The sequence below is a fragment of the Psychroserpens sp. BH13MA-6 genome, from assembly GCF_052983595.1.
In genome coordinates this window covers 1-57,671 of the sequence record NZ_JBRJGE010000007.1, presented here as the reverse complement: position 1 = coordinate 57,671, position 57,671 = coordinate 1, and the positions used below count along the sequence as shown (strand labels likewise).

The window sequence follows — 57,671 nt, the reverse complement described above, 5'->3', positions numbered from 1 at the left end:
AGCAGCAAACAAGATCACCGATAAAAATGTTGATTTCATACCAACCGCTAAACCAGCAATGATGTTAGTAGCTGCTCCTGTAGAACTATTTTGTACGATATCCATTACTGGCTTTTTACCTAAAGATGTATAATAGGCCGTTACTACAGATATTAATGCGCCAACAGCTAAACCGATACAAGCAGCCCAAAAGACATTCATTGAAGACACCGCAACGTAACCTTCACCAAAGAATTTCATATTCATGGTTTCAGGTAACATATATTTAATCAAACCGAAACTCGCTATCAAGGTCAAGATGATCGCTACCCAGTTTCCAGTATCTAATGCTTTTTGAACTTGTGGTTCTTTAGCATCATTACTTGAAATCTTTACTAAAAATGTACCTATAATTGAGGCTAAAATACCCACACCAGCAATCACAATTGGTAACAAGATTGGTCCCATATTATTAAAGTCATCAGCAAATGGTGTATTTACAGACATGTCCTTAATCAAATAATTTCCAAGTACCATAGCTGCTAAAACCGTCGCAACATAAGACCCGAATAAATCAGCACCCATACCTGCCACATCACCAACATTATCACCTACGTTATCTGCAATTGTTGCTGGGTTTCGAGGATCATCTTCTGGAATACCAGCTTCTACCTTTCCTACTAAATCGGCTCCAACGTCTGCAGCTTTCGTATAAATACCACCACCAACACGCGCAAACAAAGCAATAGACTCTGCACCAAGGGAGAATCCTGCTAATGCCTCTAGAGCAATCGTCATTTCATCATAAAAAGACGCTTCACCTACGACAAACATTTTCACAAACGTCAAGAACAGAAGACTCAGTCCTAAAACTGCTAATCCTGCAACGCCAAGTCCCATCACAGTTCCACCTCCAAAAGACACCTTAAGTGCTTGAGGCAAGCTTGTTTTTGCTGCTTCCGCAGTTCTAGCATTGGCTTCAGTAGCGATTCGCATACCAATATTTCCTGCCAATGCAGAAAAAATGGCTCCCAAAATAAAGGCTACAATGATAATCCAGTGGGTAGTATCTACTACAAAAGAAATAGCACCAAGTGCTATTGAAGCAATCACCACAAAAATGGCTAATAATCTGTATTCAGCATTCAAGAAAGCTAAAGCACCTTCTTTAATAGCTTTAGAGATACCTTGCATCTTTTCGTTTCCAGGAGCTTGTTTTTTAACCCAAGCCATTTTGGTCAACATAAAAAGAAGTCCAAGTACTGCCAATGCGATTGGCACAAAAATCATGTTTGATTCCATATTTAAGTTTATTTGATTTGTTAATTAGCTGGGCAAAAGTAGTGAAATCCCTTAAAACTAAAAAACCCTTCATATTTAATACAAAGGGTTTAAGAAATGTACATGGCTTCTGTTGCTAAATTGTAAAGTCACCATTTGTTTTATGTTCACTATTTTCATAGCGGTCGATACACTTGTTTAGAATATCGTAAGCCTCTTGAGCATTACCCCATCCTCCAACATCAACCTTCTTTTTTTCCAAGTCCTTATAAACCTGAAAAAAGTGGGTAATCTCTTTTATTCTGTGTGGATTAAGATCTTGAATATCTGTGTAGCTATTCCAAATAGGATCACTTACAGGGACACAGACCAATTTCTCATCTGGTCCTTTTTCATCTGCCATATGGAAAACACCAATAGGTTTCACTTCCATAACGCACATGGGGAATGTAGGTTCTGTACCCATCACTAAAACATCCAAAGGATCGCCATCTAAAGCGAGTGTTTCAGGAATGAATCCATAATCTCCAGGATACATCATTGAGGAAAACAACATACGATCAAAGCGTATTTTGTTTAATTCAAAATCATATTCATATTTATTTCGGCTTCCCTTAGGGATTTCTATCAATACATCAAAGGTTAATTTTCCTGTGGCTGTCATGGTATTTAAAACTATTTAATTCTATATATGAAAAAACTATTTTTTTCGGGCTGCAAAGATAATCTAATGTTCTGGTTTAACAATTATTTCAGTTAAATGCGTTCAAAAAAAATCATCTTAGGTTTAAAAACTGAAGCCAAAACTTCCGGTCACACCAAATGGTCGGGCTTCTGGATTACTGAGATAATTCCCTCGAAAATTAAAGTCGATACGTAGAATCTTGAAAATATTACCTATCCCAAAACTGTATTCGTAATAAATATCTTCGTTGGGTGCTGCTAACGGTGTTTCCACTGGATTTCCTGTCGTATTCAATGCGATATTTTCACTAGATAAATCACCCCAAACACCTCTAAGCCCAACTATAGCTCTCAGGTTGTATTTCTTCAAAAACGGTATTCGAGAGAAAATGCGACCGTTAAAATTATGTTCCAAATGCAAGGATGTATAGGTGTCTGTCACAAACTCGTAAAAATCCAATTGTGGAAACGTATTGTAGATTGAAAAGTAAGATTGGTTACCAGGAACAACACTGAGCAAACCTAATGGTACTTCTCCAAAAGTCTTGCCCAACTCAACAGTGGTTGTCAAACGCCCAAAACCACCAACTTGCCAAGGCTGAATGTAGGAAAACTGCAACTTCGTGTAATCAAAATCACTGTTAAACCAATCACGATCTCCTCGCGTTATTTGAGCAAACAAGCTTGCATAGCCATCGTTAGCATTTCGTCGTTCAACACCAAACCCTGTCATCTTTCGTTGTGGAAAATAAGATAAGGACAATGCTGACTCAAACTGTTTAACCACAGAACTAACTCCAGTAGGCGACTCAGGATCATTATAATCTAAACTAAATGTTGGTGACGCAGATTCAAGTGTTCTGTAAGTCCCACTGGTTCGAATCACAAAGTTCTTACTCGGTTCTATTTCTAAGGCTAGTGTGGTTAAATTTACGGTGGTTAGCTTATCATTTGTACTGGTACCGATCACTGCAGAAGACGCCAAACTACGACCTAAAACATCTGTTGAAGATGTCAAATTAGCTCCGATTTGCTCAACATCACGACGGTTACCACCAGATATGATAATTCGGTTCTTTTTATCAATAAGCCATTTACCGGAAATCCCATATTTAAATTTATCATCACGGAAACCATAAGCCAAGAAGCCTTCTAATCGCCATAAATCATTAGGACCGAAATAGGTTCGGCCGCCTGTTCGCAACCTTAAACCTTCCACTTCATTAAACCCAAAGGTTGAAAAAATAGGTCCGTAATCAAAATTGATACTTGGAAACTCCACATAACCGGATGCTAGAATACTTCCAATATTATAGAGACGTTTAAATTTTTTAACCGTTTTTAAAGTGTCTAACATTTTGTAGACACCACGCTCATCTTTATTGAGGGATTCCATTCTATTGTTTTCCCAAAAGGTATCATCACGATTATACACATCCTCATCATAATTATAAACCTCCTGATCGTAAAACTTTTCATTTTGAGGTTGATTGAAAACGTAATTATCGTAAAGCGTTGTCCGTTTACCATAGACGCCTCTTGATTTTTCTTTTTTATTCAAAGCAAAATCGGACAGCATATAATCGCGTTTAATCAAAAACACAGAATCGTTTAACACCTCAAATTCTTGTTCGATATAAATTTCCTTTACCCAGTTAATATTAGCGCTTTTTGAAGCCTGAAGATTAATATCTTTTATAGCGTAGGTGGAATCATTCACCCAAAAATCACCCTTAAAAGTCAATTCATTTTTACGTCTTGGATAATAGATAATATTATAACACCATTTGTTATCGATGTAGGCACTATCAGACAACACATAATTGTACGTTTGAACACCAGTTCGAGACAACGGACTAACAAAACTCTTATCGAAAAACTTGAGATAATTATCATAGATATCAAAATCTGCATACAAATCGTCTACAAAATCAATGATCACTTGATTATTACTAAACCCAGAATTTTTATTTCCTTTCAAATCTTCCTTTTCCTTTTTGAGAAGATTATCACCATAAACAGTGCTTACAGCCTCATTAATGAAGATAGGCAAATAAGTCTTACCCGTAATTTTCGATGTATCTACTTCTTCGAAAACAAATTCCATCCCTTTGAAAAGTTTACTTTTAATTAAGGCACTATCAATGGTATTGATATCAAACTCGACTTTTTCGTATTTGTCGTATTGATATTGTTTGAATTGTCGCAAGCCATTTTGACGTTTGCGTTCCCAAATCTTTTTAAGAATTCGAATCGCTGGATTCTCTGAGGCTTTTTTAGATTGTTTACCTGAAACTATCACGACTTCGTTCAACGCTGAAGCTTCTTCTTTAAGGATAAACTCTAAGTTGTAATTGACTTTTTTTTCAAGTTGGTATTCTTTGACCTCGTAGCCTAGAAACGATACAACGACAGTCTCCCAAGTCTCATCAGATTCTAAATAAAATCGTCCCTCTTCGTTAGTGATAGTCCCTTCAGTAGAGCCTTTAAATAATACCGTAGCAAACGCCACTGGTTGATTGGATTCGTCATATACATAACCACTGACTTTCGTTTGTGAAAACCCTAATATGGTTACAAAGAAGAAGAATAAAATAAGGAGCTTTTTATACATTCATATCACAATTAGCAATTCTCTTATCATCTGATTACTCAATCAAAAATTTCTGAAACAGAATTGTTGGCAAAATGCCAATGTAGGCTTAATAATTGAAAAACTTCATCAACAATCGTGCTAATGAAGTTTTTATAACGCAAAAAATTGCGGTTTATTTATTTGTAAAGTACTTTTTTGACGGCTTTTACCACCTCATCACTATTCGGCAACCACTCTTCCAAAAGTACCGGTGAATATGGCGCAGGCGTATCAGCTGTATTAATTTTGACAATAGGAGCATCCAAATAATCAAAGGCTTCAGATTGTACTAAATAGGTGATTTCAGTAGCCACATTTCCGAAAGGCCAAGCCTCTTCCAAAACTACCAATCTATTTGTTTTCTTCACGGATTTTAGTATGGCATTTCTATCCATAGGTCGAACCGTTCTCAAATCAATGATTTCACAAGATATCCCTTCTTTTTCTAATTCATCAGCTGCCTTGTAGGCCTCTTTAATAATTTTTCCGAAGGAAACAATCGTCACATCTGTACCTTCACGTTTGATATCTGCAACACCTAGAGGAATTGTATATTCGCTTTCTGGCACTTCCCCTTTGTCACCATACATCTGTTCACTTTCCATAAAAATAACAGGATCGTCATCTCTAATCGCTGATTTTAATAAGCCTTTAGCGTCGTATGGATTAGAGGGTACAACAACTTTCAAACCAGGAGTATTGGCGAACCAACTTTCAAAGGCTTGAGAATGCGTTGCTGCTAATTGCCCAGCTGAAGCTGTAGGCCCTCGAAATACAATCGGACATTTAAACTGACCTCCAGACATTTGTCTGATTTTAGCCGCATTATTTATAATTTGATCTATTCCTACCAATGAGAAATTAAAAGTCATGTACTCTACGATAGGACGATTGCCAGTCATTGTTGACCCAATGGCAATTCCCGCAAAACCAAGTTCTGCAATTGGTGTGTCAATAACACGTTTTGGCCCAAACTCATCCAACATTCCTTTAGAAGCTTTGTAAGCACCATTATATTCTGCCACTTCCTCTCCCATTAAGTAAATGCTTTCATCTCTGCGCATTTCCTCACTCATAGCTTCGGCAATTGCTTCTCTAAATTGAATCGTTTTCATATGTTAGTTTTTTAAACGAATAGCAAAAGTAATAATTATTGATTATAAAATCCTATAAAAATAGACATGAAAACCAATCGACAAAAGGATTCGTAAAACTCGTGTGTCAAAGAGCATCCAATTTAAAGGTGAAACACTAAATGCCGATAAGCCCATCCGATAAAAAACATTGTGTAATTCACAAATAGGAAGTCGATTTATGAGAATATCATAATTAAAATCACCCAATGACTAATTTTCACAAAATTTTATTATGCACGCATAGTAAAATTCGAATTATTATAATTATCTTCGTGCTTTAGAAAACTGTTACACTCAAAAAAAAATAATTTCAATATGAAAATATTAGTATGTATTAGTCATGTACCTGATACGACTTCAAAGATTAATTTCACAGAAAACGATACAAAATTTGACACCAATGGTGTTCAATTCGTCATTAATCCTAACGATGAATTTGGTTTAACACGTGCCATGTGGTTCAAAGAAAAGCAAGGCGCAAATGTGACCGTAGTCAATGTTGGCGGACCAGAAACTGAGCCGACGCTTCGTAAAGCCTTAGCAATTGGTGCAGATGCTGCTATTAGAGTTAATGCTGATGCTAAAGACGGTTTTCAAGTTGCGAAAGAATTAGCCAATGTGGTGAAAGAAGGAGGCTATGATTTAGTCATTGCAGGTCGTGAGTCTATTGACTATAATGGAGGTATGGTTCCTGGCATGTTAGCTGCCTTAACAGGAGCTAACTTTGTCACAAATTGTATCCAACTCGAAGTTGATGGTTCAAACGCCACAGCCATGCGAGAAATAGATGGTGGAAAGGAAACGGTTGCAACAAGTCTACCATTAGTTATTGGTGGTCAAAAAGGATTGGTTGAGGAGAGTGATCTTCGTATTCCTAATATGAGAGGTATTATGATGGCGCGTCAAAAGCCATTATCTGTAACTGAGCCTGTTGGCGCTGCTACAGAAACTAACTCCATCAAGTTTGAGAAGCCAGCTCCAAAAGGTGCTGTTACGCTTGTTGAACCAGACAACATCGATGAATTAGTTAACTTACTTCACAACGAAGCTAAAGTCATTTAATCAACTCAAAAAACAAAAAGAAACATGTCAGTTTTAGTATATACAGAATCAGAACAAGGAACATTTAAAAAAGTAGCACTAGAAGTAGCTTCTTATGCAAAAGCCGTTGCGGACTTAATGGGAACGACGGTCACTGCGGTTGCTATTAACGCAGGAGATACTTCAGAATTAGGAAAGTATGGCGTAGATAAAGTGCTTCATGCTTCAAGTGGTGATTTAGATAAATTCAATGCCAAGACCTATGCCAGCGTCATCGAACAAGCCGCAAAGCAAGAAGGATCTAAAGTAGTGATTGTTAGCTCTAGTGCAGATAGCAAATACTTGGCACCAATATTAGCCATTGGCCTAGATGCAGGTTATGCCTCTAATGTCGTAGAAGCTCCTGAAAGCACTTCTCCATTTACGGTTAAACGAACCGCATTTACCAATAAAGCCTTCAATATGACCACCATTGATACCGACGTTAAAATTGTTGGTGTCTCTAAAAACGCCTTCGGATTGGTAGAATCCAGTGGAAATGCAGCAACAGAAGACTTCTCGCCTTCACTTCCAGAGTCCGGTGTGAATGTACAGTCGGTTGACAAAGCTACCGACAAGGTCACGATTGCAGATGCAGAGATAGTAGTCTCAGGAGGACGCGGACTTAAGGGCCCAGAAAATTGGGGAATGATTGAAGAATTAGCAGAAGTTTTAGGTGCAGCAACTGCCTGCTCTAAACCTGTATCAGATTTAGGATGGCGACCACATAGTGAGCACGTTGGACAAACAGGAAAGCCTGTAGCTTCTAACCTTTATATTGCTATTGGTATTTCAGGTGCAATACAGCATTTGGCAGGAATTAATGCTTCAAAGGTGAAAGTGGTTATCAACACAGATCCGGAAGCACCATTCTTTAAAGCTGCCGATTATGGTGTGGTTGGAGATGCCTTTGAGGTCGTGCCAAAACTCATCGAAAAATTAAAAGCATTTAAAGCTCAAAACGCATAATTTTTTATAAATTGTAGTTTGAAAGGGCTGTTTTGATTTGGTTCTTTATACATAAATCTGCATTTTGCAGTTGGTAAAGTCCTAATTAAAACAGTTCTTTGCGTTTTATAAATTATGAGCTTAGTTAGATTAAACATAAAAGGAATATCATACAGTCAAACCCAAAATGGTGCGTATGCCTTGATTCTAAATGAAGTGGATGGTGATCGGAAATTACCCATAGTTATAGGAGCTTTTGAAGCACAATCTATCGCGATAGCTTTAGAAAAGGAGATCAGACCTCCAAGACCACTCACCCATGATTTATTTAAAAATTTCGCTGATCGTTTTGACATTGTTGTTAAACAAGTCATCATTCACAAATTAGTGGATGGTGTGTTTTATTCAAGTTTAATTTGTGAACGTGATAAGATAGAAGAAATCATTGATGCCAGGACTAGTGATGCCATAGCTTTAGCTTTACGGTTTAAAGCACCCATTTTTACTTACAAGAATATACTAGACAAAGCAGGTATCTATCTCAAAGTAAATCCTAAAAAAGAGAGTGAAGAGCAAGATTCTATTCTTGTTGATGATATGGTTGTTGAAGAAATAGAAGCCAGTATTCAAGATAATTATTCAGATAAATCACTCGAAGAATTAAATGTACTACTCGATGAAGCTGTCAATAATGAAGATTATGAGAAAGCTGCTAAAATTAGGGATGAAATATCTAAACGCTAACGCCTAACTCATGAAACATTTTTTTTTAGCTGTTACAGCTATTTTTTTTGTAATCACTGGAGCTTTTGGTCAAGACATTGAAAAAAAATGGCGGTTTGAAGCTATCCAAAGCACGGAAGGAACACCTCTTTTTGAAATCACCGAAGACGATGTTCTTCATTTAGAAGCTGGACAATTTGAATACCAACTAGCCGCAAAAAATAATCTCAAGGCCTCTGGAGATTACATTTACCAAAACAATTTATTGGTTTTTTATTATTTACAACCAACAGATACAATCAAGCGCTATAGAATAAAAGAACTCACAGATTCCACGCTGGTGTTTTCAGAAAAAAACACGCTTTATAAATTTAAGACCTCAGAACCCACTGAAACTATTGCCAGTATTCCTGTCACGGATGATATCATTCCAAGTCAAGGCTTTTCTTTTACTAGCTTATGGCGAGGTATCTTGGGAATGTTTAGCCTTATTTGCATTGCCTTTTTATTTAGTAGTAATCGCAAAGCCATTAATTGGAAAACCATTGGATTAGGTTTGGCTTTCCAACTCATTATAGCTATTGGTGTGCTGAAAGTCGATTTTGTTAAATCGGCATTCGAATTTGTAGGTCAAGGTTTTATAGCCATACTTGGCTTTACACAAGCGGGTAGCGAATTTCTTTTTGGAGGCATGTTAGACGTCAATTCTTTCGGGTTCATTTTTGCATTTCAAGTGTTACCAACAATCATATTCTTTTCAGCTTTAACCTCCGTGTTATTTTATTTAGGGCTAATACAGAAAGTGGTAAAAGGCATGGGATGGTTGCTAACAAAATTATTAGGCATTTCTGGCGCAGAAAGTCTCAGTGTTGCGGGCAACATTTTTTTAGGACAAACAGAAGCACCACTTCTCATAAAAGCGTATTTAGAAAAAATGAACAAGTCCGAAATCTTGCTTGTTATGATTGGCGGCATGGCTACGGTCGCAGGCGCGGTCTTAGCGGCTTACATTGGCTTTTTAGGTGGTGAGGATGAAGCGTTACAACTATTTTATGCAAAACACTTATTAGCGGCATCTGTGATGGCAGCACCAGGCGCCATCGTCATTTCAAAAATACTGTTCCCTCAAACTGAAAAAGTGAATACAGATGTATCGGTATCACAAGAAAAGATAGGCTCCAATATACTCGAAGCCATTGCAAACGGCACGACTGAAGGGCTGAGACTAGCCGTAAATGTTGGTGCTATGTTATTAGTTTTTGTGGCATTCATTGCGATGTTCAATGGGATTTTAGGTGGCATTGCAGGATTTGATGGTTTCTCGATTAAAGCCTTGAATATTGATTGGCATTTTACCTCTCTCAATGAAATTATTGCTCAAAACACCCCTTACGAAGCGCTATCGCTGGAGTTTATTTTAGGTTATATTTTTGCGCCATTAATGTGGTTAATCGGTGTTGCTTCTGAAGACATGGCACTTATGGGCCAATTATTAGGCATCAAATTAGCAGCAAGTGAATTCATTGGTTACATCCAATTAGCAGATCTTAAAGATGTAGCAAGTGCGACCCATTTAAAATATGAAAAGTCCATCATAATGGCAACCTATATGCTTTGTGGTTTTGCCAACTTTGCATCTATAGGTATCCAAATTGGTGGCATCGGCTCCTTGGCTCCAGGACAAAGAACACAGTTATCAAAATTTGGGATGAAGGCATTAATTGGTGGGACATTAGCATCCTTAATCTCTGCAACCATCGCAGGAATGATTATTGGCTAATATTTTAGACATTAGTTAATAACTTTTAATATTATAAAGGGTTGAATCTATAAAGATTCGACCCTTATTTTTATTTTTATTTTCTGAAATATCAAGTACAATTAAATTGAAATTCCCGGATTAAGGGAAGAGGAATATGAAACAATACCACGACTTAGTAAAACATGTTTTAGAACAAGGGAATGAGAAAGGCGATCGCACAGGCACTGGAACGAAAAGTGTTTTTGGCTATCAAATGCGATTTGATTTAAGTGAAGGTTTTCCGATGGTAACCACTAAAAAACTCCATTTAAAATCAATTATATATGAACTCCTTTGGTTTTTGAAAGGCGATACCAACATCAATTACTTAACTGAAAATGGTGTGCGTATTTGGAATGAATGGGCGGATGAAAATGGCGATTTAGGACCTGTTTATGGACACCAATGGCGCAACTGGAATAGTGACAACATCGATCAAATAAAAGAAGTCATACACACATTAAAAAACAACCCAAACAGTCGACGCATGTTAGTCTCGGCCTGGAATCCTTCGGTATTACCAGACACTTCAAAATCCTTTAGTGAGAATGTGGCCAATGGTAAAGCTGCTTTACCTCCTTGTCATGCCTTTTTTCAGTTTTACGTGGCGAACGGAAAATTATCATGTCAACTTTACCAACGTAGCGCCGATATCTTTTTAGGTGTTCCATTTAACATTGCATCCTATGCTTTGTTTACAATGATGATGGCACAAGTTTGTGGTTATGAAGCTGGCGAATTCATTCATACGTTTGGTGATGCTCATATCTATAGCAATCATTTTGAGCAACTAGAACTACAATTATCTAGAGATATTAGACCTTTACCAAAAATGATTTTAAATCCTGAAGTAAAAGATATTTTTGATTTTAAATTTGAAGACTTTACCTTGGTTGATTACAATCCGCATCCACATATTAAAGGCGTTGTTGCCGTTTAACAACTTATGAAATACCTTATTACAGCAATCTCCATGCTCTTTGGACTTGTCAGTTTTAGCCAAGAAAATACCTTAAAGCAATCTGAATTAAATTCAATAGCAGGTAAGAGTGATTCAGAGCCACTAATGGTTATTGAACATGTTCCTGTTTATCCAGGTTGTGAAAACGAAAAAAGCAATGACCTTAAAAAAAAGTGCATGTCACAAAAAATTGCTCAGCTTTTTCAGGATAATTTCAATACCGAGATCAATGAAAATTCAGATATTCATCCTGGCATGAAACGTATCGCGTTGATTTTTAAGATAGATGAAGAAGGAAAGGTTATTGATATGAAAGCTCGAGCTGAAGATACATATTTAGAGGCTGAAGCAATTCGTGTTATAAAATTGATTCCTAAAATGACTCCAGGCATACAAAAAGGGGTAGCGGTAACAGTTCCTTTTTCACTTCCACTAAACGAAGAATTAACGGCCAATAAAAACAGCTCATTAGGCAAATTTCCTGTATATAGAGGTTGTGATAAAGAATCATCGAATAAGGAGCTCGAGGCATGTTCAAAACGTAAAATCATGACTTTTATACAAATGAGCTATGATATTGAATTGGCGAGTCGCGCATTGCCTTTGGAAAAATCAACACAATTTCTATTGGAGTTCACCATTAATAAAAAAGGCAAAATAGAAAACGTGAATGCCAAAGCACATCATAAAGCTATTGCTATTGAAGCCATCAAAGTTGCCAAACGTTTACCCAAATTTAAAGAACCGGGTTTATTAGACGGTATTCCAGTGGATACACCTTTCAGTCTATTAATGACACTCTATTTTTAATACACTTATAAAACTAAAAAGAGCTTTCAACATTGAAAGCTCTTTTTTTAAGTCGTTAAGCAATAACTATTATAAATTTATAACGCCATTTTCAGCTGCTGCAAAATCATTCCAAGCATAGGCATCTGCTTGCTCGTCGTTGGCCCATTGACCATCAACTACATATCTAAACTCATAAGAGTTTTCAGTTTCCAAATCTAAGGTACCTTTAAAGGTCCCATTTTTTAATTTTTTTAATTGCCCAGCATTCTGGTTCCACTCATTGAATGTACCAACAACGGCAACTTCATTTGCTTCTTCTGCAGGTACAGAAAATGTAACCTTACATACTGGCTTGCTTTTTAAATATTGTTTTTTAATAGCCATAATAATAATGAATTAGTTTCTGGGTCAAATGTATAAAAGAAACTTTCAGTCGCAAACGAATAAAGCATTAGAAATGAAAGAATTATCAATTTGATAAATTTAAGCATACATTGATTTAATATTTATAATAAAAGTGTCTTTAGTTTGAATTGTTTTCAATAAAAAATCAACATGTTAATTGTTGATTTTCATACAGTTACGCCCTACAACGTTTGCGTAAATCGATCTGTTCATCCAAAAAAAATTATTACATCGTTTGCGTTAAATAGTGTAACTTTACAATCTTTAATTCTTTATTATGTTCGGCAAAAAAAAATCAACACCACAAATTGACAAAGAACAACTAGCTTTAATAAAATATGCTGAAAAACGTATGAAGCAAAAGAAACGCGTTTACATACATTTTGTCATCTTTTTGATAGGTGCTGTCTTTCTTATTTTGGCTAATACGGTCTTAGGTATTGGGAAGGATGTCACCATCGCTGGTCTAAATTGGTTTGTCATTGCCATCGTCATTTGGTTAGCATTCTTCATTTATCACTTTATTAGCGTTTTTATTACTCACAAATTCATGGGTAAGGATTGGGAAGACCAACAGCGTGAGTCCTTAGTAGCCAAACAGCAAGAACGTATTGATAAATTGACCCAGCAGTTCTTAAAGGAGGAAACTGAAATTGCGAAGAGCAAGGCTTATAATCTAGCTCAAGAGACCAAAGCGCATCCTCAAAAAAAAAAATCTGAATTAACCATCATCGTGGCTGCAGGTGAGAATAATGCCATTGGTAAGGACAACGACTTAATTTGGCACCTGAGTGATGATTTAAAACGATTTAAATCATTGACCAATGGTCATCACATTATTATGGGTCGTAAAACCTTTGAAAGTTTTCCTAAACCATTACCTAATCGCACCCATATCGTCATCACAAGACAAGAGGCTTACAAAGCTCCTGATGGTGTCATTGTGGTTAATAATCTCGAAGATGCTTTAGATGCAGCGAGAAGTGATACTCAGCCATTTATTATAGGAGGTGGTGAAATATATAAACAATCTATAGCCATTGCTGATAAAATTGAAATCACAAGAGTGCATCATGAATTTCCAAATGCAGACACCTTTTTTCCAAAAATAGATCTCACAAAATGGCATGAAGTCTACGCTAAATTTCATCCGAAGGATGATAAACACGCGTACGCTTTTACGTTCTTAACCTACATCAAACATTAAATGCTCAATTTATAAGTTTTAGTTTTTCACAACGTCAGGCTTTTGAAATTATTACTTTTAGTGTTTACTTTATCTTTATACCATGATCAAACAACTCCAACTTCGTATCTCACTTCAAGAAGAGCGTCAAGCTGGAATCTTGATTAATAAGGCGTCTCAACATCTCAATGTCAAAATCGAGGATATTTCCGCAGTAAAAGTGCTTCGGAAATCGATAGATGCCAGAAAAAAAACAATCATCTTAAACTATAAGGTAGACGTTTATATCAATGAACAGCCACCTGAGAACGATCAATATAGCTTTAACTATCAAGATGTAAAAAAAGCTAAGCCAATTCATATCATAGGCTTTGGTCCTGCAGGTATGTATGCCGCTTTAAGATGTATTGAATTAGGTTTTAAACCCATTGTCATAGAACGTGGAAAAAATGTTCAAGATAGACGTCGAGATCTTAAAGCCATTAATCAAAATCACTTTGTTAACGAAGATTCTAACTACTGTTTCGGTGAAGGTGGTGCCGGAACCTATAGTGATGGTAAATTATACACCAGAAGTCTCAAGCGTGGAGACGTTAGGAAAATTTTTGAAAACCTCGTTTACCATGGTGCTACAGACCAAATTCTAGTGGATGCTCATCCACATATCGGCACAAATAAACTACCAAAAGTTGTTCAGAATATTCGCGAAACTATCTTAACATACGGTGGGGAAATTCATTTTGATACACGCCTTACAGATATCATTATCGATGACCAACAAATCACATCCATCGTTTTGAATAACCGTGAAGAAATGGCTGTTGAAAAAGTTATTTTAGCTACAGGTCATTCAGCACGCGATATTTTTACATTATTACATAACAAACAGATAACGTTAGAAGCTAAATCTTTTGCTATGGGTGTACGCGTTGAGCATCCACAACAAATAATTGATGGTATTCAGTACCATTGTAAGGGCGAAGAACGTGATTCATTACTTCCAGCGGCTGCGTATAGTTTAGTTGAACAAGTGAATAACAGAGGTGTCTACTCGTTCTGTATGTGTCCTGGCGGTTTTATTGTCCCTGCCGCTACAGCCAATGGAGAAGTAGTTGTTAATGGCATGTCACCATCTAAAAGAAATAATGCCTTTGCCAATTCTGGAATTGTGGTTGAAATTAATGCCGAAAGAGATTTGAATAACTATGAAATACATGGTGCCTTGAAAGGTCTTGAATTTCAGAAGGACTTAGAGCGTTTGGCATTTACCTCAGGAGGCCGATCACAATCAGCACCAGGGCAACGACTTACAGATTTTGTAGAAGGTCGCTTATCTAAAGACCTCAATCCAACCTCATACCAACCAGGCTTAAAATCGGCTCCACTGCACTCATTACTTCCAAAAATCATAGGAGGTTCGTTACGAAAAGGTTTCAAAGCTTTTGGTGAAAAGATGAAAGGGTATTATACTTCAGAGGCAAATGTTATTGGCGTTGAATCTCGAACATCTTCTCCTGTAAATATCCCTAGAAATGATAAATTGGCACATCCTGAGCTTTTGAACTTGTTCCCTTGCGGTGAAGGTGGTGGTTACGCAGGTGGAATTATTTCTGCTGCGATGGACGGTGAACGTTGTGCAGAAGCAGCCACAGGTAATTTATAGTTGAAAGCACTTCCACTCCAAGCATTCATCATTAAGATATTATTCCTATTTTTGTCGCATAAAATTGAACACAATGAACGCATATATTTTTCCTGGTCAAGGCGCTCAATTCACAGGAATGGGTCTTGATCTCTATGAGAATTCTCCACTAGCACAAGAATTATTTGAAAAAGCCAATACTATTTTAGGGTTTCCAATCACAGATATCATGTTTGAAGGTTCTGCTGAAGATTTAAAGGAAACGAAGGTCACGCAACCAGCGATATTCTTACATTCTGTAATATTAGCTAAAACCTTAGGAGATAGTTTTCAACCAGACATGGTTGCTGGTCATTCCTTAGGCGAATTTTCTGCTTTAGTTGCTAACGGAACTTTGACTTTTGAAGACGGCTTAAAATTGGTGTCTCAGCGTGCACAAGCCATGCAAAAAGCCTGTGAATTACAGGCCAGTACGATGGCAGCTGTTCTGGGATTGGATGATGATATTGTAGAAAAAGTTTGTGCGACTACCGAAGGTATCGTCGTTGCTGCTAATTATAATTGTCCAGGACAATTGGTCATCTCTGGTGAAATTGATGCGATTACTAAGGCCTGTGAGACTTTAAAAGAAGAAGGAGCACGACGTGCATTAGTACTTCCTGTAGGAGGTGCATTTCACTCACCGTTAATGGAACCAGCTAGAGAAGAATTGGCAGCGGCTATAGAAAACACGGTATTTAGCAAACCAAAATGCCCTATTTATCAAAACGTGACAGCATCTGCTGTTATTGACGAACAAGAGATTAAGGCGAATCTCATATCACAATTAACTGCTCCTGTACGCTGGACACAGTCTGTACAACAGATGATTACGGATGGTGCTAGTCACTTTACGGAAGTAGGTCCAGGGAAAGTTTTACAAGGTTTAGTTAAAAAAATTAATAGAGAAGCTCAAACAACTTCTGCCACTTTAGAATCAAACGCTTAACCTATGCAATTATCGAGAACTGCAAGAGCGATTTGGCTTATAGTATTCAATATTGCCATTGATCAAATTTCCAAAGTCGTTGTAAGAGCAAATATTGAACCATCAGAAAGAATCAACGTTATTGGCGATTTTTTTGTCATGATGAATGTTGAAAATACAGGCGCATTTTTAGGGATGGGTAGCGATATGAGTTATCCATTAAAACTTATTTTCTTACTGCTACTTCCTGTGGGTGTTTTGGGATATTTAGTATATTATATATTAACCAATAGATCTTTAGATCGACTTACATTTATTGCACTTTGTTGTATCGCTGGAGGTGGTATTGCCAATGTCTTTGATAGAATCGCATTTGGATCAGTGACCGATTTCTTTTACTTACATCTTAATGATACTTTTAGGACTGGAATTTTCAATGTTGCAGACATGTCTGTTACCTTTGGGATGATCGTGCTTCTGTTAGCGATAATATTTCCTAAAAACAAAAAACAACAAGCATAAAAAAACCGCTTCGAGTGAAGCGGTTTTTTTATTTATTTTGCTAAACTAATATTGTCACAGTCTTTGACTTCACCATAATAGGTCTCGCGATATTTGTGAAGCGTTTTGTAAGGAATGTTTAAAAATTGTTTCTTGATATAAGTCACTTTTGTGGAGAGTGCTCCCATCTTTTTGGTAAACCTAACCTCTGGTCTGGTTTCTCTTTTAATACTGATCAATTTCATTGGTTTTCATTTATCATTAAGCTTCAAAGTAACGAAGATACCGGACCAATTCCAAGTTTTAAGTATTAAATCATTGTTAATCAATCGTTTAAATTGAAAAGTCGTAAAAATCCTAATAAATAATTATCATATCCTTATCTAGAAGTGCTATCTATTGAGAATTTGACAAGTTAATTTTTATAGATTTTTCCTTCTTTCATTACAAAAACCACGTTTTCCATGGTGCCTATATTGACAGTAGGATCCTCATTGACGGCTATAATATCGGCTAAAAAACCTGGTTGAACTTGCCCTAATTCATTCTCCATTTTCAGAATTAATGCATTGGTTATTGTCGCCGATTGGATGGTTTCCATGGCAGGCATACCCGCTTCCATCATATAGGCAAATTCCTTTCCATTTTCTCCGTGAAAAAACACACCAGCATCCGTTCCAAAGGCAATTCCAACACCTTTTTTATAGGCCTTTCCAAATGTATTTTGAATCTTAGGTCCAATATCTAAGGCCTTACCAACGATAACTTCAGGATAGTATCCTGGAATTTTAGCCTTATCGGTTACAGATTTTCCCGCAGTAATGGTTGGCACTAAATACGCATCATATTGTTTCATAAGTTCCATGGTTTCCTCACTCATCAATGTGCCATGTTCTATAGTTTTAACACCACCTTTAATGGCGCGTTGCATCCCTTCATCACCATGTGCGTGTGCTGCGACATGAAAGCCGTAATCTTTTGCGGTTTCACAAATGGCTTTAATTTCTTCTATAGAAAATTGCGGATTTTGACCACTTTTTGCAACACTTAAGACGCCACCTGTAGCCGTAATTTTAATAAGGTCAGCACCATTTTTGTAGCGCTGTCTCACTGCTTTCTTCGCATCATCAACACCATTAACAACACCGTCTTTCGGACCTGGATCACCCACTAAAGATCGCTTAGCACCATTCGTTGGATCTGCATGACCACCGGTTGTGGCTAAGGCTTTTTCCGCAGTAAAAATTCTAGGGCCAACCACTTTACCAGATGCTATCGCATTTTTTAGAGAGACATTCACACCTGTACCTCCTAAATCTCTTACAGTAGTAAAACCATTCATAAGACTAACTTCCGCATAGCGTAAAGCGTTGTAAGCTATATCGGCATCATTCAAGGTATAATCTTCGAGATAGGCTTTAGGATTCGTCTCACTTTCGATATGAACATGCATATCAATAAGACCAGGCATGACCGTTTTATCCTTGAGATCAATAATAACATCTTCTGCTGAGGATATATTAAGATAGCCATTCTCTACAGCCGTAATCTTTGAACCAGAAACAACGATGGTTTTCTCAGTAAGTACATTACCGCTTTTGGTATCAATAAGTTTTCCGCAATGCAAATACGTATTTTGCCCTAATACCGACGTTGTCAGTAAAAGTGCTAGAAGTCGAAGCATGTTTTTCATGATAGTTGATTTATAAGTTTCTAATATGTTTCTCCCAGTCCCAAGCAGATTTCATGGCCTCATCAAGTGAAGATTTAGCCTTCCAACCAAGTATCTTATTGGCTTTTTCAGTGTGTGCATAGGCAGACGTAATATCGCCTTCCCTTCTGGCTGCAAACTTGTAATTGAGATTTTGTCCCGATACTTTTTCAAACGACTTAATCACTTCCAAAACAGAACTCCCTACACCAGTGCCAACATTAAATGTTTCGTAATTCGATGTGTTTTTTTGCTCCAATAATCGTTGTAAAGCAACAACATGAGCCTTCGCCAAATCTACAACATGAATGTAGTCTCGAATACAAGTACCATCCGGAGTTTGGTAATCATTACCAAAAACCGATAAACTTTCTCGTAAACCAGCAGCTGTTTGTGTAATGTAAGGCACTAAATTTTGTGGAACACCAATAGGTAATTCTCCAATTTTAGCACTTGAATGTGCGCCAATAGGATTAAAATAACGTAAAGCAATGGCATTAAGATTGGTATTGACTTTGCACGTGTCTCGAATAATCTCCTCTCCAATCTGCTTCGTATTTCCATAAGGTGATTCTGCAGGTTGTATAGGTGCGTTTTCAGTAATAGGCATCTCTTCGGCTTGTCCATAAACAGTACATGAAGAACTAAATATAAAGTTGGATGCTGGTAATAACAAGACTTCTTTCAGAAGATAAATTAAGGTGTTCAAGTTGTTTTCGTAGTACAGTAAGGGTTTTTCAACACTTTCCCCTACGGCTTTACTTGCGGCAAAATGAATCACTCCGGAAATCGTATGGTGTTTTTTAAAAAAATCAATAACGGAAGACTCATGCTTTAAATCCAGCTTTTCGAAGATGGGTTTTGTTCCAGTAATGGATGTGATTCCATCTAAAACTTCGATTGACGAATTGGATAAATCATCTATAATCACCACTTCAAAACCCTCATTTTGAAGTTCAACGACCGTATGAGAACCAATAAATCCAAGTCCACCAGTAACAAGAATTTTCTTCATAGTTAAGAATTGACAAAATTTATAACCGTCGAAGTAATAAACGATATTTGTTCAGCATCTAATTCGGTATGCATCGGCAAAGAAATGACTTCTTTTACTAATTGATTGGTAACTGGAAAATCTGATTCATTGTATCGGTCGTCCACATAAGCTTTTTGACGATGTAAAGGGATGGGGTAATAAACACCACAAGGAATCCCTTGTTCATTTAAATGTTTTACAAGGGCATCGCGATCCACATTTTTCACACGTAAGGTATATTGATGAAACACATGACAATCACAATCACTACATATGCCAGTGCACACTGTTTTACCCGTAGGTACGATAATATTTTCTTGATCTTCAAAGGCCTTATTGTAAGCTCTTGCCGCTACTTGTCTTGCTCTATTATAACTATCGAGTCGTTCAAGTTTAATATCCAAGATTGCTGCTTGAATGGAATCTAATCTAGAATTCACACCAACCACATCATGATGATAGCGTTCATACATGCCATGATTTACAATTCCTCTAATGGTATGTGCCAGCTCATCATTATTAGTAAAAATAGCGCCACCATCACCATAGCATCCTAAATTTTTTGAAGGAAAAAAAGAGGTAGACGCAACGTCACCAATGGTTCCTGATTTAGCCTTTGTACCATCGCTGTAAGTATAGGTCGAACCAATGGCTTGCGCATTATCTTCGATAACGAATAAATTATGAGACTTTGCAATTTCCATGATGGCTTCCATATTAGCACACATCCCAAAAAGATGAACGGGTACGATCGCTTTTGTTTTTGGCGTTATGGCTTTTTTGATAGCATCAACATCAATATTGAATGTCACCGGATCAACGTCCACTAATACTGGTGTCAATTGCAATAATGCAATCACTTCAACCGTGGCTGCAAAGGTAAAATCGGCTGTGATGACTTCATCTCCTGGCTGAAGACCTAAGCCCATCATGGCAATCTGGAGTGCGTCAGTACCATTGGCACATGGAATGACATGTTTGACACCTAAATAGTTTTCTAAATTTTTCTGAAATTGATGAACTCTAGGTCCATTAATGTAAGCCGTGGAATCCAATACTTCTAATACTGACGCATCTACAGCTTCTTTTATTTTGTTATATTGACCCTTAAGGTCAACCATTTGAATTTTTTTCATACTAGACGAAATTACGAAATTCATTAGCATAAAGCAATGAATTTATTTCAAAGAACCCTATTTTAGCAAGACGATAAAACGTTCAAGCATTGTACAACCTCGGAATACATCTACTTTCATTTTTTTTAAAGCTTATAGCGCCATTCAATAGGAAAATTAAATTAGGCGTTGATGGAAGACGAAAGACCTTCAAAACGTTAAAGGAAAAACTGAATGATTCAGACCGATGCCTGTGGTTTCATTGCGCATCTTTAGGAGAATATGAGCAAGGCCTTCCTGTTTTTGAAGTACTAAAAAAAATCTATCCTGAACATACAATAGTATTGACATTTTTTTCTCCTTCAGGTTATGAAATCAGAAAAAATACGAACGTTGCAGATATCGTTGTTTATCTACCATTGGACACAAAACGAAACGCTAAGAAATTCTTAGAACTTGTGCGTCCAGAATTTACGATTTTCGTAAAATATGATATCTGGGCTCATTTTTTGATAGAATTAAAAAATCAAAATCGACGAGCCATTTTGATTTCAGCCTTATTTCGACATAATCAAATCTATTTCAAATTCTACGGAAAAAAGCAAAGAAAAGCACTCTTTAGTTTTGAGCATATGTTTGTTCAAAATCGGAATTCGAAAGACTTGTTATCAGATATCAACTACAAACATGTCACAGTTGCAGGTGACACCAGATTTGATAGGGTATATGATCAATTAGCACAGAACAACTCACTTGATTTTATTTCAGAATTTAAAGGCAATAGTATCTGCGTGGTTATTGGAAGTTCGTGGCCAGAAGATGAAAACATACTGATTCCATATATCAACAAACATGCAAGCGAGCAACTAAAATTTATTATTGCACCACACGAAATCACGTCACAACACATCAATCATATTAGAGATTCTCTTGATGGTAAATACGTCTTGTATTCTGACCAAAAATCGCAGACGTTGTCATCTGCATCGGTGTTCATCGTCGATACGATTGGTCTGCTTTCAAAAATTTACAGCTATGCTGATATCGCATATGTTGGTGGTGCCATGGGCAAAACAGGACTCCATAATATTTTGGAACCTGCTGTATTTGGAGTGCCAATCATCATTGGTCAGAACTATGAAAAATTCCCAGAGGCATCCACAATGATTGCAAATGCTGGCGTGGTATCCGTTAGTAACCAATCTGAATTAGCATCTCAATTAAATCAATTTATTTCTTCATCCACAGATCGTAAAACTTTTGGTCTAAAGAACTTTAATTTTATTAAAGAAAACAAGGGCGCAGTAGTCCAAATCACTAAATATATACGTATATAACACGTTATTCGAAATTTAGCCAATCAATAAATGTTAAATTTTTTAACTAAATTTCAATATAAGTTATTAAATTCGTGTATTAACAATTAACACTAAAACTATTACAATGAAAAAATTATTTTTAAATCTTGCCTTAGTATTGGCATTAGTGGTGTCTGTAACATCATGTAGAGAAACAAAAGAAGGTGCAGACAACGCTGCTGATGCGGTTGAAAATGCTGCCGAAGAAGCTGGAGATGCTATTGAAGAAGCTGCTGAAGCTACTGGAGACGCTCTTGAAGAAGCTGCTGATGAAGTAGAAGAAGCTGTTGACTCAATGGGTGATGATATGGAAGAAGGCGCTAATAAAATGAAAGCAGATGCTGAAGATGCAATGAATGACACTAAGGATGCAGTGAATGATGCTGCAGACAAAATGAAGGCTGAAGTAGAAAATCACTAATTTTTTTAATTAAATAAACCAAAATGAAAAAAATCATATTAAGTATCGCGTTAGTATTAGCATTAGTTGTATCTGTTTCATCATGTAGAGAAACTAAAAATGAAGCTGATAACGCTGCAGATGCCGTTGAAAACGCAACGGAAGAAGCTGCAGAGGAAACAGAAGGCGCATTAGAAAAAGCCGGAAAAGCCATTGATAAGGCTGTGGAAGAAACGGAAGAAGCTGCTGAAGCTACAGGTGAAGCTGTTGAAGAAGTAGCGGGAGACGATAACTAATTTCAGCTTTTTGTTCAAATTATAAAGCCTAGTTCCTACTAGGCTTTTTTTATGGGTAGTCATGATGGCTCGTATTCAAAATCATTACGAAGTAAACTTCCTAAGATATTAAACATAAAAAAGCCGAAACGTTTGTTTCGGCTTTTCATCTGTACTGAAGACGGGACTTGAACCCGTACGTCCTAATGGACATTGGATTTTAAGTCCAACGTGTCTACCAATTCCACCACTTCAGCTTGGTATTTCTTTTCAGGATTAGAGCGAAAGACGGGATTTGAACCCGCGACCCTCACCTTGGCAAGGTGATGCTCTACCCCTGAGCTACTTTCGCATTATAGCAATTTTTGTGACAAACTTTGTTACAATTGCGAGGGCAAATTTAAGACTTTTCTAAGAAAAGCAAAGCCTTTTTGAGAAAAAAAATATTTTTTTTATGCGCGCTTCTTTTTCAACAACATACGCTTGATTTCATTAAGTTTCATCAAGGCTTCAACAGGTGTTAATGTATCAATATCAATGTTAACGATCTCTTCCTTGATCTGCTCTAATAACGGATCGTCCAAATTAAAGAAACTCAATTGCATCTCATTCTCAAGTGTCTTTACCTTATCGGTCAGCTCTTCACTCGAATGCGACTTCTCTAATTGCTTCAAGATTTTATTAGCCCGATGGATCACTTGCTGTGGCATTCCTGCCATTTTCGCCACATGAATACCAAAGCTGTGTTCACTTCCTCCTTCAACCAGCTTTCTCAAGAATAGCACATTGTCTTTCAGCTCCTTAACAGACACATTAAAATTCTTGATTCTTTCAAATGTTGCTGACATTTCATTGAGTTCATGGTAATGCGTTGCAAAAAGTGTTTTGGCTTTACTCGGGTGTTCATGCAAATATTCACTAATAGCCCATGCAATGGAAATCCCATCATAAGTACTTGTACCACGACCAATTTCGTCTAATAAAACCAAACTTCTTTCAGAAATATTATTCAAGATGGAAGCCGTTTCATTCATCTCAACCATAAAGGTGGATTCACCCATGGAAATATTATCACTAGCACCAACCCTCGTGAAAATTTTATCTATTAAACCTATTTCAACACTCTCAGCAGGTACAAAACTTCCCATTTGTGCCAAAAGCACAATCAAGGCTGTTTGACGTAATATCGCCGATTTACCAGACATATTAGGTCCTGTAATCATAATGATTTGTTGCTGTTCTCTGTCTAAATAAACATCATTGGCTATATAAGGTTCGCCATGCGGTAATTGCTTTTCAATGACAGGATGCCTCCCATTTTTAATATTGAGCGAAAACCCTTCTGTTATGGAAGGTCTAGAATAATTATTCTCTGTCGCTAATTTTGCAAATCCACACAAACAATCCAATTGGGCTATCAATGCTGCATTCTTCTGAACAGGTTTTATGAATTGTCCAATCCAATTTACCAATTCTGCAAATAGCTGCTGTTCAATAAGTAAAATACGCTCTTCTGCTCCCAATATCTTCGTCTCATATGTTTTGAGCTCTTCTGTAATATAGCGCTCAGCACTAACCAAGGTCTGTTTGCGAATCCAATCTTCAGGCACCTTATCCTTATGCGTGTGTCTCACTTCAATATAATACCCGAAAACATTATTGGAAGCAATCTTTAGAGAGGTAATACCTGTACGCTGACTCTCTCGCTCTAACATTTGATCCAAATAATCCTTTCCAGATGCCGACAGCTCTCGAAGCTCTTTTAGTTCCGAAGAGAAATCTGATGAAATGGTTTGACCTTTTAAAATATTGACTGGAGCCTCTTCATTTAAAGTTGCTTTAATGCGCTCACGAAGCGCTTCACAAGCATCCAATTGATTTCCCAAGTCCTGCAAAGCTTTATGATCTATTTGACTAATCAATGCTTTTATAGGCACTATGGCTTCCAAGGCGTTTTTCAATTGAATGACCTCACGAGGTGTGATTTTAGCAGTGGCCACTTTTGAAATTAAGCGTTCAATATCACCTATTTGATTTAACTGATGCTGCACATTCCCAAGAAGAACGGCATCATCTTTTAAAAACGCTACCACATCGTGCCGCTCATTTATCTTATCCAGATCTACTAGAGGTAATGCCAACCATCGTTTGAGAAGTCGGCCTCCCATTGGAGAAATAGTTTTATCAATGACCTCAATTAAAGTCACCGCGTTTTGGTTGGTAGAATGGTATAGTTCTAGATTCTTAATAGTGAATCGATCCATCCAAACATGAGCGCCTTTTGACAAGCGCTGAATGCTTGTAATATGCTCTAATTTATGGTGTTGTGTTTCACTCAAATAATGCAAAACAGCACCTGAGGCCACAATCCCTTCATATAAATCGTCGACTCCAAAACCTTTGAGAGACGCAATTTTAAAATGTTTTCGTAAGGTCTCATTGGCGTAATCATCCTGAAATACCCAATCCTCCAAAAAGAAAGCATGAAAATCATCGCCGAAAGCATCTGCGTACTTTTTTCGATTCGGTTTGGATACCAGGACTTCACTGGGTCTGAAATTCTGAAGTAATTTATCAACATACTCAGGATTGCCTTGAGACATGAGAAACTCACCTGTTGACACATCTAAAAAAGACACTCCAACAGTGTTGATTCCAAAATAAACAGCCGCCAGAAAATTATTGGTTTTGGAATGCAGTATATCATCATTTAAAGCAACACCAGGTGTCACCAATTCAGTAACACCACGTTTAACAATAGTCTTGGTTTGTTTAGGATCTTCCAATTGATCACAAATAGCCACACGCTCTCCAGCCTTAACCAATTTAGGTAAATAGGTATTTAACGAATGATGAGGAAAACCAGCCAATTCCGTTTCCGTTTCACTCCCAGCCCCTCTTTTTGTCAATATAATATCGAGAATTTTAGACGCTCTTATCGCATCTTCTCCAAAAGTCTCATAGAAATCACCCACTCTAAACAATAACAAAGCATCCGGATATTTCGCCTTGATGGTATTATACTGTTTCATTAATGGTGTTTCCTTTTTTGCTTTTTTAGCCAATGGTATTCTCTTTTAAAGTGTATTTTTGTTGAAATTGTAAGACTGCTAAAGTACTTATAATTTGAAGGTTTCTAAAACCGAAACCTTATAAGTTATCTACAAATAGCATAAGATTTTAACATGCGAAAACTCAAAAACAGCGAACTCGATAGATTGGACGTAGAGGCGTTCAAACAAGCTAAAAAGACACCCTTGATTATCGTGTTAGATAACATCCGGAGCTTGAATAATATTGGGTCTGTCTTTCGAACCAGTGATGCTTTTTTAATTGAAAAAATATATTTATGTGGTATTACCGCAACGCCTCCACATAACGATATTAGAAAAACAGCTTTAGGAAGCACAGAGACCGTAGATTGGTCTTATGCTGAACATACACTTGAGGTCGTTGAACAATTAAAGTCTGAAAATATAAAAGTTGTCGCTATAGAACAAGCTGAGCGTGCTACCATGCTCTATGACTTTTACCCAGAAGATGGTCAAACTTATGCCTTGGTTTTTGGAAATGAAGTCAAAGGAGTTGCTCAAGATGTGGTGAATGCGAGCGATATGGTGATTGAAATTCCTCAATTTGGCACCAAACACTCTTTAAACATCTCGGTGAGTTGTGGCCTTGTAGTTTGGGATTTATTTTCTAAAATCACAAAACCAATAAATTCTTGAATAAACGCAATAAAAGTCCGTGGCCAACTATAAAGGTCATGGAACAAATTTATGACGAGCACCTTTGGGGTGGGACTGATTTTGATTTTTACTCTGGTGAAGGCTCGCACGATCCAAAAATTGTAAATCCGTATTTAGAGGCAGTTAGCTCTTTTTTAGAATCTCACAACAGGTCTTTAGTCGTCTGTGATTTAGGCTGTGGCGATTTTAATATTGGAAAACAACTCCTGAAATATTCCAAATGCTATATAGGGATTGATATTGTTGAGAAACTCATCGAAAGAAATAAAACCAAGTATCAAGAAGGAAACCTCCAATTTGATTGTATGGATATCGTCAAAGACGAACTTCCAAAGGCAGATTGCGCCATTTTAAGACAAGTGCTTCAGCATTTATCAAATAAAGAGATTGAAACCATTTCGAAGAAACTATCAATTTATAAATATCTCATTTTAACTGAACATATGCCGATAGGTCATTTTATTCCGAATCGCGATATGATAACTGGTCAAGGCAACAGGCTCAAATACAAAAGTGGTGTTGATTTGCTCCAAGCACCATTTCATCTCAAGATAAAAAGCCAACAGGTCTTGTGTACATCAAAAATAAGTGAAAACGAAGGTCAAATCGTAAGCATTTTGTACGAATTGTGACATTTACTTCATAACCTATGTACTGTTTTACGCATCCATAGACTCATTCGTTAATCTCTCCGAGCAACCAAACATAATCTCTCCTATTATTCACAAAGTCCTTGTCGGAAACATCAATGATTTTTACATTCAATTCGGTTTGGTTTTTTAAAAACTCCAAATAGCCAGCATTGATTTTTTCCAGATAGGCATCATCAATATTTTGTTCATAATCGCGTCCGCGTTTTTTGATATTCTCTTGCAGTCGTTCGGTATTCTGATAAAGATAGACATACAGTTCTGGCTTAGCGATATCCTTGTACATGAGATAAAAAAGCTTTCTGTACAGTTTGAATTCATCTTCTGGCAACGTAATCTTCGAAAAAATTAAAGATTTATAAATATCATAATCGCTTACAATAAAGTCTTTAAAGAGATCCAATTGCGACAAATCATCACTTATTTGCTGATAGCGATCTGCCAAAAAAGACATTTCCAAGGTAAAGGCATAACGTTGTGGCTCTTGATAGAATTTTGGCAGAAATGGATTATCTGCAAAACGCTCCAAAATCAGTTTTGCATTAAAATCGTTAGATATTTGATGCGCCAAACTTGTTTTTCCCGCTCCGATATTACCCTCTATTGCGATGTAATTAAATTTGGAAAAATCATATTGTCGTGTCGGATTTTTCAACCAGATATTAATGGCTTCAATCTCACTGTGGTCGGCACATTCAGATTGTAAATCGGTCATACTTTTCTTCAGAACTGGGTGTTCCAACTTAGGCGCAATATCTTTCAAAGGTTGTAAGACAAATTGCCGATTTTGAATTTCAGGATGCGGGACAACCAGATGTTCACTTTTCAATATGCACGTGTCGTAAAACAAAATGTCCAAATCAATGATTCTGGATTCGTAAGTGTCGGACTGCCTTTTTTCACGACCCATTCGCTTTTCGATTTGCTGGAGTTTATCCATAACCTTCTCTGCCGAAAAGGTGGTTTCAAGCACTAGACAAGTATTCAAGAAATCGTCGCCATCAAACCCTACGGCTGGTGTATTGTAAACCTTAGCGATATTATGAATGGTACCTATTTCGGAAAAAATCAAATCAACAGCATCCTGCAGATGCTTAAATCTGTCGCCTTTATTACTGCCTAGAGCGATGTAAACGTGATGGGTTGCATTCATAATGAGATGTCAAAATAATGAAAAGAAAATCACTTTGACGTATATTTACAGTAAGTTTTTATTCACAATTTATGACCTTAAAAGACAAACTTGCCGCACAGCGAATCTACTTATTTTTAGCCGCTCTTTTTATCACGTCTCTCGTAGTATCCAATCTTATTTTTCAGAAGTTTTTCTACTGGTATCCTTTTGATGTTGAAATTTTTGGAGCCAAATTATTTGAAATTTCAGTGGGTATTTTACCTTATCCAATAACGTTTTTAATAACCGATTTAATCAGTGAGATCTACGGCAAAAAGCGCGCTAACCAAGTGGTCATCGCTGGTATTTTTGCTTCTGTATTTTCTTTGCTTATTATTTTAGTGTCAAGTCAAGTTCCGGCCACCTCTTGGTCGTATGTGGATGACGAGACCTTCTCATTAGTGTTTGGCAATTCTGCTATTGCCGTATTTGCGAGTATGATTACCTATCTTTTTGCGCAATTTGTAGACATTCAAATCTATCATTTTTGGAAGCGTTTAACGAGAGGAAAGCACTTATGGCTGAGGAACAATTTTTCCACATGGTTTTCCCAATTTGTGGATACCTTCACCATATTGATATTGCTGTGCACTTTCGGAATAATTCCTTGGGAAAACTTTCAAGGCCTCCTAATTAGTGGGTTTCTTTTTAAGGTCATTGTTGCCGCCTGCGACACACCTCTACTCTATATAGGTGTATACCTATTCAAAAAGAGATTTAAACTAAAAGTAAATGAAGAAATAGCACTTATCTAACCAGCAAATCATTCTACCGAATGGGTTAAAATTATATTAAACTTTTGATTTAATTAGTCGTATATTCTATTCTTAACGTATCTAAAGATATAACATAACCTCATGAAGAAAGCATTTAAAATTATCGGGATTACAGTACTCATTATTTTCTTTTTACTTCTGGCAATACCTTTTGCATTTCAAGGTCAAATTAAAGACATCGTTAAAACCTATATCAATGATAATCTCAATGCCAAAGTTGAATTCAGCGATGTGAGCTTGAGTTTTATTAGAAGCTTTCCGCAAGCACATGTAACAGTCGATGATCTGATTATAACTAATTACAAACCTTTTGAGAATGAAACGTTTGCGACTGCGAAGAACATCGCCTTCACCATGTCTGTGAAAGAATTATTCAAAACTGCCAGTGAGGATCCTATCGTTGTGAATTCCATTAATATCGACGAGGCCTTGTTAACACTGAAAACCGATAAGCTTGGCAATAACAATTACGACATTACCAAAACCAAAGAAACCACCAATACAACAGCAGACTCTACTGGAGGTTTTGCCTTTGATATTGAGGATTACAAAATTAATAACAGTGCTTTTACCTATTTGGATGAAGGCTCTAATATTCAGATTTATATTTCAGAACTCAATCATTCTGGTCATGGCACGTTTTCTGAAACCGCTTCGGAATTAGATACTAAAACGACAGCAAATATGAGCATGACCATAGATAGTACTAATTATCTGAATCAAAATCATATCAAGTTAGATGCGCTTCTCGGTATGAACCTGAAAGATCAAAAATATACCTTCCTTGAAAACAAAGGTTACATCAATCAGTTACCTTTGGTTTTTAAAGGATATGTGCAACAGTTGGAACACGGTCAAGATATTGATATCACTTTTCAGAATCCTGAATCATCCTTTAAAGATTTCCTTGCGGTAATTCCAGAAACCTATTCAAAAAATATTGAGGATGTAGAAACCTCTGGTGATTTTAAGGTGAACGGCATCATCAAAGGAAAAGTTTCAGAAACAACTATCCCGACGCTCGACATTAATATCACCTCAAATAATGCGTCGTTCAAATATCCGGATTTACCGAAACGTGTCAGTAATATAACTATCAATGCTGCCGTCAAGAATACGACAGGTAATTCTGACGATACGTTTGTTGATATCCAACAATTGGATTTTAAAATTGATGAAGATATGTTTCGATCCAATGCAACCATTCAAAATTTAACTAAAAACATGCTTGTCAATGCCGATCTTGATGGCACCATCAACCTTGCTAATTTCACAAAAGCCTATCCCATCGATTTTGACAAAGAATTAAGTGGTATTCTGAAAGGGAAACTCAATACGTCATTTGACATGAACGCGATTGAAACGAATGCCTATGCTCGCATTAAAAACAATGGTAGTGTTAGCCTGACTAACTTTGTGTTTTCATCGGAAGACATTGTGAACCCTATCCAAATTAACAAGGCGAATATGACCTTCACACCGGGAAATGTGTCCCTCAATAATTTTGACGCTATCACAGGATCTAGTGATTTTAGTGCCAACGGAACCATTAAAAATTTACTGGGTTTTTTATTGAGCGACAAAAACCTTCAAGGAAATTTCAATGTGAACTCAAATAATTTTGTTTTAAGTGATTTTATGGTAGAGGACACATCTGCTTCGGAAACATCCAATAAAACCACTTCAGCAAATGAATCCTTAAAAATTCCAGACTTCTTGGATTGTACTATCAATGCCAACGCTAAAACTGTTGTGTACGACAACTTAACGCTAAAAGATGTTAACGGCACGCTTATAGTGAAAGACCAAGAAGCTAATCTCAAGAATTTAACATCGAATCTTTTTAATGGTGTTTTAGCACTCACAGGAAAAGTTTCAACTAGAACAGACATACCTACCTTCAATTTGAATTTGGGAGCCGAAGGTTTTGATATTTCTCAATCATTTAGAGACTTAGAGCTGTTGCAGAACTTAGCGCCAATTGCCAAGGCTCTGCAAGGAAAACTGAACACGATGATCTCATTACAAGGTACTTTGGATAGCGAATTTACACCTAATTTAAGTACGATTTCTGGAGATGCTTTAGCCGAATTGCTCACAACTAGTATTTCTCAAAATGAAGCATCCATCTTAAGTAAGCTCACTGGCGCTCTTAATTTTATTGATTTTGATAAGATTAATTTAAATGATATCAAAACACAGTTTCAATTTGCCAACGGATTAGTAAAAGTAAAACCGTTTAACTTAAAATACGAAGACATCAATATAGTTGTGTCAGGATCTCATGGTTTTGATAAGACCATGAATTATGAAGCTGTCTTTGAGGTGCCTGCCAAATATTTGGGCAGTCAAGTGAATCAATTATTAGGTAAAATAGACGATCCTGAAGTGAATAAAATAACGATTCCTGTGACGGCGAATATCTCAGGAACATATACTAGTCCGCAAGTTCAAACCGATTTAACAAGTGGTGTTTCGAATTTAACGCAGCAATTGATTAAAATAGAGAAAGAAAAATTACTGAATAAAGGAAAAACGGAGATTAAGAATATTCTCGGTGGCATTATGGGAGGCAACAATAACAATACGACGCCTAAAGATTCCACGACGATTAAAACGGATACTACAAAAACCAATACCGTGACGGAAGGGGTCAAAGATATTTTAGGTGGATTACTAAAGAAGAAGAAAAAGGAAAAAGATTCCACAAATAATTAGTGATTTCCACTTCAAACGTTAAAAAAAGATTAAAAAACATCCTTTTTTCAATCTTTTTCATAAAGAAACAACATTTTATTTGCTTTTCTCAAATTAAAAGTTATGTTGTACTCTTGCAAACTTCTTAAAACACACAATAATATATGAGGCAATTAAAAATTACCAAACAAGTTACCAACCGTGAATCCAAATCCTTAGACAAATACCTACAAGACATCAGTAAGTTACCAATGATCACTGCTGAAGAAGAAGTTGAATTAGCGCAACGGATAAGAGAAGGCGATCAATTGGCTTTGGACAAACTCACAACGGCTAACTTACGTTTCGTGGTTTCTGTTGCTAAACAATACCAAAATCAAGGCTTAACACTTCCAGATTTAATCAATGAAGGTAATGCTGGATTGGTAAAAGCAGCTAAACGCTTTGATGAAACTCGAGGTTTTAAATTTATTTCTTACGCTGTTTGGTGGATCAGACAAGCAATTTTACAAGCTTTAGCAGAACAATCTCGAATAGTTAGATTACCTTTGAACAAAATTGGTTCAATAAATAAAATCAATAAGACGTTCTCATTTTTAGAGCAGAAGCATGAACGCCCACCAAGCGCTCAAGAAATTGCACAAGAATTGGACATGACTGTCACAGAAGTTAAGCAGTCCTTAAAGAATTCTGGTAGACATTTATCAATGGATGCGCCTTTAAAAGAAGGTGAAACATCTAGTTTGTATGATGTTGTTAAATCTGGTGAATCACCAAATCCTGACAAGGAGTTAATGCAAGAGTCATTGAATGTTGAAATCAACAGAGCTCTGGATACCTTATCTCAAAAAGAAAGTGACGTGATACGTTTAAATTTCGGATTGAGTAATGAACCGCCAATGACATTAGATGAAATTGGAGCAACCTTTGATTTAACAAGAGAGCGTGTTAGACAAATAAGAGAAAAAGGAATTAAGCGTTTACGACAAGATTCCAAAAGTAAAATTTTAAAAACGTATTTAGGATAGCCCTAAACCCATAACCACAAGTATTACAATGATAAAAATTTTAGTAAAAGAAGGAGAAAGCATTGAACGTGCTTTAAAGCGTTACAAAAGAAAACACCGTAACGTCAAAACAATGCAAAACATTCGTGAAAACCAATTTTTCACGAAACCATCGGTAAAAAGAAGACGTGAAATCCAGAAGGCTGGTTACATTCAAAACTTGAGAGATCAAGAGGATATATAAGCGTTTTTCACATACATATAAAAGTCATATTTCTTCTGAAATGTGACTTTTTTTTATCGGTAGTTGTCTGTTTCTGACACATTATAATCTTGGTAAAAGTCCTTGAACGTTTTGGTTGTGGTATAGTTATCTGAAAGCACTTTATACACCATGACCAATAAGGCCAATTGTCCTAAGCACATCAAAAGAAACACAACATTGAAAGAAACGCCCACCGCTACAGCAATAGTTAACAACACGAGAAGAACGGTCGCTAACCCTACATAAAAGGCAACAGAAATTTTCATGGTTTTCTTTTGAAGTTACAAAAAAGATCTGACAAACTCAATCGATGCTAATATTCACCACGAGTCCTTCATTAGCTCTAACATTGAAAACGGTGTTATCTTCAAAAATTAGATACTGTCCTTTGACACCCATCAACTTACCAGTATACAGTTGCTCCTTTTCTATATTTAAACTTTTCGGTTTCTCAGGATACTGCAATACCGGAAATTTAAGATTTGTTTCAGTATTACTGGCAATAAAATAATCTTTGGCCTCTTCAGGAATATAACCTTTCAATCGCTCTCGCCATTCTACCAAATCTTCATCTTCAATATCATTCTTCAACATTTTACGCCAATTGGTTTTATCAGCTACGTGCTCTTTTAAGGCGACTTCAGTGACACCTGCCAAATAGCGATTAGGTACTTCCACAATTTCAATCGCCTCATGAGCGCCTTGATCAATCCATCGCGTGGGAACTTGAGACTTTCGTGTTACACCTACTTTAACGTTACTAGAATTAGCTAAATAAACAATATGAGGTTGCAATTGCACCTTCTTTTCATAGTCTAAATCACGATCTTCTTTGCCTAAATGAGCGGTACTCAATTCTGGTCTCATAATCCAGTCTGCTGCCTGTGGAATATCGAAAAAGCAATCTCTACAGAAGCCTTGCCTGTATATCGGTTTGTCTAATCCGCAATTTAAGCACTGGTATTTTACAAATTCAATTGTAACCGATTTTCCCAATAACTGATTCATATTCAGGAAATCATTTTCCAATATCAAAAAATACTGGATAGGCTCATCTAACTCGGTTTGCATTTTTGTTAAAACACCTTGATAAAACATATGAAAAAAAGTATTATTTTTAAAACTTAAAGATACTATAAAAATGCCGATTCCTTTAGTAAATTCTATTGCTTCATGGTTTTTAAAAAAACGATTTGACCAGATCGAATTGTTTTTAAAATATCCAAATGAAGTACAAAACGAATTACTATTTCACCTCCTTTACACTGCTAAGGATACTGAAATTGGCAAAAGATATGGGTTTGGGACGATTACCAATTATAAAACGTTTTCAGAGCGTGTTCCCATCTCTTCTTACGAAGATTATCAAGACATTATTGAACGCTCAAGAAATGGCGAATCCAATATTTTCTGGCCCAATCCTATTAAGTGGTTTGCAAAATCTAGTGGTACTACCAACGCCAAAAGCAAATTCATTCCTGTAAGTTCAGAATCGCTTGAAGAATGTCATTATGCAGCAAGCAAAGATCTCTTATGTATGTACCTCAACAATAATGAAGACGCCCAACTCTTTACAGGAAAAAGTCTGAGATTAGGAGGTAGCAAAGAATTGTACAAAGAGAATGGTACGGTATTCGGTGATTTGTCCGCCATCCTTATTGATAATATGCCATTTTGGGCAGAATTCAGTAGTACACCAAGTAGTAAAGTCTCTTTAATGAGTGATTGGGAACAAAAAATGCAAGCCATTGTTGATGAAACCAGAAATGAAAATGTGACGAGTTTGGCTGGTGTACCGTCATGGATGCTCGTACTCCTTAACAATGTCTTAGATAGTACTGGAGTAGATAGCTTATTTGATGTTTGGCCTAATTTAGAAGTTTATTTTCATGGAGGTGTGAGTTTTGTACCATATGAATATCAGTACAAAGCTATTCTTCCAAAATCCAACTTCAAATATTACGAAATTTACAATGCCTCGGAAGGGTTTTTCGCCATTCAGGATCAAAATAACAGTAGCGAATTATTGCTCATGTTAGACTATGGGATTTTTTATGAATTCATCCCAATGGATGTCTATGGTAATCCCAATCAACATGTCATCCCTTTGAGCGAGGTTGAAGTTGGTAAAAATTACGCCGTTATCATTACGACTAACGCAGGACTTTGGCGTTACAAAATAGGCGACACCGTTCGTTTTACTTCAATTGATCCCTATCGAATTAAAGTATCTGGCCGAACCAAACATCATATCAATGCCTTTGGTGAAGAGTTGATCATTGAAAATGCAGAAGCCGCACTCAAGGAAGTATGTTTTTCTACCAACGCGGAAATTGTCGATTATACAGCTGCTCCTATTTTTATGAATGGCAAAGCGAAAGGCTCTCATGAATGGCTCATCGAATTTAAAAAAGCACCTGACAGTATCGAACAATTTAATCAATTGTTGGATTCAGCTTTACAATCCTTGAATTCAGATTACGAAGCGAAGCGACTCAATAATATGACTTTAAATATGCCAAAAATACATGTGGCACGTGAGCGCTTATTCTATGATTGGTTAAAAAAATGCAATAAATTAGGTGGACAACATAAAATCCCGAGGCTATCGAACAGTCGAGAATATATGGACGAGTTACTTCATTTAAACGATATAACTAAATAGTCGAATAATCCTACAAAGTTTGAAAAACCCGATGAATGACACGGCTTCACTCCAGACAACGAATATATGTTAGTGTTTGTCCAAAAGTGATTCATCGCACTTTTTATCTCGATGTAATCACTCTATATTTACGAAGTCTTTAAAGATGTACAAGCATTAATTAAGACAAAAAAAAGAGACTAAAATTATTCAAGATATTGTTTAGCAATATTAGTTTTTAAATCCAATAAAAAAACCACTCTCGGGAAAGAGTGGTTTCTTTTTTTTTTTAAGTGTATCCAGACTTCTTTAAGATACTGCTTTCAACTTTTTCAAGGTGGTTTTTGTCAACTTGTTTTCAGCATAAGACTTGGTAACATTCAACTTATTCTCACCAGAACTTGGCATTTCAAACATCGCATCGGTAAGGATTTCTTCACAAAGTGAACGCAGTCCTCTGGCACCTAATTTATATTCTATCGCCTTTTCAACAATATAGTCTAAGGCACCATTAGTAATGGTAAATTCAATTTCATCCATATCAAACAGTTTCTTGTATTGCTTGATAATAGCATTTTTAGGCTCTGTTAAAATAGCCCTTAAGGTATTCGCATCTAACGGATCCATATACGTCAAGACTGGCAAACGCCCAATAATCTCAGGAATCAAGCCAAAATCTTTTAAATCCTTTGGAATAATATATTGTAACATGTTGTCCTTGTCTACAATCTCATCGTCATGCGAAGATTTATAGCCAATGGCAGCCATGTTCAAACGTTTTGAAATCACACGTTCGATACCATCAAAAGCACCTCCTGCAATAAATAGAATATGCTCGGTATTGACCTCAATAAATTTTTGATCTGGATGTTTCCGACCACCTTTAGGCGGCACATTAACAACAGTACCTTCTAGTAATTTTAGCAAGGCTTGCTGAACACCTTCTCCTGAGACATCTCTTGTAATTGAAGGGTTATCACTCTTACGAGCAATTTTATCAATTTCGTCAATAAAGACAATCCCTTTCTCAGCCTTCTCTAGATTATAATCTGCCGCTTGCAGTAAACGCGTTAAGATACTTTCCACATCTTCACCAACATATCCAGCCTCTGTAAGTACTGTTGCATCAACAATGGCCAAAGGCACATTGAGCATTCTAGCGACTGTTTTTGCCATCAAGGTCTTACCTGTCCCTGTTTGACCTACCATGACAATATTCGATTTTTGAATCTCAATATCATCATCCGTAGGAGGCTGTAGCAAACGCTTATAATGGTTGTAAACAGCCACTGACATGACTTTTTTGGTATACTCCTGACCTATAATATATTCGTCAAGAAACGCTTTGATCTGCTGTGGCTTCTTCAGCATTAACTCTGAAGACAGCTCCGCATTATCAGTTTGCTTTGATTCTTCCAGAACGATACCATGTGCTTGCTCTATGCAACGATCACATATATGCGCATCCAGTCCTGCGATTAATAAATTAGTTTCAGGCTTTTTCCTTCCACAAAATGAACATTCTAATTCTTCCTTTGCCATAACTTTTTAATTCCTGATCTTTTCTAATACATGACCAGTTGTTTTCATTTAACCTTTAGATAGCACTTCGTCTATCATTCCGTATTCCTTCGCTTTTTCAGCTTTCATCCAGTAATCACGATCACTGTCCTCATAAACTTTGTCGTAATCCTGTCCAGAATGCTTACTAATAATTTTATATAATTCTTCTTTTAGCGTTAATATTTCGCGTGCTGTAATTTCAATATCACTGGCTTGCCCTTGTGCACCACCCATTGGCTGATGAATCATGACGCGCGAATGGTTTAAGCCACTACGCTTCCCCTTTTCACCTGCACAAAGCAACACAGCTCCCATGGAAGCAGCCATACCTGTACAAATGGTAGCCACATCCGGCTTGATGAGTTGCATGGTATCATAGATACCTAGACCAGCGTAAACACTTCCTCCTGGCGAATTGATATATATTTGGATATCTTTTGAAGCATCAGCACTTTCCAAAAATAATAATTGGGCTTGAATGATGTTAGCCACTTGATCGTTGATTCCCATACCCAAGAAAATGATACGGTCCATCATTAAACGTGAAAACACATCCATTGCTACTGCATTCATTTGACGCTCTTCAATAATATTTGGTGTCAATGCGGTTGGATACATGCTACTGATGATCTTATTGTAATATGTACTACTGATCCCTTGATCTTTTATTGCGAATTTTTCAAATTCTTTTCCGTAATCCATAGATTTTTTCTTAAATCAATTATTGTGAAACAAAAAGCGTAAGACTGAAAAGTCTTACGCTCAAATATACTAATTTATAATGTATTTGCTTAGCTGTAAAACTCTTTTACAAAATCATCGTAAGTTATTTCCTTTGTCTTTAAATTGGCTTCGGTTTTGTAAAGATTTAACAATTTAGAACTCATTAATTGTTCGGATAATCGCTTCACCTCTTCCTTATTAGAAAGAATTCTTGCAGCGATTCCTTCTAATTCTTCATCACTAGGATCCATTTGACCAAATTGTGCCATTTGAGATTTTATCATCTCTTTTGAATGAGCTTTCAAATCTTCGAATTGTACTTGAAGATCATACTTTTCAATTAATTTACCTTCAATTAATTGGTAACGCATGCTCTTTTCAGATTTTTCGTACTCCTCTTTAGCCTGATCTGCATCCATTTCTGACTCACCTGCTGTTTGCATCCACTTTTGAAGAAATTCTGCAGGAAGATCAAACTTGGTATTTTCCACTAAATATTCGGTCACATCATTTAACAATTTTTGATCACCTTGCTGAGCGAATTGTTTTTCAGAATCTACTTTGATTTTCTCCTTCAATTCTGTTACTGAAGTCACTACACTTTTTCCGAAAAGCTTATCAAACAACTCTTGATCCAAATCGGCCAACTCTCTTGAATTGATTTCATTGATTGTGAAAGTAACTTCCTCATTGAAACCATGAGCATCATCATGAGATAATTTCAAAAAGGTCATTAAATCGTGATCATCATTAAATAATCCTTTTGTTTTTAAAGTTATGACGTCCCCTACTTTAGCTCCTATAAATTTCTTCTCAGTTGCCTTCCCTTTAAACTTATCTAAGGTAATGGTTGCCGAATTATCGATACCTTTTTCTTCATTTTTAAAGACACCTGTAATTTCAGAATCCTTTGCTACTTCAGTTTCCGAAACGATTTTTCCATACTGCTTTCTGATATGTTCGATTTGATTATCCAACATTTTCTCATCGGCAATGATATTATAATGTGTGATAGGCTTTTTACTTTTTAGATTGACCTCAAATTCTGGTGCCAATCCTAACTCGAATTCAAATGAAAACGCATCCGAATCCCAATCCAAATCATCTTGTGGCTTTGGTAATGGATTTCCTAAAACGTCCAGCTTTTCTTCTGTCAAATACTTGCCTAATGCATCTTGCAATAATTTATTGACCTCATCTACTAATACCGCTTTCCCGTACTGCTTTTTCACTAAAGTCATTGGTACATGACCTTTTCTAAAACCAGGAATATTAGCCGATTTACGATAATCGCTTAATATTTTTTCCACTTTATCGCTATAATCTTCTTTAGCGATATCTACTTTGACTACAGCATTTAATGCGTCGATGTTTTCTCTTGTAATATTCATTTTTTCTACAATAAACCCATTATTGGGTGTTAAAAAGGGCTGCAAAAATACGATATTTTTTGCAACCCAACAAGATTTTAAGTTATTGAATTTCAGTCTAGTTTTTCTTTTTTTCTTTTAAAAAGGAATAGGCAATTGATTGTGATATGGACAATAAGATACTGAACAACAGCGCAGTCCAAAATCCACTAACCGCAAAGCCGTCTACGAGTTTATCGGCTAATAAAATCACGCAAGCATTAATCACAAACAAAAACAAGCCTAAAGTCAGTATCGTGATAGGAATGGTTAGAATAATTAAAATAGGTTTAAGAATGGCGTTTAAGAGTGCCAAAACAATGGCAACAATAATCGCTGCCACTAATCCGCTCACAGCAACGCCAGGCAAAACATGCGCCAATAGCACTACAATAATCGCAGTAATTAAAAGTCTTATAACTACAGTCATATCTAATTCTTTTTATTCTTTAAATGTAACGAATTTTATAACAGCATCGTAAAAATCGTCTGGATTTTCAGCATGCAACCAATGTCCAGCATTTTCTATGGTCACAATAGCAGCCTCAGGAAAATGTTGTTTGATTAAGCGTCCGTCAGAAACCATGACGTATTCACTTTTATCGCCTCTTAAAAACAACGTCGGTTTTTCGAATGTTGCATGTAATGGTAAGGCTTCTCCAACTTCAGACACTTGGTCTCTTAAAACCTCAAGGTTGAGACGTATGCCTAATTGTCCCTTTTTTACCCAATATAAGTTTTTAAGTAAAAACATTCTCACACCTACCTCTGCGATGTACTTCGCCAATGCTTTATCTGCGGCTCCTCGACTTTTCAGTGTTGAAAAATCTAATGCACTTAATCCTGATAAAATAGCATCGTGGTGTACTGGGTAGAATCTCGGACTGATATCTGCAACCATCAATTTCGAAACTAAATTGGGATACTCTGTAGCAAAGAGCATCGCGGTTTTTCCTCCCATCGAATGTCCTAAAAGGAGTATGTCTTCAAGTTGATGTTCCTCACAGTAATGTTTGAGATCGGTCGCCATGACGTCGTAGTTAAATTCGTCACTATGGAAACTTCGTCCGTGATTTCGCTGGTCCACTAAATGCACTTGAAATCCAGCTTCACTGAATTGGTTGCCTAAAGTTTTCCAATTATCTGACATACCTAAAAACCCATGTAAAATAACAAATGGCTGGCCTTCGCCTATTATTTGTGAATGTAAAATCATTGTAAACGCTGTAAATACATTTGAATAACATTTTCAATACCATAATAAAGACTTTCCGACACCAAAGCGTGGCCAATAGACACTTCTAGTAGTCCTGGAATTTGTTCTTTAAAAAATTTGATATTGTCTAAGGATAAATCGTGACCTGCATTGACTCCCAAGCCTAATTCATTGGATAATTCTGCAGCCTTCACAAATGGCTCAATGGCACTTTTGTTACCTAAAGCATAGTCATGGGCAAAGCTTTCCGTATAAAGTTCTATACGATCGGTACCTGTATTTTTAGCGCCTTCAACCATCGTCAAGACGGGATCTACAAATATGGACGTTCGGATGCCATGGGATTTAAATTCTGAAATAACGTCCGTTAAAAACGCCTTATGCTTAATGGTGTCCCATCCAGCATTGGATGTAATGGCATCTTCAGCATCAGGCACTAGAGTTACTTGAGTGGGTTTGACTTCCAAAACCAAATCCATAAATGAGGTAATGGGATTTCCTTCCACATTAAACTCTGTATGCACAACCGGTTTTAGATCACGAGTGTCTTGATACTTAATATGCCGTTCATCTGGTCTCGGGTGTACAGTAATACCTTGGCCTCCAAAACGCTGCACGTCCTTTGCAAATTGAATGACATTTGGCGTATTTCCTCCGCGGGAATTTCTTAGTGTCGCTATCTTGTTAATGTTAACGCTTAACTTAGTCATATCTTCCTTATTTGATTACAAAAATACAAAGTACTTCATGCTTATTGTGGTTATTTTTAATTAATTTGCAGTAGAATTTTGATACCATTATGCCTTTACAAGAATATATAATTAATGATATAAAACCACTCAATGTCAACGACAAAGTTGGCGATCTGCAACTCTTGTTCAATGAATTGACGTATTCTCATATTCCCATTGAGAATAACGGCATATATCAAGGTTGTATCTCTGAAACAGATGCCCATTGCTTTGAGGCAGATATGAAAATTTCTGAATGTAACTATGCTATTGAAGGCTTTTTTGTACGACCAGATACGAATTGGTTAGATGTCCTTGAGACATTCGCTCAAAACTCGTGCAATATTATGCCTGTTTTGGATAAACATCAGAATTATCTTGGTTATTATGAATTAAGTGATATTATTGGTTTGTTTAATGAAACGCCCTTTTTCGCTGAACCTGGAGGTATCCTTATCGTTGAAAAAGGACTTCAAGATTATTCCTTCAGTGAAATCAGTCAGATTGTCGAGTCCAATGACGCCAAGATTCTGGGTGCATTTATTTCCAAGATGGAAAGTGATGTTATTCAAATCACCTTAAAAATCGGTAATGCCGGACTTAATGATGTCATACAAACTTTTAGAAGATACAGTTACAATATTATTTCAGGTCATGAAGAAGATACCTACGTAGAAAGCTTGAAGGAGCGTTCAGCATATCTCAAAAAATACTTAGATATCTAATCTATGAAAGTAGCCGTTTACAGTCAGCACTATTATGACAAATCATTTAAGTCTTTCGAAGATCTCATTGAAGTACTTCTCAGTAAAAACTGTGAGGTTTATGTAGAATCGTCATTCTTAAATAATCTACCTTCCGAAGTCAAAAAAAATGAAAGTGTTAATGCTTTTTCGGTGTTAGACGAGAGTTATGACCTGCTCATAAGTGTTGGTGGCGACGGCACTATATTAAGAGCTGTCACCTATGTTCGAGATTTATCCATTCCAATTGTAGGCATTAATACAGGACGTTTAGGTTTTTTAGCGACCGTTCAAACAGATGCCATAAAAACGGCCATTGAACAAGTTATCGAAGGCAATTACAAAATTTCTGAACGCACCTTATTGAGCGTTACCACGCATCCACAAAACGACGCCCTACAAGAGACAAATTTTGCTTTAAACGAAATCGCAGTAAGTCGAAAAAATACGACTTCCATGATTACCGTAGAAACACACCTCGACAAGGAATATCTCACGTCTTATTGGGCAGATGGACTCATTATTTCCACACCAACTGGGTCTACCGGTTATTCTTTAAGCTGTGGTGGACCCGTCATTACTCCGGAAGCCAACAGCTTTGTTCTTACACCTATTGCACCTCATAATCTGAATGCCAGACCTTTGGTTATTCCTGACAAAACAACCATTGAACTTAAAGTAGATGGAAGAGAAGATCAACATTTAATGTCTCTGGATTCGCGCATAGTCACCTTATCCAACGCCACCATCATTACCATTAAAAAAGCCGATTTCAAAATTAAAATGGTAGAGTTGATGAACGAAAGTTTTATTGACACCTTAAGGCAAAAAATGCTTTGGGGAGAAGACCGACGAAATTAGACCCAAATAGGCAATAAAACCTTGTAAAATAAGTTTTCTGTAAGACTATTTGCCCCAAATTACCACAGGCAATTCTTATTTATTATATTTGCAAACTTTTAAAAATTTATGAGGTATTTAATCTTATTTTTATTAAGTATATGTTTTCTTCAAACGAGCCATTCTCAAATCTATGAAATTGGTGGTTTTGCAGGAGGCAGTAATTTTATTGGCGATGTTGGGTCTACCCAATATATTGCCCCTAATGCGCCTGCCCTTGGTTTATTATTAAAATGGAACCGAAGTCCAAGACATTCGTGGAGAGTCTCTATTATTTATTCAGACCTTGTTGGTGATGATTCAAAATCTGACGATCCAAGACGACGAGAAAGAAACTACAAATTTGACAGCAATTTATTGGAGATTTCTGCAGGTATGGAATTTACGTTTTGGGAATTTGACCTCCATAAATCCGAAACACAAATAACCCCTTATTTATATTCTGGAGTGACCACGACGAAATATCCGAATTATTTTTTCAATGCTGGGGAATACACCAATGAAGGAACCGATAGTTGGGCCTTTGGAATCCCGATGATTTTAGGTGTGAAATCTAATATAACCAACCACTTGGTGTTAGGTTTTGAAATTGGAGCGCGCTATACCTTTTCTGATGAATTAGATGGGAGTGTCCCTGATTTTGATAATACCAGTAGCTTGGCATTTGGAAACACCAATAGTAATGATTGGTACGTGTTTTCAGGATTCACATTAACTTACACCTTTGGCCAACGTCCTTGTTATTGCAATTTTTAGATGAGTTTAAAAGATCAAATACTGACGGAAAAATTGCCAAATCATTTGGCCATCATCATGGATGGCAATGGTCGATGGGCTAAGCAAAAAGGCATGCTTAGGGTCATCGGACACGAAAATGGCACAAAATCGGTAAGAGAGGTCGTAGAAGCGAGTGCAGAAATAGGGATTAAACATTTAACCTTATATGCGTTTTCCACAGAAAACTGGAAGCGCCCTAAAATAGAAGTACAAACCTTAATGAAGCTGTTGGTGAAATCTTTGAAAAAGGAAATTAAAACGCTTCAGGATAATAATATACGATTGATGGCCATTGGTAATCTTATGGATTTACCGAAAAAAGCACATCAGGAGTTAATGGAGGTCATTGATAAAACAAAAAACAATACCCATATGACGCTAACACTGGCGCTTAGTTATGGGTCTAGAGAAGAAATTATCAAGGTTATAAAAGAATTAACAGATAAAGTTAAAAATAATATAATTTCCATCGAAAACATTGACGAATCCATTATAAATAATCATCTTTACACGCAAAATTTACCAGATGTTGATTTGTTAATCAGAACCAGTGGTGAACAAAGAATAAGCAATTTTTTATTATGGCAAATTGCTTATGCAGAATTATATTTTACAGACATTCTTTGGCCTGATTTTAAGAAGAAGGACCTTTATGATGCTTTGATTAATTATCAAAATAGAGAACGACGATTTGGAAAAACAAGTGAACAACTTAGCTAACAATTTACTTTTGAAAACATATATCAAGTCACTACTAATAGCACTTATTTTAAGTGTTTCCAATATAGTAGCTGCGCAGCAATCAGATTTTAATAAAGGTAAAACCTATATCTTAGAAGATATACAAATTACTGGTAACACCAATTTTAATCCTTCCACCATCATTTCATTCTCTCGACTTAAAGTGGGCGAAGAAATTGTTATTCCTGGTGAGCAAATCAGTAACGCTATCAAAAAATTATGGGACTCCAATCTTTTTAGTGACATTGATGTCTACTTAACTAAGACCGAAGGAAATAAAGCGTACTTAGAAATTAATCTTCATGATTTACCTGAATTAAATGAAGTGACCATAGAAGGTGTAAAAAAGGGTAAAATTGATGAGCTAAAAAAGGACAACAATCTCAGTAAAGGAGTTAAAGTTACTGAGAACCTCGTCACAACTACCCGTAATTACATTACCAATAAATACAAAAAGCAAGGATTTTTAAATACGAAAGTAACGGTTAACACGAAAGAAGTCACTAACGATTCCATTGAAAAAAGCCGTGTCAACATGTTAGTATATATTGACAAGGGTGAAAAAGTAAAGATTGATAAAATCATCTTTAATGGCAATGAAAAAATTTCTGATAAAAAACTCAGAAAGTCCATGTCAAATACCAAACAAAAAAATCTGATACGCATTTTTAAGCGTTCCAAATATATCAAAGACAAGTATGAAGAAGATCTTGTAAGTGTGATCGACAAATACAAGGAAAATGGTTATCGTGATGCTAGAATCTTATCTGACTCTATTGTGTATAAAGATGATAATACCATCAGCCTTTTTATCAATGTTGAAGAAGGTGAACAATATAAATTTGGTAAAATAACTTTTGTTGGGAATACCGTGTATTCTGACAAACAGTTACAATCGGTTTTGAAGATCACGGAAGGGTCTACTTACAATGGTGTTGAATTACGTAAACGTATTCAAGATGACACAAAGCCTGATGCCGTAGACATCACCAATTTATATCAAGACAGTGGCTACTTGTTTTCTACGATCAACCCAGTTGAAATAAGTGCAGAGGGTAATGTTATTGACATGGAAATTAGAATTTCTGAAGGAAAACCGGCGTATTTCAATAATGTATCAGTTACTGGAAATGACAAAACAAATGACCGCGTTATTTACAGAGAATTAAGAACTAAACCTGGACAATTATATCGTAAAAGTAACGTGATTAGAACCATTAGAGAATTAGGTCAACTAGGGTTCTTTGATGCGCAACAGTTAACACCTAACATGAAGAACTTCAACACACAAGACGGTACCGTGGATATCGAGTACCAAGTTGTGGAAAGAGGTTCTAGCCAAATTGAACTACAAGGTGGTTATGGTGGTGGCGGTTTTATCGGAACACTTGGTTTATCTTTCAATAACTTTGCGATAAAAGATATTTTTAACAAGGAAGCCTATCAACCAATTCCATCGGGTGACGGTCAAAGTCTCGCCTTAAGATTACAGGCATCACAGTTCTTCCAAACTTACAGTTTCTCTTTCTCAGAACCTTGGTTAGGAGGTAAACGACCTACACAGTTTTCAACTTCTTTATCACATACGAAGCAATTTTTATTTGATCCTGTAACGCGAAGAGCGGATAAAAGTAGACGTTTTAATATTACTGGTATTACAGTAGGTCTGTCTAAACGATTGAAAGAACCAGATGATTATTTTAGACTCTCACAAGCACTCAGCTTTCAGCATTATAATTTAAAAAATTATAACACAGGATTATTCACATTTGGTGATGGCTATTCTAACAACTTATCTTACACCATTGGATTAACTAGAAACAATACGCGTACCGATCCAATTTATCCTACTGGAGGTTCTAATTTCAATATTAGTGCTAAAATGTCGTTACCATACTCGCTATTTAATAATGTAGATTATGCCGCATTAAAAGAGGAACGTGACGGATTGGATCCTACAGATATTGACGATGTCGCACGAATTGGTGAAATTGATCAAGAACGATTTAACTGGTTGGAGTTTTATAAAATTAAATTTAAAGGTGACTGGTACACAAGAATATGGGATAAATTAGTCGTTAAATCTGGAATGGAGTTCGGATTTTTAGGGGCTTATAATCAAGACAGAGGTGTTATTCCTTTTGAGCGTTTCTTCCTTGGTGGCGATGGATTAGCCAATTATGCGCTTGATGGAAGAGAAGTCATTCAGCTACGTGGTTATCCGAACCAATCCTTATCATCTCAGGATGGAGGATCGATATACAATAAATTTTCTTTAGAACTTCGTTATCCAATTACCTTGGAAGCGCAGGCTAAAATATATGTCTTGTCATTTTTGGAAGCTGGAGCATCCTTTGACAATTTCAGGGATTACAATCCATTTAGTGTCAACCGTTCCGCAGGAGCTGGAATTAGAATATTCATGCCTGCCTTCGGACTTTTAGGTATTGATTTTGGTTATGGCTTTGACGCATTACCTGGTCAAACAGTGAGAAATGGATTAGAAACGCACTTTATAATTGGTCAACAATTTTAATTTTGGCACGATATTTTCTAATAACTATTTGACGATTTAATGTGTGTGTTAAAATTTTTCAGAATATATTTCGTTAATTTGAAAAACTAAACACAGTGACAGGATCGTAATTTAGTCTGTCATATTTAAGTTTAGATTAAATATCATAAAAATTAAAATAATACAGATGAAAAGTAAAGTTCTTTTTTTAATGACCATCATAAGTCTAATGAGCTTTGTTTCCAATGCGCAACGAGGTGTTAGAATAGGTTATATAGATACGGAATACATTCTAGAAAATATACCTGAATACCAAGAAGCATCGTCTCAATTAGATCAAAAAGTACAACAGTGGAAAACAGAAATTGAACAACGTTTGACAGCCATTGAATCTAAGAAGAAACAATTAAACAGCGAAAGAGTCCTATTAACAAAGGAATTATATGAAGAGCGCTTAGAGGATATTTCTTTTGAAGAAGCTGAAGTCTTAGAGTATCAGCAAAAACGATTTGGACCAAATGGTGACTTAATGATTCAGAAGCAGCAATTAGTTCAACCAATTCAAGATCAGATTTTTTCAGCAGTTCAAGAAATTGCAGATGGAAAAAAATACGATTTTATCTTTGACAAATCTGCCGATGTGGTGATGTTATATTCCGCAGAGCGTTTCGATATTAGTGAACTCGTGATTAGAAGTATCACACGATCTGCAAAACGTACGCAAGCAAAATCAAGAGCTGAACGTAAACAAGCCGAAAAAGAAGATGTGGTGCCAATTGTCAACAAAGAATTAGACGAAAGACAAAAAGCTATTGAAGAAAAGAAATCAGCGAGAGAAGCTGAAATTGCAGCGAGACAAGAAGCTCAATTAAAACGAAGAGATTCACTAAAGGCTGTTGCTGCCGCTAGACGTCAAAAAATATTAGACGATAGAGCTAAAGCAAAAGCGGAAAGAGATAGTATTAACAACAGTGGTGGTGAAAAGGTGAAATTACCGGAAGAGAACAACAATAAGAAGCAAGATTCTACAGCAGCAGGCAAAGCGACTGAGAAGACTGCAGAACAAATAAAAGAAGAGCAAAGACAACAAAAAATTAAAGATCGTGAAGCTAGACAAAAAGCACTAGAAGAACGTAAAAAGAAAATATTAGCCGCAAGGAAAAAAGCAAAAGAGGAGCGAGAAGCAAGAGCAAAAGAAACTGATTCCGTTCCTGATGATAACTAAAAACAATAATTATAACACGTAACAATTTTTAAAATGAAACACTTAAAAACCCTTTTATTCGCCGCTATACTATTTGCAGGTACAACTAACCTTGCTACAGCACAAAGTAAAGTCGCACATATAAACACGACGGAATTGGTGCAAGCGATGCCAGAAATGAAAGCGGCACAAGCTGAAATCGAAAAACTGTCTAAAACTTACGATGCTGAGTATAAAACTTTAGTGACAGACTTACAGAACAAAGTAAAGCAGTATAGAGCTGAAGCTGAAACTAAAACTGAAGAAGAAAACACGAAAAGAGCTCAAGAAGTACAGCAGATAGAGCAAAGTATTCGTCAATACCAAGCGCAAGCGCAAGAAGACTTAGGAAAGAAAGAAGCCGCTTTATTGAAGCCTATCTTTGAAAAAGCAAAAGCAGCTATTGAAAAAGTTTCCAAAGCCAAAGGATTCCAATATGTATTGGATTCAACACAAGGTGGTGGTGTCATCGTTGCTGATGGTACAGATCTTTTAGCTGATGTAAAGAAAGAATTAGGATTCTAAGCATCAAAAAATTAATATGAAATAAAGCCGCTTTTTACAAAGCGGCTTTTTTATTTTTGTACTATCATGAGTTCACAACCCATTGGCATATTTGATTCTGGAATTGGAGGTACGTCTATCTTCAAGGAAATTCACGCCTTGTTGCCAAATGAAGATACCATCTACTTGGCAGATAGCAAAAATGCACCCTATGGTGGTAAGTCAAAACAAGACATCCTTGAATTAAGTATCAAAAACACGGAGTGGCTTCTCAAAAAAAAAGCAAAATTGATTGTTGTTGCTTGTAACACAGCTACGACAAATGCCATTAAAGAATTACGAGATGCTTATGATGTGCCATTTATTGGTATAGAGCCAGCTATTAAACCAGCGGCATTGAATACCCAAACTAAAGCGATTGGTATTCTCGCTACGAAAGGAACTTTAAGTAGTGAACTTTTTCACAAAACATCAGATTTGTATAGTCATGGGATTGATCTTATTGAGCAAGTTGGTGAAGGGATTGTTCCTCTGGTAGAAGCCGGAAAAACGAATAGCCCAGAAATGCGATCCCTATTGGAAGCATATCTCAAACCAATGTTAAAAGCCGATATTGACTACCTCGTTTTAGGCTGTACACATTATCCATATTTGATTCCAATGCTCTTAGAACTTCTTCCGACCCACGTAAAAATTATTGATTCTGGTTTGGCTGTTGCTAAACAAACAAAAGCTGTCTTGGAGCAACATGATTTACTGAACAACAGTATACGATTCCCAAAGAACACGTTCTATTCCAACGGCAACGTTGATGTGCTCAAATCATTATTGGATGACACTTTTAAAATTGAAGCTTTAGATTTCTAAAGAAAGGGGTATGACTATTCAAACCAACTAGAATAGGTCACATAATTATTCGCTATGCGATCTATTTCATCAGAAATTAGCGCTTTACTAACATCTTTTACCTTAACTGCTGGAATTCCGGCATAAATACTTCCGGATGCTACAATCGTATTTTTAGTTACGACAGCACCTGCCGCGATAATACTATGACTTTCCACGATACAATCATCCATGATAATACTTCCCATACCTATCAAAACATTGTCATGTATGGTACAACCATGCACAATAGCATTATGTCCTATGGATACATTATTTCCTATAGTTGTTGGTGATTTTTGATAGGTCGCATGAATCACAGCACCATCCTGAACATTCACTTTATTCCCCATTTTAATGAAATGAACATCGCCTCTAACGACCGCATTAAACCAAATACTACATTGGTTGCCCATATCCACATCACCAACAATGGTCGCATTATCTGCGACAAAGCAATCTTTTGGTATGTTCGGATGTTTTCCGTTTACAGCTTTAATAATTGGCATATTTTTTTGATGTTTTGAATTGAACTGAAGTCGCTAACTTACTTAAAATAGGATAACAAATCTGATTTCTTTGATGCGGAAACCATAATTTCCTTACCATTACTCAGTACCACACTACCGCCCTTTCCTTTAATATACTTTTTAACTTCATTTACGTTGACTAAATAACTTTTATGCACCCGAGCAAAACCACTATCAGAAAGTGCTTCTTCAAAATACTTCAAGGTCTTACTCACCAATTTCTTTTTATTGGTGTTTAGATAGATTTCGGTGTAGTTGTCATCCGCTTTACAATATAAAATATCTGCAGTTTCCAAAACATCAAAGCCGTCTTGTTGTGGAATGGTAATCTTGCCATTCACATTATTGGTCTTGGGAACTAAAACTTGATCTTGCAGCGCATCTTCCTTCGTCTTAATTTCAGCGACATAATCGACAGCTTTTATCAGTTCATCAATCGAAATGGGCTTCATGAGATAATAAGACGCATGTGCGTTTAAAGCATCTATAGCATAATGATTGTAAGCCGTAACAAAAACAGTTTCAAAGTTAATGTCACCAACCTTATCTAATAAATCAAAGGCATTGCCATAAGGCATTTCCACATCCAGAAAGACCAAGTCTAATTCTTGATTCCTAATAAGTATTAAGGCGTCCTCTACATTACCAGCCTCACCTAAAACTTCAACATTAGGGCAATATTTATGTAAGTAGTTTTTCAATATGGTTCTACTAGTTTCTTCGTCTTCTACAATGATTGATCTTAATTTCATTTAATCTTTTTTTAAGGTTACAACGACTTTAGTTCCTACATCCTCAGCATCTTGAAAATCATCAATAAACACATCCACCTTATCCTTATACATGTCATTTAAAATGGCCACACGCTTTTTGATGTTGCCCATACCTTTGGATTTCTGTTTCTGTTGATTCTCTGTTTTCAGATCTTTGGAGCGTGCTCTCCCTATGCCGTCATCAGCGACAGTAATGGTGATTTCATGATCACTTTTCTTAGCTATGGTAATTTTTAATAAGCCTTTTTCAGTTTTATATCTTAAGCCATGCCACACAGCATTTTCAATATAAGGCTGTAAGAGCATGGGTGGAATTTGGTACTCTCCAACGGCGACGTCATCCTTCACGATAATCTCATAATCGAATTTATCTTGAAATCTAAAATGTTCTAATTTTGTATACAGATCTAATAATTCAATTTCCTTTTGTAGTGGAATAAAATCCTCCTCACTATTCTCTAAAACAGCGCGCATGAGGTGCGAGAAATCTGAAAGGTATTTGTTCGCCGTACGTTCATCATTACTGGCTATAAAACTATTGACAGAATTGAGCGCATTGAAAATAAAATGCGGATTCATTTGGCTTCTTAAAGATTTCAGTGCCAACAAATTATTTGCCAATCGCTGTTGTTTGATGTATTTAAACATAAAAAATGCCGTAATAAGCAACAAAATCAGGCCGGTAATTAAAGAATAAATAATAAGTTGCTGATTTTTATTTCGTTCGCTCGCCAGACTTGTAGTTAACGCACGATCACTTTCTAAACTCGTAATTCGGTTCTGCTGTTCAATGATATTTCGTCGAAACCTATCTGCCTGAGAAAGTTCTTGCTCTCGTTTAATGTACAGTTCATCTACCACATTTTTATAAGACTCAAATGTTTCCTTAGCCTTTTCAAAGTTCCCAGCATCAACATAAACATCGGATAGTTTTTTGGTAGCGTCCTTTTTAACAATTAAATCAGATTTTGCGTCAGCCTCCTCAATACTTTTTTCCAAATACGGGATGGCACTATCATAATCCTTTTGTAAAAAATAGGCATTTCCAATCTTGTAATTTTGCTTCTGAAGGGTGAGCGCACTTTCATTTTTAATAATAGAATCTCGCTCAACATCTTGAACATCTTCCACAATTTCTTTTCTAAGCTGAATCTCTTCGGAGTAATTCTGATTGGTATTTTGAAAATCGGCAACAGTCACCTTTTCTTCTAAAGCTCGTTTTTTCGTTTCTTTTTCAGCTAAATTAAGAGAGTTTACAAAGAAATATTCAGCCTTATCATTGCTTCCTTTTGCATTATAAGCCTGTGCTATCTTAGAGTTTAAATCAACAATCTTGGGTTTGATTAAATGTTTATTAGCCACTTCCAAACCTTTTTTAAAAGCCTCTACTGCCGCATCATAATTCTTAATACTGAAATAGGTATCGCCTAGCCCCTCAAACAACACAACCAATTGATAGTTACTCAACTCCGGCTTGCTAATAGCGTTGTAGGTATCTAAACTCTCCTGATAATTCTTGTTCTTCTCATAGGCTTTCCCTAAGCCCAACTTGGCATGATTAGAAGCAACGTTCTGTAAACTCACCCTGTAGTTAGTTACGGCTAGATCATATTGTTTCCAAAACATATACACTTCAGCCAATACCAGATAAGCCTCTGCGTTCTGTTTTTGGGAACTACTTTGCTTAAGAGCGTCGCCTACAAAGGCAATACTCTTTTCTACATTTTGTTTCTTATATTTTGCGACGGAATCAATTAAGGCATTAAAGGTCTTAATATCGGTCTTAAAATTAGTGTCTAACTGTTTTGTGTCATCCGCAGGTTCCACTTCTACAGTCACGCGATGATCTTTACCAATGGTATAATAAACCGTTTCAAAATCTTTATGTCGAATGACTAGCTCATCACCTTCTCTAGCTTGAATTATAAAAGATCCATCAATATCTGTTCGCGTGTAGGCACCACCATTAACTTCAATATTCACCTTAGAAATGGGCTTATATGTATCACTTTCTCTTACAGAACCTCGTATGGTGAAGTACGGTGCTGTTTCACGCTGCACCGCTTCTTGGTCACGAGTATTTTGAGCCTTTAAATTTCCGAAGGAAAAGCAAAGCATCATCAGAATTAGATATGAAAAAAATGGTTTCATTAATTGTTATTGAACGCAATAAACTTACGTGTTTTAATTGATTAAATAAAACTGGTATTCGCAAAATGATGTCATTTTAAAGCCAATTAGTAGGCTTAACTCACTCAGTCCTATAACTGACTCATTGGCTCGTTGTATTGACTCATTTTGGTTTTTAATGTCGATAAGATGCCCATAGATTTACCAGCATTAATCAAAATAATCAAGACAAAAATGAAAAACTTCACCTTAAGCATCTTGTTAATCGTTAGCTATTTTGCTACGACCAATGCCCAACACAAAGGAAATTATGATCTTATTTCCAGGCAAAACGTATTGCATTCAGGAAATGCGAATATTTACAATCCCACTGTTCAGCAGCAAATTAATAAAATCCTCAATCCAAGTACTACCGTTTTTATTGATGTAAAAGCCTTACAAAATGTCGAAGCGACTACTTATACGGCTATCTTCAACGTCTCTCAAATAGGACCAACGGCAGACAGTACAAACTTGCTTATGTCTCGTCGAGTTCAAAATATAAAAGAGGAACTCAAAAGCATTGGTATCACCGAAGATGCTATTGCCATTGATGTCATTTCCTTCGTCCCTAATTACGAAATAGAAGTACAAAAAAAGCTATTTAGTAAAACCTATACAGAAGTGCCCAACGGCTTTGAGTTACAACAAAACTTACACATTCAGTTTACAAAAACGAATCAATTTGAAAGTATTTTAACCGCTTGTGCCAAAAGTGAAATATACAATTTAGTGAAAGTGGATTACTATATTGAGAATATTGCAGAAGTCTACAAAAACCTTCAAACAAAACTTTTAAAACTCATTGAAGAAAAGAAAACCTATTACAAGACCTTAGGTTTTGATTTAGCAAACTATAACGTGGCCATGGCTGATGATCAATATTGTTATTTCCCTAAAGACTTTTATCAAAGCTATCAAGCCTTTAATAGTGTCTCTTTTGAGGCCATTAAAAAAAGAAAAGGCGTAACCACTGCAAAAAAGCAAACATCCTATTATTATCAGCCATTGTCTTATGAAAACTATGATATCGTCATCAATCCTTCCATTTTAGAGCCTGTAGTTCAGATAGGCATGAATATCCGATTACAATATAGTCCGAAGCCAGTCACAGCGAAACCAGAACCTGTTGTAAAAACTGAAATCAAGCACAAATACTATGTGGTATCACCAAATGGAACCTTAGATATTAAAGCATTACAAACCGATTAATATAACGCTATGAAAACTACCCTCTTTTTAACCATACTAGTGGCACTTATGTGCTCGCCGGATACTATCGAAAACGCCAATTATCTGAAAGCCAGAGTGAGTTACTCTGATTATGAAACCTTAGTGAAAGATGTGAAAATTCATAGAAACAAGCGGCTCATTAATTTTGATAAATTTTATCAGAAAAGCAAAGAAGACAACGTCGTCATTTTAGACACGAGATCGAAGGCCATGTTCGATGAAAAACACATGAAAGGGGCCATTCATTTAAATTTTTCTGACTTCACGCAAGAAAATCTCGCAAAAATAATTCCTGATAAGAACACAACGATTTTAATCTATTGCAATAATAATTTCTTCGGGGATGACATCTACTTCGCGAGTAAAACAATACCCGCTAAGGTAACTAAAAAAGCTAGCGACGAAGATTATGTCTCCTTAGCTTTAAACATTCCAACTTATATTAACCTCTTTGGTTATGGCTATAAAAATGTTTACGAATTAGATGAACTCTTATTTGCTTTAGACAAGCGAGTACACTTTGAACGTACGGCCATCCAAGACTAAAAAATAACCCAAAAAAATACATCACAATGAAACAATTATTTAAAACCATGACTTGGGTCTTTTGCTTGATCAGTATCTTATCCTGCGATGCCAAAGTAAAGACAACCTCGAAGGAAATCGCTTTTAACACCGAAGTAAAACCTGCGAAAAAGCAATTTATAAAAGTGGCACTACTTCTTGATACGAGTAATAGTATGGATGGTCTCATAGATCAAGCTAAAGCACAACTTTGGGAAATTGTCAATGAATTGTCCTATGCAAGATGCGGCGAACAAAAACCTAATCTTCTCATAGCCTTGTATGAATACGGTAATGACGGACTCAATAGCGAAGAGGGATTCATCAGACAGGTATTGTCATTTAGCAATGATTTGGATGTCATATCTGAAAAATTATTCTCGTTAACTACTAACGGTGGCAATGAATATTGCGGTCAAGTGATACAAACCTCACTAAATCAATTAGAATGGGGTGACGATCAAGATGACCTTAAATTGATTTTTATCGCTGGCAATGAACCGTTTTCACAAGGGAAGGTCAATTACCAAGATGCCGCTAAGCAAGCCCATAAAAACGACATAAGCGTCAATACCATTTTCTGCGGTGATTATAATCAAGGTATTGCAACATATTGGAAAGATGGCGCAGATCTTTCGCATGGTAATTACATGGCGATTAATCACAATCATGCCACCACTTACGTGGCAACACCTTATGATGATCAAATACTCCAGCTCAATCATAAGCTCAACAACACCTACATTGCCTATGGAGAAACCGGAAAGCAAAAAATGGCCTTGCAATCTGAACAAGACGAAAAGGCTTATGGTTACAGTCAAGAAAACGCGGTGAGCAGAACCGTGAGTAAAAGTTCACATTTATATAAAAATTCGAGATGGGATTTGGTTGATGCTGAAAAGGAAGGAACGGTTCAATTAGATCAATTGAAAAAAGAAGCCTTGCCTGAAGCGCTCAGAAAAATGAGTGCATCAGAATTAGAGGCTTATATAAAGCATAAACGTGAAGAACGAGACAAAGTTCAAAAAGATATTCAAAAGTTAAATGAGCAGCGACGACAATTTATATCATCTCAACAAAAATCAAATGACAATGGATTGGAAAGTGCGATGATAAAAGCGATTAAAACCCAAGCAAAAGCTAAAAAGTATACATGGCAATAAGATGCATAGCGTTTCCCTTCTTTCTCACTTACCGGTTCGTAAGAAGGGTCGTGCTTTCGGTAGTCGCTATCAAAGATGAGCTCCAACAAAACCTCTATCACTAACGCAAAAAGTCTCGATAATATCGAGACTTTTTATATTTTTAAATAAATGGTTTTTAATTAACGGCCGGACAATTACACTCGAATTTCTCTCTTCTACAGTTAAAGTTATAACCTAAAGTAATCTGGTGAAAACCACCATTATTGAATACCACTGAATTCGCTTGATACGAATACGTATAAGCAAATACAAAATTATTGTAATCTACCCCTACAAAAGGCGTGATATATTGTAGTTTTTGACTATTAACTCCAGAACCATCCAAATATTCGGCACCATCTAAGCTTCTTCTATAGGATAAACCACCCCATACTTTACCAAAGTCCATTTCTTTATAAGCCTTTGCATTGATATCAATGGAGGCTTCCTCTGTAGCATCTCTATACATAAACATTACAGAAGGTTCAAAACTCCAATCACTGTTATACTTGCTAAACGTATTACCAGCTGAAAACAAATAAGTTCTAAGGTTGTTATAACTCAATCCTTGTTCATTAAAATTAATACCATCGTTATTTAAAACGTTTTTGACCGTAGCATGGGCATAAAAGTCTATCAAATGATAAGAAAAGCCAAAATCAACATTAAAGTTGGTAGCACTCTGCTCAACACCTCCAATAATAGGATCAAAACCATCGGCTAAAAACTCAGTTTCATCCAATTTATACTGAATAAAACCAGCGCTCAGACCAAATGATAACATATTCAAGTCAATCTCATTTCGAGAGAACATCAAATGATGTGCATAAGTAAAATAGGCACCTGTTTGCGAATGATATCCATTCTTGTCATTATACACAATGGCTCCTACTGCTGAAGGCGAATCTCCAATCCGTCCATTAATACTTAAGGTCTGAAGATTAGGTGCTTCTTCTTGACCAAACCATTGCGCTCTTGCAGTAAGTCTAACTTTTGCACAATTAGCAACTCCAGCCATAGATGGATGTATCAAATAATAATTATCTGTTAAATAATCAGAATAAATAGGTAGTCCTTCTTGAGCTGATCCCAAATAAGAGAACAGGGCTAAACTTGCTATTATACAATACTTTTTTAAATTCATATCGATGTTTTATCTTTTGAGGGTAAAATGGGCTTTAAATTCTTTTCGTTGTCCTGAGCTAGGCTCGTTATACTCTACCACAAACCAATAATCACTCGTTGGCATCGGGTTACCATTATAAGTACCATCCCAACCTGCTCCGTTCGGGTTGAGCTGCTTGAGCAGCTTTCCATATCTGTCAAATATATAAATTTTTGCGTTTGGTTGACCATCCATGGCCGTAATGTTCCACGTGTCGTTATAACCATCGCCATTTGGTGTGAAGAACACTGGGTAATCCATCACCGTCACCGTCGTACTAGTTTCTCCACAGCCATTAATATCTCGGGCCGTCACAATATGATCGCCTAACGATACATCCACGAAGATAGGCTCATCCTGCCACGGACCACCATCTAAACTGTACTCATACACTCCAACACCTTCTACACTCACCTCAATAACGTGCGTATCAGCAAAAGCGTCTGTTACAACCGTAGCAGTCACCACTGGTGGATCGCTCTCAATAACCTCTGTACTATCCATACTCTCACACATCGTATTAAC

At 36.5% G+C, this 57,671-nt stretch carries 55 protein-coding genes and 2 tRNA genes (1 of these 57 running past the window's edge); 31 read left to right on the top strand and 26 right to left on the bottom strand.

Features of this window, described 5'->3' with window-relative positions:
* The 4 genes from ACU8DI_RS13440 to ACU8DI_RS13425 all read right to left on the bottom strand — a co-directional run.
* Positions 1-1,281 carry the 5' portion of a sodium-translocating pyrophosphatase gene (locus tag ACU8DI_RS13440; RefSeq protein ID WP_447113302.1) on the bottom strand. 1,122 nt of this gene lie to the left of the window's left edge, so only the first 1,281 of its 2,403 coding nucleotides appear in the window; its start codon is at positions 1,279-1,281; the stop codon falls past the left edge of the window.
* Positions 1,282-1,396: 115 nt separating this feature from the next.
* On the bottom strand, positions 1,397-1,924 hold the full coding sequence (locus ACU8DI_RS13435; RefSeq protein ID WP_447113301.1) for an inorganic diphosphatase: 528 nt from the start codon (positions 1,922-1,924) through the stop codon (positions 1,397-1,399).
* Between the two features lie 123 nt (positions 1,925-2,047).
* Positions 2,048-4,558 carry a DUF5686 family protein gene (locus ACU8DI_RS13430; RefSeq protein WP_447113300.1) on the bottom strand — a complete coding sequence of 837 codons (2,511 nt, stop codon included), beginning with the start codon at positions 4,556-4,558 and terminating at the stop codon, positions 2,048-2,050.
* Positions 4,559-4,716: 158 nt separating this feature from the next.
* Complete coding sequence (locus tag ACU8DI_RS13425) at positions 4,717-5,694, bottom strand: pyruvate dehydrogenase complex E1 component subunit beta (RefSeq protein ID WP_447113299.1); 978 nt, start codon at positions 5,692-5,694, stop codon at positions 4,717-4,719.
* A gap of 336 nt (positions 5,695-6,030) precedes the next feature.
* Here ACU8DI_RS13425 and ACU8DI_RS13420 point away from each other — a divergent pair, with 336 nt between their 5' ends.
* From ACU8DI_RS13420 to ACU8DI_RS13395, 6 genes are all read left to right on the top strand, one after another.
* Positions 6,031-6,777 (top strand): electron transfer flavoprotein subunit beta/FixA family protein, encoded by a 747-nt coding sequence (locus tag ACU8DI_RS13420; protein ID WP_447113298.1) that lies wholly within the window; start codon positions 6,031-6,033, stop codon positions 6,775-6,777.
* 24 nt (positions 6,778-6,801) lie between these two features.
* Positions 6,802-7,764: an electron transfer flavoprotein subunit alpha/FixB family protein gene (locus tag ACU8DI_RS13415; RefSeq protein ID WP_447113297.1), complete on the top strand. Its 963-nt coding sequence runs from the start codon at positions 6,802-6,804 to the stop codon at positions 7,762-7,764.
* A gap of 114 nt (positions 7,765-7,878) precedes the next feature.
* On the top strand, positions 7,879-8,487 hold the full coding sequence (locus ACU8DI_RS13410; RefSeq protein ID WP_447113296.1) for a bifunctional nuclease domain-containing protein: 609 nt from the start codon (positions 7,879-7,881) through the stop codon (positions 8,485-8,487).
* Between the two features lie 10 nt (positions 8,488-8,497).
* Complete coding sequence (locus ACU8DI_RS13405) at positions 8,498-10,246, top strand: nucleoside transporter C-terminal domain-containing protein (protein WP_447113295.1); 1,749 nt, start codon at positions 8,498-8,500, stop codon at positions 10,244-10,246.
* Between the two features lie 136 nt (positions 10,247-10,382).
* Positions 10,383-11,207, top strand: a complete 825-nt coding sequence (locus ACU8DI_RS13400; protein WP_447113294.1) for a thymidylate synthase — start codon at positions 10,383-10,385, stop codon at positions 11,205-11,207.
* Positions 11,208-11,213: 6 nt separating this feature from the next.
* Positions 11,214-12,038, top strand: a complete 825-nt coding sequence (locus tag ACU8DI_RS13395; RefSeq protein ID WP_447113293.1) for a hypothetical protein — start codon at positions 11,214-11,216, stop codon at positions 12,036-12,038.
* Positions 12,039-12,107: 69 nt separating this feature from the next.
* Here ACU8DI_RS13395 and ACU8DI_RS13390 read toward each other — a convergent pair whose 3' ends face one another.
* A complete protein-coding gene (locus ACU8DI_RS13390) occupies positions 12,108-12,404 on the bottom strand; it encodes an isoamylase early set domain-containing protein (protein ID WP_447113292.1) in 297 nt (98 codons plus the stop codon).
* A gap of 298 nt (positions 12,405-12,702) precedes the next feature.
* On the opposite strand from ACU8DI_RS13390, the gene ACU8DI_RS13385 reads away from it, so the two are divergent.
* From ACU8DI_RS13385 to lspA, 4 genes are all read left to right on the top strand, one after another.
* Complete coding sequence (locus ACU8DI_RS13385) at positions 12,703-13,632, top strand: dihydrofolate reductase (RefSeq protein WP_447113291.1); 930 nt, start codon at positions 12,703-12,705, stop codon at positions 13,630-13,632.
* Positions 13,633-13,714: 82 nt separating this feature from the next.
* On the top strand, positions 13,715-15,274 hold the full coding sequence (locus ACU8DI_RS13380) for an NAD(P)/FAD-dependent oxidoreductase (protein WP_447113290.1): 1,560 nt from the start codon (positions 13,715-13,717) through the stop codon (positions 15,272-15,274).
* A 73-nt stretch (positions 15,275-15,347) separates the two neighbouring features.
* Positions 15,348-16,241, top strand: coding sequence for an ACP S-malonyltransferase (gene fabD / locus ACU8DI_RS13375; protein ID WP_447113289.1), 894 nt, complete (start codon positions 15,348-15,350; stop codon positions 16,239-16,241).
* 3 nt (positions 16,242-16,244) lie between these two features.
* Positions 16,245-16,742, top strand: coding sequence for a signal peptidase II (gene lspA / locus ACU8DI_RS13370; RefSeq protein ID WP_447113288.1), 498 nt, complete (start codon positions 16,245-16,247; stop codon positions 16,740-16,742).
* A 32-nt stretch (positions 16,743-16,774) separates the two neighbouring features.
* Here the strand turns inward: lspA and ACU8DI_RS13365 are convergent, their stop codons facing one another.
* The 4 genes from ACU8DI_RS13365 to ACU8DI_RS13350 form a co-directional block, all read right to left on the bottom strand.
* Positions 16,775-16,966 carry a hypothetical protein gene (locus tag ACU8DI_RS13365; RefSeq protein ID WP_447113287.1) on the bottom strand — a complete coding sequence of 64 codons (192 nt, stop codon included), beginning with the start codon at positions 16,964-16,966 and terminating at the stop codon, positions 16,775-16,777.
* A gap of 170 nt (positions 16,967-17,136) precedes the next feature.
* Complete coding sequence (locus ACU8DI_RS13360; protein ID WP_447113286.1) at positions 17,137-18,414, bottom strand: amidohydrolase family protein; 1,278 nt, start codon at positions 18,412-18,414, stop codon at positions 17,137-17,139.
* A 10-nt stretch (positions 18,415-18,424) separates the two neighbouring features.
* Positions 18,425-19,447 carry a UDP-glucose 4-epimerase GalE gene (gene galE, locus ACU8DI_RS13355; RefSeq protein WP_447113285.1) on the bottom strand — a complete coding sequence of 341 codons (1,023 nt, stop codon included), beginning with the start codon at positions 19,445-19,447 and terminating at the stop codon, positions 18,425-18,427.
* A 2-nt stretch (positions 19,448-19,449) separates the two neighbouring features.
* A complete protein-coding gene (locus tag ACU8DI_RS13350; RefSeq protein ID WP_447113284.1) occupies positions 19,450-20,604 on the bottom strand; it encodes a DegT/DnrJ/EryC1/StrS family aminotransferase in 1,155 nt (384 codons plus the stop codon).
* Positions 20,605-20,693: 89 nt separating this feature from the next.
* Here ACU8DI_RS13350 and ACU8DI_RS13345 point away from each other — a divergent pair, with 89 nt between their 5' ends.
* The 3 genes from ACU8DI_RS13345 (at position 20,694) to ACU8DI_RS13335 (ending at position 22,637) form a co-directional block, all read left to right on the top strand.
* Positions 20,694-21,920, top strand: a complete 1,227-nt coding sequence (locus ACU8DI_RS13345) for a 3-deoxy-D-manno-octulosonic acid transferase (RefSeq protein ID WP_447113283.1) — start codon at positions 20,694-20,696, stop codon at positions 21,918-21,920.
* Positions 21,921-22,026: 106 nt separating this feature from the next.
* On the top strand, positions 22,027-22,362 hold the full coding sequence (locus ACU8DI_RS13340; protein WP_447113282.1) for a hypothetical protein: 336 nt from the start codon (positions 22,027-22,029) through the stop codon (positions 22,360-22,362).
* A 23-nt stretch (positions 22,363-22,385) separates the two neighbouring features.
* Positions 22,386-22,637: a hypothetical protein gene (locus tag ACU8DI_RS13335; protein ID WP_447113281.1), complete on the top strand. Its 252-nt coding sequence runs from the start codon at positions 22,386-22,388 to the stop codon at positions 22,635-22,637.
* A gap of 152 nt (positions 22,638-22,789) precedes the next feature.
* On the opposite strand, the gene ACU8DI_RS13330 is transcribed toward ACU8DI_RS13335, so the two are convergent.
* The 3 genes from ACU8DI_RS13330 to mutS form a co-directional block, all read right to left on the bottom strand.
* Positions 22,790-22,873 (bottom strand) — tRNA-Leu (locus tag ACU8DI_RS13330).
* A gap of 23 nt (positions 22,874-22,896) precedes the next feature.
* Positions 22,897-22,968, bottom strand: a tRNA-Gly gene (locus ACU8DI_RS13325).
* Between the two features lie 100 nt (positions 22,969-23,068).
* Positions 23,069-25,681 (bottom strand): DNA mismatch repair protein MutS, encoded by a 2,613-nt coding sequence (gene mutS, locus ACU8DI_RS13320; RefSeq protein ID WP_447113280.1) that lies wholly within the window; start codon positions 25,679-25,681, stop codon positions 23,069-23,071.
* Positions 25,682-25,801: 120 nt separating this feature from the next.
* Here mutS and ACU8DI_RS13315 point away from each other — a divergent pair, with 120 nt between their 5' ends.
* Together ACU8DI_RS13315 and ACU8DI_RS13310 are read left to right on the top strand one after the other, a co-directional pair.
* Positions 25,802-26,344, top strand: coding sequence for an RNA methyltransferase (locus ACU8DI_RS13315; protein WP_447113279.1), 543 nt, complete (start codon positions 25,802-25,804; stop codon positions 26,342-26,344).
* The gene (locus ACU8DI_RS13310; RefSeq protein ID WP_447113278.1) at positions 26,341-26,997 is read left to right on the top strand and encodes a methyltransferase domain-containing protein; all 657 of its coding nucleotides are present in this window, start codon (positions 26,341-26,343) and stop codon (positions 26,995-26,997) included. The genes ACU8DI_RS13315 and ACU8DI_RS13310 overlap by 4 nt, the downstream gene beginning before the upstream one ends.
* Before the next feature lie 43 nt (positions 26,998-27,040).
* Here ACU8DI_RS13310 and folK read toward each other — a convergent pair whose 3' ends face one another.
* The gene (gene folK / locus ACU8DI_RS13305) at positions 27,041-28,168 is read right to left on the bottom strand and encodes a 2-amino-4-hydroxy-6-hydroxymethyldihydropteridine diphosphokinase (protein WP_447113277.1); all 1,128 of its coding nucleotides are present in this window, start codon (positions 28,166-28,168) and stop codon (positions 27,041-27,043) included.
* Positions 28,169-28,239: 71 nt separating this feature from the next.
* On the opposite strand from folK, the gene ACU8DI_RS13300 reads away from it, so the two are divergent.
* From ACU8DI_RS13300 to rpsU, 4 genes are all read left to right on the top strand, one after another.
* Positions 28,240-28,944, top strand: a complete 705-nt coding sequence (locus tag ACU8DI_RS13300) for a queuosine precursor transporter (protein ID WP_447113276.1) — start codon at positions 28,240-28,242, stop codon at positions 28,942-28,944.
* A 102-nt stretch (positions 28,945-29,046) separates the two neighbouring features.
* Positions 29,047-31,683: an AsmA family protein gene (locus ACU8DI_RS13295; protein WP_447113275.1), complete on the top strand. Its 2,637-nt coding sequence runs from the start codon at positions 29,047-29,049 to the stop codon at positions 31,681-31,683.
* A gap of 143 nt (positions 31,684-31,826) precedes the next feature.
* Positions 31,827-32,690, top strand: coding sequence for a sigma-70 family RNA polymerase sigma factor (locus ACU8DI_RS13290; protein ID WP_447113274.1), 864 nt, complete (start codon positions 31,827-31,829; stop codon positions 32,688-32,690).
* A 28-nt stretch (positions 32,691-32,718) separates the two neighbouring features.
* Positions 32,719-32,913, top strand: a complete 195-nt coding sequence (gene rpsU, locus ACU8DI_RS13285) for a 30S ribosomal protein S21 (RefSeq protein WP_033957818.1) — start codon at positions 32,719-32,721, stop codon at positions 32,911-32,913.
* Between the two features lie 53 nt (positions 32,914-32,966).
* Here the strand turns inward: rpsU and ACU8DI_RS13280 are convergent, their stop codons facing one another.
* On the bottom strand, positions 32,967-33,200 hold the full coding sequence (locus ACU8DI_RS13280; RefSeq protein ID WP_447113273.1) for a hypothetical protein: 234 nt from the start codon (positions 33,198-33,200) through the stop codon (positions 32,967-32,969).
* Positions 33,201-33,237: 37 nt separating this feature from the next.
* Positions 33,238-34,032, bottom strand: coding sequence for a DUF2797 domain-containing protein (locus ACU8DI_RS13275; RefSeq protein ID WP_447113272.1), 795 nt, complete (start codon positions 34,030-34,032; stop codon positions 33,238-33,240).
* 43 nt (positions 34,033-34,075) lie between these two features.
* Between ACU8DI_RS13275 and ACU8DI_RS13270 the strand changes: the two genes are divergently transcribed.
* Positions 34,076-35,599 carry a GH3 auxin-responsive promoter family protein gene (locus ACU8DI_RS13270; protein ID WP_447113271.1) on the top strand — a complete coding sequence of 508 codons (1,524 nt, stop codon included), beginning with the start codon at positions 34,076-34,078 and terminating at the stop codon, positions 35,597-35,599.
* A gap of 288 nt (positions 35,600-35,887) precedes the next feature.
* Here the strand turns inward: ACU8DI_RS13270 and clpX are convergent, their stop codons facing one another.
* The 6 genes from clpX to ACU8DI_RS13240 all read right to left on the bottom strand — a co-directional run bounded on the left by clpX (position 35,888) and on the right by ACU8DI_RS13240 (position 41,199).
* On the bottom strand, positions 35,888-37,120 hold the full coding sequence (gene clpX / locus ACU8DI_RS13265; protein WP_447113270.1) for an ATP-dependent Clp protease ATP-binding subunit ClpX: 1,233 nt from the start codon (positions 37,118-37,120) through the stop codon (positions 35,888-35,890).
* A gap of 48 nt (positions 37,121-37,168) precedes the next feature.
* Positions 37,169-37,843, bottom strand: coding sequence for an ATP-dependent Clp endopeptidase proteolytic subunit ClpP (gene clpP / locus ACU8DI_RS13260; protein ID WP_447113269.1), 675 nt, complete (start codon positions 37,841-37,843; stop codon positions 37,169-37,171).
* 89 nt (positions 37,844-37,932) lie between these two features.
* On the bottom strand, positions 37,933-39,255 hold the full coding sequence (gene tig, locus ACU8DI_RS13255) for a trigger factor (RefSeq protein WP_447113414.1): 1,323 nt from the start codon (positions 39,253-39,255) through the stop codon (positions 37,933-37,935).
* A gap of 97 nt (positions 39,256-39,352) precedes the next feature.
* Positions 39,353-39,703, bottom strand: coding sequence for a phage holin family protein (locus tag ACU8DI_RS13250; RefSeq protein ID WP_447113268.1), 351 nt, complete (start codon positions 39,701-39,703; stop codon positions 39,353-39,355).
* Between the two features lie 12 nt (positions 39,704-39,715).
* Positions 39,716-40,489, bottom strand: a complete 774-nt coding sequence (locus tag ACU8DI_RS13245; RefSeq protein WP_447113267.1) for an alpha/beta fold hydrolase — start codon at positions 40,487-40,489, stop codon at positions 39,716-39,718.
* Positions 40,486-41,199, bottom strand: a complete 714-nt coding sequence (locus ACU8DI_RS13240; RefSeq protein ID WP_447113266.1) for a pyridoxine 5'-phosphate synthase — start codon at positions 41,197-41,199, stop codon at positions 40,486-40,488. The genes ACU8DI_RS13245 and ACU8DI_RS13240 overlap by 4 nt, the downstream gene beginning before the upstream one ends.
* An 89-nt stretch (positions 41,200-41,288) precedes the next feature.
* Between ACU8DI_RS13240 and ACU8DI_RS13235 the strand changes: the two genes are divergently transcribed.
* From ACU8DI_RS13235 to murI, 8 genes are all read left to right on the top strand, one after another.
* A complete protein-coding gene (locus tag ACU8DI_RS13235; RefSeq protein ID WP_447113265.1) occupies positions 41,289-41,945 on the top strand; it encodes a CBS domain-containing protein in 657 nt (218 codons plus the stop codon).
* A 3-nt stretch (positions 41,946-41,948) separates the two neighbouring features.
* On the top strand, positions 41,949-42,824 hold the full coding sequence (locus ACU8DI_RS13230; protein ID WP_447113264.1) for an NAD kinase: 876 nt from the start codon (positions 41,949-41,951) through the stop codon (positions 42,822-42,824).
* 108 nt (positions 42,825-42,932) lie between these two features.
* The gene (gene porG, locus ACU8DI_RS13225; protein ID WP_447113263.1) at positions 42,933-43,619 is read left to right on the top strand and encodes a type IX secretion system protein PorG; all 687 of its coding nucleotides are present in this window, start codon (positions 42,933-42,935) and stop codon (positions 43,617-43,619) included.
* Positions 43,620-44,360 (top strand): isoprenyl transferase, encoded by a 741-nt coding sequence (locus tag ACU8DI_RS13220; protein ID WP_447113262.1) that lies wholly within the window; start codon positions 43,620-43,622, stop codon positions 44,358-44,360. It begins immediately after the preceding gene.
* Complete coding sequence (gene bamA, locus ACU8DI_RS13215; protein ID WP_447113261.1) at positions 44,332-46,917, top strand: outer membrane protein assembly factor BamA; 2,586 nt, start codon at positions 44,332-44,334, stop codon at positions 46,915-46,917. The genes ACU8DI_RS13220 and bamA overlap by 29 nt, the downstream gene beginning before the upstream one ends.
* A 166-nt stretch (positions 46,918-47,083) precedes the next feature.
* Positions 47,084-48,121 (top strand): OmpH family outer membrane protein, encoded by a 1,038-nt coding sequence (locus ACU8DI_RS13210; RefSeq protein ID WP_447113260.1) that lies wholly within the window; start codon positions 47,084-47,086, stop codon positions 48,119-48,121.
* A 33-nt stretch (positions 48,122-48,154) separates the two neighbouring features.
* Positions 48,155-48,664 (top strand): OmpH family outer membrane protein, encoded by a 510-nt coding sequence (locus ACU8DI_RS13205; RefSeq protein WP_447113259.1) that lies wholly within the window; start codon positions 48,155-48,157, stop codon positions 48,662-48,664.
* Between the two features lie 66 nt (positions 48,665-48,730).
* Positions 48,731-49,510 (top strand): glutamate racemase, encoded by a 780-nt coding sequence (gene murI / locus ACU8DI_RS13200; protein ID WP_447113258.1) that lies wholly within the window; start codon positions 48,731-48,733, stop codon positions 49,508-49,510.
* A gap of 14 nt (positions 49,511-49,524) precedes the next feature.
* On the opposite strand, the gene ACU8DI_RS13195 is transcribed toward murI, so the two are convergent.
* Genes ACU8DI_RS13195 through ACU8DI_RS13185 form a run of 3 tightly spaced genes read right to left on the bottom strand, consistent with a single transcriptional unit; the run spans position 49,525 to position 52,982 of the window.
* Positions 49,525-50,037 carry a gamma carbonic anhydrase family protein gene (locus ACU8DI_RS13195; RefSeq protein ID WP_447113257.1) on the bottom strand — a complete coding sequence of 171 codons (513 nt, stop codon included), beginning with the start codon at positions 50,035-50,037 and terminating at the stop codon, positions 49,525-49,527.
* Positions 50,038-50,075: 38 nt separating this feature from the next.
* Entirely contained in the window at positions 50,076-50,810 is a 735-nt protein-coding gene (locus ACU8DI_RS13190; RefSeq protein ID WP_447113256.1) for a LytR/AlgR family response regulator transcription factor, read from the bottom strand.
* Positions 50,811-52,982 (bottom strand): histidine kinase, encoded by a 2,172-nt coding sequence (locus tag ACU8DI_RS13185; protein WP_447113255.1) that lies wholly within the window; start codon positions 52,980-52,982, stop codon positions 50,811-50,813. It lies immediately after the preceding gene.
* Between the two features lie 213 nt (positions 52,983-53,195).
* On the opposite strand from ACU8DI_RS13185, the gene ACU8DI_RS13180 reads away from it, so the two are divergent.
* Genes ACU8DI_RS13180 through ACU8DI_RS13170 form a run of 3 tightly spaced genes read left to right on the top strand, consistent with a single transcriptional unit; the run spans position 53,196 to position 55,960 of the window.
* Positions 53,196-54,212 carry an SIMPL domain-containing protein gene (locus ACU8DI_RS13180; protein ID WP_447113254.1) on the top strand — a complete coding sequence of 339 codons (1,017 nt, stop codon included), beginning with the start codon at positions 53,196-53,198 and terminating at the stop codon, positions 54,210-54,212.
* Positions 54,213-54,221: 9 nt separating this feature from the next.
* Positions 54,222-54,779 carry a rhodanese-like domain-containing protein gene (locus ACU8DI_RS13175; protein ID WP_447113253.1) on the top strand — a complete coding sequence of 186 codons (558 nt, stop codon included), beginning with the start codon at positions 54,222-54,224 and terminating at the stop codon, positions 54,777-54,779.
* Between the two features lie 26 nt (positions 54,780-54,805).
* Positions 54,806-55,960, top strand: coding sequence for a vWA domain-containing protein (locus ACU8DI_RS13170; protein WP_447113252.1), 1,155 nt, complete (start codon positions 54,806-54,808; stop codon positions 55,958-55,960).
* Between the two features lie 157 nt (positions 55,961-56,117).
* Here the strand turns inward: ACU8DI_RS13170 and ACU8DI_RS13165 are convergent, their stop codons facing one another.
* A complete protein-coding gene (locus tag ACU8DI_RS13165; protein ID WP_447113251.1) occupies positions 56,118-57,125 on the bottom strand; it encodes a PorP/SprF family type IX secretion system membrane protein in 1,008 nt (335 codons plus the stop codon).
* Between the two features lie 9 nt (positions 57,126-57,134).
* A partial coding sequence (locus ACU8DI_RS13160; RefSeq protein ID WP_447113250.1) for a T9SS type B sorting domain-containing protein occupies positions 57,135-57,671 on the bottom strand: 537 nt, incomplete at its 5' end.

What these genes read in the sequence shown, in the direction of transcription:
- ACU8DI_RS13420 (WP_447113298.1), top strand. Translation starts at nt 6,031, where the DNA reads ATGAAAATATTAGTATGTATTAGTCATGTACCTGATACGACTTCAAAG.
- ACU8DI_RS13395 (WP_447113293.1), top strand. Translation starts at nt 11,214, where the DNA reads ATGAAATACCTTATTACAGCAATCTCCATGCTCTTTGGACTTGTCAGT.
- ACU8DI_RS13390 (WP_447113292.1), bottom strand. Translation starts at nt 12,404, where the DNA reads ATGGCTATTAAAAAACAATATTTAAAAAGCAAGCCAGTATGTAAGGTT.
- murI (WP_447113258.1), top strand. Translation starts at nt 48,731, where the DNA reads ATGAGTTCACAACCCATTGGCATATTTGATTCTGGAATTGGAGGTACG.
- ACU8DI_RS13435 (WP_447113301.1), bottom strand. Translation starts at nt 1,924, where the DNA reads ATGACAGCCACAGGAAAATTAACCTTTGATGTATTGATAGAAATCCCT.
- ACU8DI_RS13415 (WP_447113297.1), top strand. Translation starts at nt 6,802, where the DNA reads ATGTCAGTTTTAGTATATACAGAATCAGAACAAGGAACATTTAAAAAA.
- ACU8DI_RS13280 (WP_447113273.1), bottom strand. Translation starts at nt 33,200, where the DNA reads ATGAAAATTTCTGTTGCCTTTTATGTAGGGTTAGCGACCGTTCTTCTC.
- ACU8DI_RS13235 (WP_447113265.1), top strand. Translation starts at nt 41,289, where the DNA reads ATGCCTTTACAAGAATATATAATTAATGATATAAAACCACTCAATGTC.
- ACU8DI_RS13400 (WP_447113294.1), top strand. Translation starts at nt 10,383, where the DNA reads ATGAAACAATACCACGACTTAGTAAAACATGTTTTAGAACAAGGGAAT.
- ACU8DI_RS13220 (WP_447113262.1), top strand. Translation starts at nt 43,620, where the DNA reads ATGAGTTTAAAAGATCAAATACTGACGGAAAAATTGCCAAATCATTTG.
- ACU8DI_RS13410 (WP_447113296.1), top strand. Translation starts at nt 7,879, where the DNA reads ATGAGCTTAGTTAGATTAAACATAAAAGGAATATCATACAGTCAAACC.
- lspA (WP_447113288.1), top strand. Translation starts at nt 16,245, where the DNA reads ATGCAATTATCGAGAACTGCAAGAGCGATTTGGCTTATAGTATTCAAT.
- tig (WP_447113414.1), bottom strand. Translation starts at nt 39,255, where the DNA reads ATGAATATTACAAGAGAAAACATCGACGCATTAAATGCTGTAGTCAAA.
- ACU8DI_RS13350 (WP_447113284.1), bottom strand. Translation starts at nt 20,604, where the DNA reads ATGAAAAAAATTCAAATGGTTGACCTTAAGGGTCAATATAACAAAATA.
- ACU8DI_RS13275 (WP_447113272.1), bottom strand. Translation starts at nt 34,032, where the DNA reads ATGTTTTATCAAGGTGTTTTAACAAAAATGCAAACCGAGTTAGATGAG.
- ACU8DI_RS13175 (WP_447113253.1), top strand. Translation starts at nt 54,222, where the DNA reads ATGAAAACTACCCTCTTTTTAACCATACTAGTGGCACTTATGTGCTCG.
- ACU8DI_RS13270 (WP_447113271.1), top strand. Translation starts at nt 34,076, where the DNA reads ATGCCGATTCCTTTAGTAAATTCTATTGCTTCATGGTTTTTAAAAAAA.
- fabD (WP_447113289.1), top strand. Translation starts at nt 15,348, where the DNA reads ATGAACGCATATATTTTTCCTGGTCAAGGCGCTCAATTCACAGGAATG.
- ACU8DI_RS13430 (WP_447113300.1), bottom strand. Translation starts at nt 4,558, where the DNA reads ATGTATAAAAAGCTCCTTATTTTATTCTTCTTCTTTGTAACCATATTA.
- porG (WP_447113263.1), top strand. Translation starts at nt 42,933, where the DNA reads ATGAGGTATTTAATCTTATTTTTATTAAGTATATGTTTTCTTCAAACG.
- ACU8DI_RS13165 (WP_447113251.1), bottom strand. Translation starts at nt 57,125, where the DNA reads ATGAATTTAAAAAAGTATTGTATAATAGCAAGTTTAGCCCTGTTCTCT.
- ACU8DI_RS13180 (WP_447113254.1), top strand. Translation starts at nt 53,196, where the DNA reads ATGAAAAACTTCACCTTAAGCATCTTGTTAATCGTTAGCTATTTTGCT.
- ACU8DI_RS13360 (WP_447113286.1), bottom strand. Translation starts at nt 18,414, where the DNA reads ATGAAAAACATGCTTCGACTTCTAGCACTTTTACTGACAACGTCGGTA.
- galE (WP_447113285.1), bottom strand. Translation starts at nt 19,447, where the DNA reads ATGAAGAAAATTCTTGTTACTGGTGGACTTGGATTTATTGGTTCTCAT.
- ACU8DI_RS13240 (WP_447113266.1), bottom strand. Translation starts at nt 41,199, where the DNA reads ATGACTAAGTTAAGCGTTAACATTAACAAGATAGCGACACTAAGAAAT.
- ACU8DI_RS13210 (WP_447113260.1), top strand. Translation starts at nt 47,084, where the DNA reads ATGAAAAGTAAAGTTCTTTTTTTAATGACCATCATAAGTCTAATGAGC.
- ACU8DI_RS13230 (WP_447113264.1), top strand. Translation starts at nt 41,949, where the DNA reads ATGAAAGTAGCCGTTTACAGTCAGCACTATTATGACAAATCATTTAAG.
- ACU8DI_RS13205 (WP_447113259.1), top strand. Translation starts at nt 48,155, where the DNA reads ATGAAACACTTAAAAACCCTTTTATTCGCCGCTATACTATTTGCAGGT.
- ACU8DI_RS13190 (WP_447113256.1), bottom strand. Translation starts at nt 50,810, where the DNA reads ATGAAATTAAGATCAATCATTGTAGAAGACGAAGAAACTAGTAGAACC.
- ACU8DI_RS13170 (WP_447113252.1), top strand. Translation starts at nt 54,806, where the DNA reads ATGAAACAATTATTTAAAACCATGACTTGGGTCTTTTGCTTGATCAGT.
- folK (WP_447113277.1), bottom strand. Translation starts at nt 28,168, where the DNA reads ATGAATGCAACCCATCACGTTTACATCGCTCTAGGCAGTAATAAAGGC.
- ACU8DI_RS13300 (WP_447113276.1), top strand. Translation starts at nt 28,240, where the DNA reads ATGACCTTAAAAGACAAACTTGCCGCACAGCGAATCTACTTATTTTTA.
- clpP (WP_447113269.1), bottom strand. Translation starts at nt 37,843, where the DNA reads ATGGATTACGGAAAAGAATTTGAAAAATTCGCAATAAAAGATCAAGGG.
- ACU8DI_RS13245 (WP_447113267.1), bottom strand. Translation starts at nt 40,489, where the DNA reads ATGATTTTACATTCACAAATAATAGGCGAAGGCCAGCCATTTGTTATT.
- ACU8DI_RS13185 (WP_447113255.1), bottom strand. Translation starts at nt 52,982, where the DNA reads ATGAAACCATTTTTTTCATATCTAATTCTGATGATGCTTTGCTTTTCC.
- rpsU (WP_033957818.1), top strand. Translation starts at nt 32,719, where the DNA reads ATGATAAAAATTTTAGTAAAAGAAGGAGAAAGCATTGAACGTGCTTTA.
- ACU8DI_RS13290 (WP_447113274.1), top strand. Translation starts at nt 31,827, where the DNA reads ATGAGGCAATTAAAAATTACCAAACAAGTTACCAACCGTGAATCCAAA.
- ACU8DI_RS13295 (WP_447113275.1), top strand. Translation starts at nt 29,047, where the DNA reads ATGAAGAAAGCATTTAAAATTATCGGGATTACAGTACTCATTATTTTC.
- ACU8DI_RS13365 (WP_447113287.1), bottom strand. Translation starts at nt 16,966, where the DNA reads ATGAAATTGATCAGTATTAAAAGAGAAACCAGACCAGAGGTTAGGTTT.
- ACU8DI_RS13335 (WP_447113281.1), top strand. Translation starts at nt 22,386, where the DNA reads ATGAAAAAAATCATATTAAGTATCGCGTTAGTATTAGCATTAGTTGTA.
- ACU8DI_RS13380 (WP_447113290.1), top strand. Translation starts at nt 13,715, where the DNA reads ATGATCAAACAACTCCAACTTCGTATCTCACTTCAAGAAGAGCGTCAA.
- clpX (WP_447113270.1), bottom strand. Translation starts at nt 37,120, where the DNA reads ATGGCAAAGGAAGAATTAGAATGTTCATTTTGTGGAAGGAAAAAGCCT.
- ACU8DI_RS13385 (WP_447113291.1), top strand. Translation starts at nt 12,703, where the DNA reads ATGTTCGGCAAAAAAAAATCAACACCACAAATTGACAAAGAACAACTA.
- ACU8DI_RS13195 (WP_447113257.1), bottom strand. Translation starts at nt 50,037, where the DNA reads ATGCCAATTATTAAAGCTGTAAACGGAAAACATCCGAACATACCAAAA.
- ACU8DI_RS13315 (WP_447113279.1), top strand. Translation starts at nt 25,802, where the DNA reads ATGCGAAAACTCAAAAACAGCGAACTCGATAGATTGGACGTAGAGGCG.
- ACU8DI_RS13405 (WP_447113295.1), top strand. Translation starts at nt 8,498, where the DNA reads ATGAAACATTTTTTTTTAGCTGTTACAGCTATTTTTTTTGTAATCACT.
- ACU8DI_RS13340 (WP_447113282.1), top strand. Translation starts at nt 22,027, where the DNA reads ATGAAAAAATTATTTTTAAATCTTGCCTTAGTATTGGCATTAGTGGTG.
- ACU8DI_RS13250 (WP_447113268.1), bottom strand. Translation starts at nt 39,703, where the DNA reads ATGACTGTAGTTATAAGACTTTTAATTACTGCGATTATTGTAGTGCTA.
- ACU8DI_RS13425 (WP_447113299.1), bottom strand. Translation starts at nt 5,694, where the DNA reads ATGAAAACGATTCAATTTAGAGAAGCAATTGCCGAAGCTATGAGTGAG.